Source organism: Salinimicrobium sp. WS361 (assembly GCF_050750585.1).
Taxonomy (GTDB): Bacteria; Bacteroidota; Bacteroidia; order Flavobacteriales; family Flavobacteriaceae; genus Salinimicrobium.
This window is the reverse complement of sequence record NZ_JBOJLM010000003.1, coordinates 115,343-173,013: the sequence shown is the minus strand read 5'-3', so window position 1 is coordinate 173,013 and position 57,671 is coordinate 115,343. Positions and strand designations below refer to the sequence as shown.

The 57,671-nt window shown below is 41.8% G+C and carries 36 protein-coding genes and 2 pseudogenes (2 of these 38 running past the window's edge); 24 read left to right on the top strand and 14 right to left on the bottom strand.

Annotated elements, in window-relative coordinates:
- From ACQ93I_RS04185 to ACQ93I_RS04170, 4 genes are all read left to right on the top strand, one after another.
- Positions 1–245: the final stretch of an ABC transporter ATP-binding protein gene (locus ACQ93I_RS04185; protein ID WP_431697282.1), read on the top strand. It extends 1,579 nt beyond the left edge of the window; the window shows 245 of its 1,824 coding nt (coding positions 1,580–1,824); its start codon lies off the left edge, out of view; it ends in the stop codon at positions 243–245.
- Positions 246–596: 351 nt separating this feature from the next.
- Entirely contained in the window at positions 597–1,142 is a 546-nt protein-coding gene (locus ACQ93I_RS04180) for an RNA polymerase sigma factor (RefSeq protein WP_431697281.1), read from the top strand.
- 32 nt (positions 1,143–1,174) lie between these two features.
- Positions 1,175–1,681 (top strand): hypothetical protein, encoded by a 507-nt coding sequence (locus ACQ93I_RS04175; protein ID WP_431697280.1) that lies wholly within the window; start codon positions 1,175–1,177, stop codon positions 1,679–1,681.
- Between the two features lies 1 nt (position 1,682).
- Positions 1,683–2,120, top strand: a complete 438-nt coding sequence (locus ACQ93I_RS04170; RefSeq protein WP_431697279.1) for a hypothetical protein — start codon at positions 1,683–1,685, stop codon at positions 2,118–2,120.
- A 58-nt stretch (positions 2,121–2,178) separates the two neighbouring features.
- Here ACQ93I_RS04170 and ACQ93I_RS04165 read toward each other — a convergent pair whose 3' ends face one another.
- Entirely contained in the window at positions 2,179–3,243 is a 1,065-nt protein-coding gene (locus tag ACQ93I_RS04165) for a WD40/YVTN/BNR-like repeat-containing protein (protein WP_431697278.1), read from the bottom strand.
- Positions 3,244–3,317: 74 nt separating this feature from the next.
- Between ACQ93I_RS04165 and ACQ93I_RS04160 the strand changes: the two genes are divergently transcribed.
- From ACQ93I_RS04160 to purL, 5 genes and pseudogenes are all read left to right on the top strand, one after another.
- Positions 3,318–4,535 (top strand): RsmB/NOP family class I SAM-dependent RNA methyltransferase, encoded by a 1,218-nt coding sequence (locus tag ACQ93I_RS04160; protein WP_431697277.1) that lies wholly within the window; start codon positions 3,318–3,320, stop codon positions 4,533–4,535.
- A 180-nt stretch (positions 4,536–4,715) separates the two neighbouring features.
- Positions 4,716–5,486 (top strand): annotated as a pseudogene (locus tag ACQ93I_RS04155) (endonuclease I family protein); the annotation flags it as partial.
- A 69-nt stretch (positions 5,487–5,555) separates the two neighbouring features.
- Positions 5,556–6,011: pseudogene (locus tag ACQ93I_RS04150) on the top strand (fibronectin type III domain-containing protein); the annotation flags it as partial.
- A 9-nt stretch (positions 6,012–6,020) separates the two neighbouring features.
- Positions 6,021–6,560 (top strand): lamin tail domain-containing protein, encoded by a 540-nt coding sequence (locus ACQ93I_RS04145; RefSeq protein WP_431697410.1) that lies wholly within the window; start codon positions 6,021–6,023, stop codon positions 6,558–6,560.
- A gap of 131 nt (positions 6,561–6,691) precedes the next feature.
- Positions 6,692–10,372, top strand: a complete 3,681-nt coding sequence (gene purL, locus ACQ93I_RS04140; RefSeq protein ID WP_431697276.1) for a phosphoribosylformylglycinamidine synthase — start codon at positions 6,692–6,694, stop codon at positions 10,370–10,372.
- Positions 10,373–10,432: 60 nt separating this feature from the next.
- Here the strand turns inward: purL and ACQ93I_RS04135 are convergent, their stop codons facing one another.
- Positions 10,433–11,023, bottom strand: coding sequence for a DUF4136 domain-containing protein (locus tag ACQ93I_RS04135; protein ID WP_431697275.1), 591 nt, complete (start codon positions 11,021–11,023; stop codon positions 10,433–10,435).
- Positions 11,024–11,227: 204 nt separating this feature from the next.
- Here ACQ93I_RS04135 and ACQ93I_RS04130 point away from each other — a divergent pair, with 204 nt between their 5' ends.
- From ACQ93I_RS04130 to ACQ93I_RS04105, 6 genes are all read left to right on the top strand, one after another.
- Complete coding sequence (locus tag ACQ93I_RS04130; RefSeq protein WP_431697273.1) at positions 11,228–12,406, top strand: aspartate aminotransferase family protein; 1,179 nt, start codon at positions 11,228–11,230, stop codon at positions 12,404–12,406.
- 78 nt (positions 12,407–12,484) lie between these two features.
- Positions 12,485–14,260, top strand: coding sequence for an AMP-dependent synthetase/ligase (locus ACQ93I_RS04125; RefSeq protein ID WP_431697272.1), 1,776 nt, complete (start codon positions 12,485–12,487; stop codon positions 14,258–14,260).
- Between the two features lie 147 nt (positions 14,261–14,407).
- Positions 14,408–15,502: a GDSL-type esterase/lipase family protein gene (locus ACQ93I_RS04120; RefSeq protein ID WP_431697271.1), complete on the top strand. Its 1,095-nt coding sequence runs from the start codon at positions 14,408–14,410 to the stop codon at positions 15,500–15,502.
- Positions 15,495–16,493 (top strand): L-glyceraldehyde 3-phosphate reductase, encoded by a 999-nt coding sequence (gene mgrA, locus ACQ93I_RS04115; RefSeq protein ID WP_431697270.1) that lies wholly within the window; start codon positions 15,495–15,497, stop codon positions 16,491–16,493. Before ACQ93I_RS04120 ends, mgrA begins: the two co-directional genes overlap by 8 nt.
- A gap of 1 nt (position 16,494) precedes the next feature.
- On the top strand, positions 16,495–17,874 hold the full coding sequence (locus tag ACQ93I_RS04110) for a sialate O-acetylesterase (RefSeq protein WP_431697269.1): 1,380 nt from the start codon (positions 16,495–16,497) through the stop codon (positions 17,872–17,874).
- A gap of 59 nt (positions 17,875–17,933) precedes the next feature.
- Positions 17,934–18,824 (top strand): SMP-30/gluconolactonase/LRE family protein, encoded by an 891-nt coding sequence (locus ACQ93I_RS04105; RefSeq protein ID WP_431697268.1) that lies wholly within the window; start codon positions 17,934–17,936, stop codon positions 18,822–18,824.
- A 74-nt stretch (positions 18,825–18,898) separates the two neighbouring features.
- Here ACQ93I_RS04105 and ACQ93I_RS04100 read toward each other — a convergent pair whose 3' ends face one another.
- From ACQ93I_RS04100 to ACQ93I_RS04080, 5 genes are all read right to left on the bottom strand, one after another.
- Positions 18,899–19,870, bottom strand: a complete 972-nt coding sequence (locus tag ACQ93I_RS04100; RefSeq protein ID WP_431697267.1) for a type I phosphomannose isomerase catalytic subunit — start codon at positions 19,868–19,870, stop codon at positions 18,899–18,901.
- A 47-nt stretch (positions 19,871–19,917) separates the two neighbouring features.
- A complete protein-coding gene (locus ACQ93I_RS04095) occupies positions 19,918–22,071 on the bottom strand; it encodes a thioredoxin domain-containing protein (protein ID WP_431697266.1) in 2,154 nt (717 codons plus the stop codon).
- 152 nt (positions 22,072–22,223) lie between these two features.
- On the bottom strand, positions 22,224–23,732 hold the full coding sequence (locus tag ACQ93I_RS04090) for a RagB/SusD family nutrient uptake outer membrane protein (protein ID WP_431697265.1): 1,509 nt from the start codon (positions 23,730–23,732) through the stop codon (positions 22,224–22,226).
- Between the two features lie 12 nt (positions 23,733–23,744).
- Positions 23,745–26,777 carry a SusC/RagA family TonB-linked outer membrane protein gene (locus tag ACQ93I_RS04085; RefSeq protein WP_431697264.1) on the bottom strand — a complete coding sequence of 1,011 codons (3,033 nt, stop codon included), beginning with the start codon at positions 26,775–26,777 and terminating at the stop codon, positions 23,745–23,747.
- Positions 26,778–26,931: 154 nt separating this feature from the next.
- Positions 26,932–30,243: an FG-GAP-like repeat-containing protein gene (locus ACQ93I_RS04080; protein WP_431697263.1), complete on the bottom strand. Its 3,312-nt coding sequence runs from the start codon at positions 30,241–30,243 to the stop codon at positions 26,932–26,934.
- A gap of 359 nt (positions 30,244–30,602) precedes the next feature.
- Here ACQ93I_RS04080 and ACQ93I_RS04075 point away from each other — a divergent pair, with 359 nt between their 5' ends.
- Positions 30,603–32,804, top strand: coding sequence for a CRTAC1 family protein (locus tag ACQ93I_RS04075; protein WP_431697262.1), 2,202 nt, complete (start codon positions 30,603–30,605; stop codon positions 32,802–32,804).
- A gap of 133 nt (positions 32,805–32,937) precedes the next feature.
- Here the strand turns inward: ACQ93I_RS04075 and bglX are convergent, their stop codons facing one another.
- From bglX to ACQ93I_RS04040, 7 genes are read right to left on the bottom strand one after another with little or no spacing between them, the layout of a single operon-like run.
- Positions 32,938–35,250 carry a beta-glucosidase BglX gene (gene bglX / locus ACQ93I_RS04070; protein ID WP_431697261.1) on the bottom strand — a complete coding sequence of 771 codons (2,313 nt, stop codon included), beginning with the start codon at positions 35,248–35,250 and terminating at the stop codon, positions 32,938–32,940.
- 15 nt (positions 35,251–35,265) lie between these two features.
- Positions 35,266–36,582 carry a glycoside hydrolase 5 family protein gene (locus ACQ93I_RS04065; RefSeq protein WP_431697260.1) on the bottom strand — a complete coding sequence of 439 codons (1,317 nt, stop codon included), beginning with the start codon at positions 36,580–36,582 and terminating at the stop codon, positions 35,266–35,268.
- A gap of 5 nt (positions 36,583–36,587) precedes the next feature.
- Positions 36,588–37,832: a glycosyl hydrolase gene (locus ACQ93I_RS04060; RefSeq protein ID WP_431697259.1), complete on the bottom strand. Its 1,245-nt coding sequence runs from the start codon at positions 37,830–37,832 to the stop codon at positions 36,588–36,590.
- Between the two features lie 4 nt (positions 37,833–37,836).
- Positions 37,837–39,027, bottom strand: coding sequence for an AGE family epimerase/isomerase (locus ACQ93I_RS04055; protein ID WP_431697258.1), 1,191 nt, complete (start codon positions 39,025–39,027; stop codon positions 37,837–37,839).
- On the bottom strand, positions 39,027–40,190 hold the full coding sequence (locus ACQ93I_RS04050; protein WP_431697257.1) for a glycoside hydrolase family 130 protein: 1,164 nt from the start codon (positions 40,188–40,190) through the stop codon (positions 39,027–39,029). Before ACQ93I_RS04050 ends, ACQ93I_RS04055 begins: the two co-directional genes overlap by 1 nt.
- A gap of 36 nt (positions 40,191–40,226) precedes the next feature.
- Positions 40,227–42,062, bottom strand: a complete 1,836-nt coding sequence (locus tag ACQ93I_RS04045; protein ID WP_431697256.1) for a sodium:solute symporter family protein — start codon at positions 42,060–42,062, stop codon at positions 40,227–40,229.
- Positions 42,063–42,076: 14 nt separating this feature from the next.
- On the bottom strand, positions 42,077–43,222 hold the full coding sequence (locus ACQ93I_RS04040) for a glycoside hydrolase family 26 protein (protein ID WP_431697255.1): 1,146 nt from the start codon (positions 43,220–43,222) through the stop codon (positions 42,077–42,079).
- A 188-nt stretch (positions 43,223–43,410) separates the two neighbouring features.
- Between ACQ93I_RS04040 and ACQ93I_RS04035 the strand changes: the two genes are divergently transcribed.
- The 8 genes from ACQ93I_RS04035 to ACQ93I_RS04000 all read left to right on the top strand — a co-directional run.
- Entirely contained in the window at positions 43,411–44,283 is an 873-nt protein-coding gene (locus ACQ93I_RS04035) for an AraC family transcriptional regulator (RefSeq protein WP_431697254.1), read from the top strand.
- Positions 44,284–44,300: 17 nt separating this feature from the next.
- A complete protein-coding gene (locus ACQ93I_RS04030) occupies positions 44,301–45,293 on the top strand; it encodes a glycoside hydrolase family 5 protein (protein ID WP_431697253.1) in 993 nt (330 codons plus the stop codon).
- Between the two features lie 287 nt (positions 45,294–45,580).
- A complete protein-coding gene (locus ACQ93I_RS04025) occupies positions 45,581–48,700 on the top strand; it encodes a SusC/RagA family TonB-linked outer membrane protein (protein WP_431697252.1) in 3,120 nt (1,039 codons plus the stop codon).
- A 7-nt stretch (positions 48,701–48,707) separates the two neighbouring features.
- Positions 48,708–50,249, top strand: a complete 1,542-nt coding sequence (locus ACQ93I_RS04020) for a RagB/SusD family nutrient uptake outer membrane protein (protein ID WP_431697251.1) — start codon at positions 48,708–48,710, stop codon at positions 50,247–50,249.
- A 13-nt stretch (positions 50,250–50,262) separates the two neighbouring features.
- On the top strand, positions 50,263–51,342 hold the full coding sequence (locus ACQ93I_RS04015; RefSeq protein ID WP_431697250.1) for a hypothetical protein: 1,080 nt from the start codon (positions 50,263–50,265) through the stop codon (positions 51,340–51,342).
- 108 nt (positions 51,343–51,450) lie between these two features.
- Positions 51,451–53,934 carry a glycan-binding surface protein gene (locus ACQ93I_RS04010; protein WP_431697249.1) on the top strand — a complete coding sequence of 828 codons (2,484 nt, stop codon included), beginning with the start codon at positions 51,451–51,453 and terminating at the stop codon, positions 53,932–53,934.
- A 72-nt stretch (positions 53,935–54,006) separates the two neighbouring features.
- Positions 54,007–55,212 (top strand): glycoside hydrolase family 27 protein, encoded by a 1,206-nt coding sequence (locus ACQ93I_RS04005; RefSeq protein WP_431697248.1) that lies wholly within the window; start codon positions 54,007–54,009, stop codon positions 55,210–55,212.
- Positions 55,213–55,316: 104 nt separating this feature from the next.
- A protein-coding gene (locus tag ACQ93I_RS04000; RefSeq protein WP_431697247.1) for a sugar-binding domain-containing protein crosses the window boundary here: on the top strand, positions 55,317–57,671 show its 5' portion. The gene runs 432 nt beyond the window's last position; the window shows 2,355 of its 2,787 coding nt (coding positions 1–2,355); it begins with the start codon at positions 55,317–55,319; the stop codon falls past the right edge of the window.

The window sequence follows — 57,671 nt, the reverse complement described above, 5'->3', positions numbered from 1 at the left end:
TGATCCTCGATGAAGCCACCTCGGCCCTTGATACCGAAAGCGAAAGACTGGTTCAAAAAGCCCTGGAAAACATGATGAAGAACAGGACTTCTATTGTTATTGCCCACAGGCTTTCAACCATCCAAAATGCAGATCACATCGTGGTGATGCAAAGAGGCCAGATTGTAGAGCAGGGAAAACATGAAGAACTGTTGACCAAAAAAGCTGTTTATCACAAACTGGTAGAGATGCAATCATTCGAGTAAAAGCTTTTAAGAATATTAAAAGAGAGGTCTCAAAAATGCCATTTTTGAGACCTCTCTTTTTTGTAGGATACATTTTAAAACAAAAAAAATGGATGAGTAGGTCATCCATTTTTTAAAATCTCCGTACCACTTGGGGGAATTGTGGTATAACGGTTCTTAAATTGGGGGCAAAAAAGATCACTTTTTCACGATGTGAAGATACTACAAAAATTGACATAAAAAAATAATTTGTGTATTTTATCCTATATTTTGTGTATTTCATCGATATTCATGCCTTTCCTTATACCTTCAGCCTTTTGTGGTAATTAAGGATTTCCTGCTATCTTTACCGGCTTAAAATTGTGGTGCCTTTTGAGTTCTTCCGAAGAAAAATTAGTTTCCCAGCTTCAGGATCCAGAATCCAGAAATGCGGCGTTTCGGGAGTTACTGCAACTCTACCAGGAACGCCTGTACTGGCAGTGCCGCAATATTGTGAAGAATCATGAAGACGCCGATGATGTTTTGCAAAACACCTTTATAAAGATCTTCAGGAACATTGATAAATTTAAAGGTGATAGCCAGTTATTCTCCTGGATGTACCGCATCGCTACCAATGAGGCCATTACCTTTTTAAACAACAGAGCCAAAAAGCAACAAATAAGTTCAGAAGATCTTCAGCAAAAAATCATTGAAAATCTTGAAAACGATGTATTCTTTGAAGGTGATGAAATTCAGTTAAAGTTACAAAAAGCCATTGCCACCCTTCCGGAGAAACAACAACAGGTTTTTAACATGAAGTACTTCCAGGAATTGAAGTATAAAGAAATTTCTGATATCTTAGGTACTTCCGAAGGTGCTTTAAAGGCTTCATATCACCATGCCACCAAAAAAATTGAAGAATTTTTAAAACAGACTTAAACCTTTGGGAGAATTTTCAGTCAAATAATTAAATGAAAAAGAACGGGTTACCATATCACAACACATCAGGATTTAAAGTTCCGGAAGGTTATTTCCAGGACTTTGAAGCCCGTATGATGTCTCGCGTGACCGAAGATGAAAAGAACTTTGGCGACAATCCCTTCAAGGTGCCCAACGATTATTTTGAGCATCTTGGCGACAGGGTATTTGAAAAGATTGAAACTCCAAAAGAAGGAAAGGTCATTCCTCTTTTTAACAGGAAGATTTGGTCTTACGTTGCCAGTGTTGCAGCAGTGGTGGCCATTTTATTTAGCACCGTGATTTTTAACGACAGCAGCGAAGTAGGCTTTGAAGACCTAAACATTACCGCCGTTGAAAATTACCTTTTGGAATCGATTGATACAGACAACCCAAACGAGACCGATTTTGCACCTTATGAAATAACTGCTTCGGCAAACCCCTATATTGATAAAGAAGCCCTGTATGAATATCTCAATGAGAATATTGAAGAACCGGCGCTTCTACTTAATGAAAACTAGCATGAAAAATATTTTATTTATGATCCTCTTCCTTACTGCCGGCTTTTATGCCGAAGCACAGGACAGGGATGGGCACCGCGAGAAGATAAAAGCTCTCAAAACAGCCTATATTACTGAAGGGCTTAATTTAACGGCCCAGGAAGCCCAAAAATTTTGGCCTCTTTACAACGAATATGTTGATAAGCGCAGGGATTTGTACCGCCAGGAGAGAGCCGAAGTTGAAAACATTGAGTGCATTACCGAAGACAGGGCCAATGCCAAACTCGACGAGTACGTGTCTCTTGAACGTGAAGATTACCTCTTAAAAAAGAAATATTACAACGATCTCAAACAGATCTTTAGCGCCCGCAGAATTATGCAGTTAAAGAAAGTTGAAGATGAATTTAATCACAAGATGATGCTGGAGTATCGCCAGCGTAAAGATTCAAATAATAAATAGTTTTTTGGTTGGTTAGTTGAAATGATCCGGTTGCCGAAAGGCGCCGGATCATTTATTTTTACCTGAATTTTAATTTTGCCAGCCTGTTCTTTCCTGCCGCGTAAGCAATGCTGTCATTTAGAAATCGGATAGTGTAAAACCCTTCGGGAGAAAGTTCTTTCCAGCTCTGGCCGGCATCTTTGGAATACGAGATACCTGTAAATCCTACAGCCACCATTTCCTTGCCATCACCGCCGGGAACGTAACGTACACTGCTTTTATAACCGGGATCCTGGTCATCGGCAATTAGGTTCCAGGTCTTGCCGCCATCATTCGAGATTGCTTTGTTTCCGGAATTTTCTTCGGGGGCCGTATAATCTCCTCCAATGATCACGCCTTGTTGTTCATCATAAAAATCCATAGCGTAGCCGCCCTGGGTGTTTTTTCCCTGCACCAGTGGCGTATCGAAAACTTCCCAGGTTTTTCCTTTATTGGGTGTAAAATAAACTCTTGACCTTGCTCCTCCCGAAAGTATCCAGGCCTTCTCCCCTTCTACCGCAATGTTTGCATTGCTCGCTGCAAAGGCCGCTTCGCCTTCGGCAGCTTTTGGTAGTAGATCGCAGGGAAGTTTATTCCAGCTCTTCCCGCCGTCGCGGGAAATTATTACTGAAAGACAATTTTCCACAGGATCGCCCATCGCTATACCTTCTTGATCATTCCAAAAGGTCATGGCATCATAAAAGACCTTTTCACCTTCTTCTTTATATACCAGTTCCATTTGTCCGCTGTCGCCAGTTTTGTACAAAAGCGCCGGATTTGCAACGCTCAGCATAAAAAAATCTTCGGAAGTCCCTGCCACAGCCCTAAATTCGGGAGCAATCGAATCATACTGCTGCCGGCTTACCCGCACCTCATCTTTAGCCGAATTGTAAATACCATAAGCCCCGTTTGATCCCGCAAAGGCCAAATCTTCTCCCATGATCTCAATAGCCCTGATGCTGATGGAATCCTCGAGCAGCATGTCAATCTCGACTTCAGTAAAAGCTTGCCGCTCTCTGGTCAAAACCTCCTGCTGTTGTTCATTTTTAGGATCTGATTTACACCCGATTATTAATATAAAAAGAAGAAAAACTATACGCTTCATAACCTGAATTTGAAGGTAAAGATAGATTTTTCCGAAGTTTAAAAAGCTTACCTTTGCGCCTTTAAATAAAATTTATGCGCTTATACAGAAATTTGGTCTTTGCTACCGTTGATGCCCTTAGTGAAATATTTAATGAAGGAGCTTATGCCGATAAGGTGATTGAAAAAACACTTAAACGCGATAAACGTTGGGGTGCCCGGGACCGAAGCTTTATTGCTGAAACTACATACGACATTGTTCGCTGGAAAAGGCTTTACTCAGAAATTGCTGAAGTTAAAGCTCCATATTCCCGGGAAAATCTTTTCAGGTTATTCGCTGTTTGGGCGACATTAAGAGGAATCGAAATTCCGGCCGACTGGAAGCAGATAGAACCTGTTCCTACCCGCCGTATCAAAGGTAAATTCGACGAATTAAGCAAGATTAGAAAGTACAGGGAATCTGTGCCCGACTGGCTGGATGAAATGGGCGTAAAAGAGCTTGGTGAAGAAACCTGGGAAAAGGAAATCCATGCCTTGAATGAGCAGGCTCCCGTGATCCTTAGGGTAAATACGCTCCAAACTACAAGGGAAAAATTAAAACAGGAGCTTCAAAAAGAGGAGATTGAAACCGAATTTTTGGAAGGCTATCCCGATGCCCTGCAACTCAAGGAAAGAAAGAACGTGTTTAGGACAGAAGCCTTCAAAAATGGCTTTTTTGAGGTCCAGGATGCTTCTTCTCAACTGGTTGCCCGCTTCCTTGGTGTAGAACCGGGAATGCGTGTGGTTGATACCTGTGCCGGTGCCGGCGGAAAGTCTTTGCACCTCGCAGCCTTGATGGAAAATAAAGGTCAGTTGATCGCTACAGATATTTACGGCAACAAACTGAAGGAGTTGAAGCGCCGTGCCCGTCGGGCAGGAGCTCACAACATTGAACCGCGGGTGATAGACTCTTCAAAAGTGGTAAAAAAGCTCTACGGAAGTGCAGATCGTGTTCTTATAGACGCACCTTGTAGCGGCCTGGGCGTTTTAAGCCGAAATCCCGATGCAAAATGGAAGCTGCAACCGGAATTCATTGAGACCATCAGACAAACCCAGGAAGAGATCCTGAAGCAGTACTCTAAAATGGTAAAAAATGGCGGTAAAATGGTATACGCCACCTGTTCTATTTTACCTTCAGAAAATGAAGCGCAGGTAAAGAAATTTTTGGCTTCCGAAGAAGGAAAGGATTTCAGCCTGGCAAAAGATCAGAAGATCTTATCCAGCGAAACCGGATTTGACGGCTTCTACATGGCACTTCTGGAAAAGAAAAAATAATTCGGACCCATTAATATTCCTATTATCCTGCATTTTATTAAACGAAATGCAGGATTTTTTATTTAAACTGTTTCCAAAATGCTGAAAAGTTGAGGAATTTTACCATTACTTAATATAATGAACGGGAAATAAACTTTAATTTTGCGACAATCGAAAACCAATAACATTTAAAAAACTAAGATGAAAAAATCATTTTATTTACCTTTTTTAAGCATTCTTTTTCTGATTGGCTGTAGTTCTGATGATGATGTGAACACACCTATAGATCCAGATCCAGATCCAATAGAAGTAACTCCTTACTACGAAGTTCCTGATGCTCTTGCAGATTACTATGAAGGAATAGACTTCTCGGAAGAAAACGAGGAACTTTATGATGATCTTGCAACCCTTACTATTGCCAAACACAGCAACATGCTCGATTATACAGACAGGCATGATTACCTGTATAAGGCAGATGAAGATCCAAATAACCCAGACAATGTTGTTCTTATTTATACCGGTGAAAGCAGGTATTGGGAAGAATACCTATCTGGAGGCAATACTTATGAGCCCCAAACTTTTAATACAGAGCACGTATATCCACAATCTTTGGTGGATAATACAGCAAAAGGAGACCTACATCACCTTCGTGCAGCAGATGTCCAGGTAAACCAAACAAGAGGAAATTACCCTTTTACAGATGGGGAAGGATCTTTTGAGCTGGTAGACGGGAATAAATTCTTTCCCGGTGATGAATGGAGAGGTGATGTTGCCCGAATGATCATGTACATGAACCTGCGTTACGATGAGCCTTTTAACGAAATAGGTGGCCTGGAGCTTTTCCTTGAATGGAATACCGAAGATCCTGTTTCTGCCTTAGAACTTCAACGCAATGAGGTTATTTATGATGCACAGGGCAACAGAAATCCGTTTATCGATAACCCGCATCTTGCAACAAGATTATGGGGAGGTGACGAAGCTCAAAACCGCTGGAACGGAGAACCTGTAGAGGAAGACAATGAAGCACCTTCTGCTCCACAGGCATTGACAGCTTCAGAAGTAAGTTATGAAACCCTTGATCTAAGCTGGGAAGCAGCTACAGATAATATTGGTGTGGTTAAATATAATATTATGCTGGATGGAGAAAGTGTAACCAGTACTTCTTCGACTTCTACTACACTTGCAGATCTAACTCCCGGTACTACTTACTCAATCACTGTTGCCGCAGTAGATGCAGCCGGAAATGTTTCCGAAGAAAGCGACGCAGTAGAAGCAACCACCAATGAAGATACAGAAGCACCTACCACTCCTGCAAATCTTACTGTTGGCACTGTCACTTCTAATAGTGTAAGCCTTAGCTGGGATGCTTCAACAGACAATGTAGAAGTAATGGAGTACGATCTTTTCCTAGATGGAGAATATAATGCCACTACCACAAATACCGAATTTACTATTGCAGGATTAGAAGCTGAAACTCAATATTCTTTCACAGTACTTGCAAGAGATATTTACGACAATGAATCTGCACAAAGCGCAGCCGTAGAAGCTACGACTACAGAAGAAACCGAAAATGGCGGTGGAACTTCTGCCGAACTTTTCTTTTCTGAATATGTTGAAGGAGGCGGAGTTAATAAAGCTGTAGAAATTGCCAATATCACAGGCGAAGAGGTTGACCTTTCTGCATATTCTATTCAGAAGCAGGTGAACGGAAATGGAGAATGGAGCAATGAATACACTCTTGAAGGAACTTTAGCCAGCGGAGATGTATTTGTGATCAGCAATGGTGGTGCAGATATTCAGGCAATCATTGATGCCTCTGATGTTTCGTTAAGCGGAGCGCCAGTCGATTTTAACGGTGATGATCCAGTTGGATTATTTAAAAATGGCGTTCTAATAGATATGATTGGTGTTGACGGGGACGTTGATTTTGGAAAAGATGTTACCCTAAGAAGAAAATCGACCGTGACCGCGCCAAACACAACCTACACAGAAGATGAGTGGGAAGTTCTTGAAAAGGATACTGTAGACGGATTGGGAACTTACTAGGTCTTAATCTAAACCTGTTAAAAAGCCACAAATTCTACGTAGAATTTGTGGCTTTTTTCATTTTCCACACAATTGTTATCTTCTAAAAAGATGTAAATTTGCTTCTTTACAAACAACACAAAACCCACAGAATGATCCTATTCTTCGGAAACAAGCCTAACAAGGTGTATGCGGTTCAAACCCACAAGTCACTTTCGGCTGAAAAAATAGTCAAATTAAACTGGCTTTTTGGAAACGCTCAATATTTAGATAAATCTGCCCTGGCAGATTTTTTTGTTGGTCCCCGTGCCGCCATGATCACCCCCTGGAGCACAAATGCCGTTGAGATCACTAAGAACATGGGGATTGAAGGCATTCTTAGAATTGAGGAATTCATTGAGGTTGATGACAATTACCACGATTTTGATCCTATGCTTTCACAGCTGTATAAGGGTCTTGATCAGGATATTTTTACTATTAACATAGATCCCGAACCTGTTCGCGAAGTAGAGAATATTGCTGCTTACAACAACAAAGAAGGTTTAGCGCTAAACGACGAAGAGGTAGATTACCTGGAAAAACTTTCAGAAAAAATAGGCCGCAAACTTACAGATTCCGAAGTTTTCGGATTTTCCCAGGTGAATTCCGAACACTGTCGTCACAAGATCTTCAACGGCGTTTTTGAGATAGACGGTAAAGAAAAACCTGTTTCGCTCTTTAAGCTCATCAGGAAAACTTCCGAAGAAAACCCGAACGATATAGTTTCGGCTTATAAAGATAACGTGGCCTTTGTAAAAGGGCCAAGAGTGGAGCAGTTCGCTCCACAGTCAGCAGACAAGCCCGACTTTTACAGGAAAAAAGATTTTGATTCGGTAATTTCCTTAAAAGCAGAAACTCACAACTTCCCAACTACGGTTGAACCTTTTAACGGGGCTGCAACAGGAAGTGGCGGGGAGATTCGCGACAGGCTGGCCGGTGGAAAAGGTTCTCTTCCGCTCGCAGGAACTGCCGTTTATATGACCTCTTACTCAAGGCTTGAAAAAGACAGAGCCTGGGAAGACGCTTTCCCGGCAAGGCCATGGCTTTATCAAACGCCAATGGACATCCTTATAAAAGCTTCCAACGGGGCTTCAGATTTCGGAAATAAGTTCGGGCAGCCGCTAATTGCAGGTTCGGTGTTCACTTTTGAGCATTCAGAAGATAGAAGGGCGCTGGGTTATGACAAAGTAATTATGATGGCTGGCGGAATTGGCTACGGTAAAGCAGAACAGGCGATTAAAGGAGCTCCAAAAGAAGGAGATCAAATCGTGGTTCTTGGAGGCGAGAATTACCGTATTGGTATGGGTGGTGCCGCAGTATCTTCAGCAGATACCGGGGAATTCAGTAGCGGAATTGAATTGAATGCAATTCAACGTTCCAACCCCGAAATGCAAAAACGAGCTGCCAACACCATTCGTGCAATGGTGGAGGCAGATGAAAATACAATTGTTTCCATTCACGACCACGGTGCGGGCGGACACCTCAACTGTCTTAGCGAACTTGTTGAAGACACAGGCGGCAATATCGATCTTGATAAACTTCCGGTGGGAGATCCTACCCTTTCAGCAAAAGAGATCATTGGCAATGAATCTCAGGAGCGAATGGGGTTAATTATTTCAGATAAAGACCTGCAGCATATGCAGAAGATCGCCGAAAGAGAACGAACGCCACTTTACGCCGTGGGTCATGTAACCAATGACAGACAGTTCACTTTTGAGAGCAAGACAAAGGGCGACAAGCCGATGGATCTTGCCCTTGCAGATATGTTTGGCAGTTCTCCAAAAATGGTGATGAAAGATAAAACCATTGAAAGAAAATATGCCGAAGTTGATTACAACCCGAATAACTTTCAGAAATACCTGGAGCAGGTGCTGCAACTTGAGGCTGTTGGTTCAAAAGACTGGCTTACCAATAAAGTTGACCGTTGCGTAACCGGAAGGGTAGCAAAACAACAAACTGCCGGACCTTTACAGTTGCCGCTTAACAACTGCGGAGTGATGGCGCTTGATTATAAAGGTAAGGAAGGCGTGGCAACTTCAATTGGCCACTCCCCTGTTTCGGCATTGATCGATCCTGTTGCCGGGTCGCGCAACTCTATTGCCGAAGCACTTACCAACATTGTATGGGCACCTCTTGAAAAGGGCTTAAAATCGGTCTCTTTGTCGGCAAACTGGATGTGGCCGTGCAACAACGAAGGTGAAGATGCAAGGCTTTATGAAGCTGTGCAGGGAGTATCAGATTTTGCTATTTCCCTCGGGATAAATGTTCCTACCGGGAAGGATTCCCTTTCTATGAAACAGCGTTATGAAGACGGAAACGTTCTGGCGCCGGGTACGGTAATCATTTCGGCTGCGGGGCATTGCGACGAGATCACAAAAGTAGTTGAACCCGTACTTCAAAAAAACGGTGGCGCCATCTATTACATCAATTTTTCACAGGATGAATTTAAATTGGGAGGTTCTTCTTTTGGGCAAATTCTGAATAAAGTTGGATCCGAGGCACCTACGATTAAAGACAATAAACATTTTGCTGCCGCATTTAATACTGTGCAGGAGTTGATAAGGAAAGATTTGATCCTGGCCGGTCACGATGTGGCTTCGGGCGGATTGATCACAACCCTTCTCGAAATGTGCTTTGCAGATGTCGATCTTGCAGCAGAATTTAACCTCACTAAACTTGGGGAAAAAGACAGCGTGAAAATGCTATTTTCGGAGAACTCCGGAATTGTGTTTCAGGCAAAAGATGCTTCCGTAGAAGCCATTTTAAAGGAAAAAGGAGTAGCATTCTTTAAGATTGGAAAAGCCACTGAAGGTAAAACCCTAAAGATCAAAAACGGAGATCAAACCCTGAAGTTTGATATTCCGAAGCTACGCGATACCTGGGGCCGTACTTCATTCCTGCTTGATGAGAGGCAGAGTGGAATAGACAATGCTACCGAACGATATAAGAATTACGCAAAACAGCCGCTGCACTTCAAATTCCCGGAAGGTTTCAGTGGAAAATTACCGGCCTCCCCTGGCCCCTCCAAAGGAGGGGAGTCGCGAATTAAAGCGGCGATCATTAGAGAGAAAGGCTCAAATTCTGAAAGAGAAATGGCGTATGCCATGGATCTTGCCGGCTTTGATGTGAAGGATGTTCACATGACCGACCTCATCTCAGGCCGTGAAACTCTTGAGGATATACAATTTATTGCTGCAGTAGGCGGGTTCTCAAATTCAGATGTGCTGGGAAGTGCCAAAGGCTGGGCCGGCGCTTTCTTATACAATGAAAAAGCAAAAGCAGCTCTAGACAATTTCTTTGCAAGAGAAAACACGCTTTCCCTGGGAGTTTGTAATGGTTGCCAACTGTTTATGGAGCTTGGTTTGTTACATCCAGACCACAAGGAGAAGCCAAAAATGCTGCACAACGAATCCCATAAATTCGAATGTAATTTCACCTCTATGGAAATTGCTGAAAATGATTCGGTGATGATGCACTCTTTATCGGGTACCAGACTCGGAATATGGGCGGCCCACGGAGAAGGGAAATTCAGTTTCCCGTATGAAGTGGAGCGATATAAGATCATTGGAAAGTACGGCTATGAAACCTATCCTTCAAACCCCAATGGTTCGCACTACAATACCGCTATGATTGTGAGTGACAATGGCCGTCATTTAGCCATGATGCCGCACCTTGAACGCTCTACCTTCCCGTGGAACTGGGCACATTACCCAAAAGACCGGCAGGATGAAGTTAGTCCCTGGATAGAGGCTTTTGTCAATGCCAGGAAATGGCTTGAAAAGCAGGAGAATTAAGCATAAAAAAAGGTCCGGAAGAAACTCCGGACCTTTTTTTTTAATCTTGGATTACAAATCTTAGTTGTTGATTGGATACTCTTCAAAAATGGCATTTACGAGATCCCTTATTCCCTGAATATTGCTTTGGCTGCTAAGGCTCTCTGATGCCACACCTTTCCAGACTGTATTTTTTGTTTCGCGGTCTACAAGATTAATAACCACGGTACCTTCTTCATATGCATAAGTATCGATATCGTAGCCAACAATATTATTGTATCCGGCATATCCGCCGTAGTAGTAGTTATTGTAAAGCGGGTTTATTGTTCTCACGCCAGTGGTGTAAGGATAAGTAGCATAAACAGCGTCTGTTGTGGTTTCTACTTCAGTATCTGTTTCGGTACTTATAAGAACAAGTAAATCTGGATCTTGACGATCAAGGTTGTATCCTGCTTCCCTCATGTTCATATTTACCGCCTCAATTACAGCCCGGTTCACATCTTCAGAATCCATTGGCAGGTTTTCGGCACTAACGTTAGAATTGGGTAAATATGCAAAAGAGTCATAATTACCGAGATCTTTTGAGGTGGTTTTTTGGGTTGCCACTCTAGGGCCACACCCCAGAATAAATGCTCCTATTAATAAGAAAACAATAAGATTGAGTTTTTTCATAGCTGTTGATTTTTGTTTTTTACTTCTTTCTTTTCAATTTAAACATTTAATCTTCTGTATATTAGTCATTTAACTGAATTATTACATTTTTAACCCACTTGGAGGATTATTTCTTCGGAAAATCACAAATCAGGTGCAGGCATTTCACCTTTCTATAACAGAATTTCGGCTGATGATTCTTAACTTAAGAGGAAAAACCGAAGGATGAATAACACAGATAAAGACGAACCGTATTTTGGACGCGGGAATCCTGCTATGCAACTGGAAGTTGTAAAAGCAAAGGGCAGCTACGTCTATGATGCTAACGGAAAGAAATATGTGGATTTTCTGGGAGGCGCCGGAGTCGGAAATCTTGGCTGGGGCGTTGAAGAAATTGAGGAAGCCATTCGGAAGAAAGACCGTCCGGCTTACGTTTATCCTAACTTTCACTACAAGCCGTGGAATGAACTGGCTGAACTTTTGGCTGAACTGGCACCCGGAAAACTTCAGAAAGCCTACAGGATGACAGGAGGATCGGAAGCTGTGGAAGCCGCTCTTGAAATGGCCACCATGTACACCGGCAGAAAAAAGATCCTCTCCGTTGAAGGAAGCTACCACGGGAATACGGTGGGCGCTTTAAGCATAGGCGCTACAAAAAAGCGAAGATCTTTCCCGAATCTTTTAGAAGGGTGTGAAAAACTGGAACTGCCGCTGAACCAGGAAAAACTGGACCGGGTGAAAAAACTGCTTTCAACAAAAGATTTTGCGGCAGTCATTATGGAACCCGTCATCATCAACCTCGGCGTAGTAATTCCCGAAGCTGAATTCATGAAAGACCTTGACAAAATTTGTAAAGTAACAGGCACATTGCTGATCATGGATGAAGCCATTACAGGTTTTGGAAGAACCGGAAAAATGTTTGCTTCTGAACACTTTGATATTGAACCCGACATCTTGTGCATGGCTAAAGCCATTACTGCCGGACATGCCGGAATGGGCGCAGTAATGACCACATTGGCCATTGATGAAAAAGTGGGTAGAAAAATTGGATTATATTCGTCTTATGGATGGCATCCAATTTCGGTAGATGCATCTCTGGCGGCGCTCAACTACCTTCAGAAGAACGAAAAAAGACTTTTCGACAATATAGAACAGCTCGCAAAAACCTTCAAAAAGGGCATTTCCGAAGTAAATTTTAGAGAAAAGCCCGACGTGCGAATTAAGGGCGCTGCTATTGGTGTAGAGGTTCACGATAAAGATTATGCCTCAAACATAAAAGAAAAAGCCCTTGAGAAAGGCCTGTTAATGAACACCGAGGGTGCTGCCCTCCTGTTTCTTCCTAATTTCGAAATGACCAGTGAAACAGCTCTCGAAGGGCTCGATTTATTAAAATCCTGCGTCTAAATATGAGATTTTGTAAATTTTATTTGAAATAGATGCTTCTTTTGCTATTTTGCACAGACTATTGTAACAAATCAATAAATGATTGAAATAAAAAGACTTTTTGACTTTCCCTATTTCCAATTAGAAAACGCACCACGGGAAAAATCCCTGGTCACCAAGTATAATGGGAAATGGGAAGCCCTTTCTTCTCAGGAATATGTAGACCAGGCCAACGCCATGAGCCGCGGATTGCTACGACTGGGCATTCAGCCCAATGATAAGATCGCAGTGATCTCGACCAGTAACCGGACTGAATGGAACATAATGGACATTGGGATCTTACAGCTGGGTGCCCAAAATGTACCTATCTACCCTACCATTTCTGAAGAAGATTATGAATATGTGCTCAATCACAGTGAGTCTATTTATTGTTTTGTATCAGATAAAGAGATACTTGACAAGGTTAATACCATTCGCAGTAACACACAATTAAAAGGTGTTTACACCTTTGATGAAATTCCCGGAGCCGATAACTGGAAAGAAATCCTGAAAATGGGGGAAGACCAATCTAATCAGGATGAAGTTGAGGCGCGAAAAAAGGCAGTTAAAGAAGATGATCTTGCAACGCTGATCTATACTTCGGGAACTACCGGAAGACCAAAAGGGGTAATGTTAAGCCATAAGAACATTGTTAGCGATGTACTGCTGAGTTCAGACCGCGTACCATTCGAGTTTGGAACCTACACTTCTCTCAGCTTTCTTCCCGTATGTCACATTTTTGAGAGGATGATCCTCTACCTCTATCAGTACTACAGCGTTTCTATTCATTTTGCTGAATCTATAGACAAGATAAGTGACAACCTGAAGGAGGTGAAGCCACATGTGATTTCGGCTGTACCAAGGCTGCTGGAAAAGGTGTACGACAAGATCATTGCAAAAGGATCTACCGTGGGCGGTGTTAAGCAAAAGCTTTTCTTCTGGTCAGTTGAACTTGGCCTTGAATACGAGCCTTACGGAGCTAATGGCTGGTGGTATGAAACCCGACTTAAGATTGCCAGAAAGCTGGTGTTCTCTAAATGGAAAGAAGGTCTGGGTGGTAGAATTGAACTTATTGTATCGGGAAGTGCGGCACTGCAGCCAAGACTTGCCCGCGTATTTGCAGCTGCAGGAATCCCGGTGATGGAAGGCTACGGCTTAACCGAAACTTCTCCTGTAATTGCTGTTAATGACCAAAGAAACCACGGTTTCAAGATTGGAACGGTAGGGAAAGTCCTTAAAGATGTAGAGGTAAAGATCGCTGAAGACGGCGAGATACTTTGTAAAGGACCCAATGTAATGATGGGCTACTACAAAGAACCTGAGAAAACAAAACAAGCTATTAACGGGGACGGATATTTTCACACCGGAGATATTGGAGAGCTTGACAGCGAAGGGTTCCTGAAGATCACCGACCGCAAGAAGGAGATGTTCAAGACCTCTGGCGGAAAATATGTTGCACCCCAGGTTATAGAGAACCAAATGAAGCAGTCGCGTTTTATTGCTGAATTAATGGTGATTGGCGAGGGTGAAAAAATGCCAGCTGCACTCATACAACCCGATTTTGAATTTGTTCGGGAATGGGCAAAAAGAAAACACATAGAAGTAGGCCCGAGTAATGCCGATCTTATTCATAACGAAGAGGTTAAAAAACGTATCCAGGAGGAAGTAGACTTTTACAATCAAAAGTTCGGAAGCTGGGAAAAGATCAAAAAATTTGAACTTACACCCGATGTTTGGAGTATTGAGAGCGAACACCTCACTCCTACCATGAAGCTAAAACGCCGCAACATCATAAAGCTTTACCAGGACCTTTACGACGGCATCTACGAGAGGTAGCATTAATTATTTAAAAAATACATTCAAAATGTCCGGGGGTAAATTTACCCCCGGACATTTTTTTTAAAATAATATCAGAATTTGAAAGAATCGGTAAATAAGGATCTGCAGGAAAACCGTAAATTAGGGTCTCCAAAATAGCAAAAAATGCGCCTCCTTATTTTATTTATTACAGCTATTCTTTTCAGCAGCTGCAAAACGGAACAAGAACTTCCCAAAAACAAATTTTTTGAACCTCAAAATGAAAGCTTTACCTACTCCGGCCGCATCTTACCATCGAGTGAAGGCACAAAGCTCATTGCTTCGGCTTCTTCAGTAAAAGCAGATGTTTATGGCGACACGGTTACCATTTTCATGAAAAGTGACGGTGCAGAGCACCATTACGTAGCGGTAGAGTTGAATGACGAGTACAAAGGCCGCTTCAGGATTACCAAAGACAGCCTCAAATTCCCACTTCCGAAGAAAGATTCAGCCAATACCCTGGCCATCTACAAAGAAACTGAAGCCTCTAACGGCCTTTTAATCTTCAATGGCCTAAGAGCACAAAAGATCGAAAAAACTTCCGAAGAAAAACGCGCAAAGATCGAGTTTATAGGCGATTCTATTACCTGTGGAATGGGCGCCGATACCAGTGAAATTGATTGTGAAGAAGGAGAATGGTATGATCAACACAGTGCCTACATGGCTTATGGGCCACGTGTGGCACGAATGCTTGATGTAGATTTTGAAGTAAACTGCGTCTCGGGCATGGGCATGTACCGAAACTGGAATGACGAAGACCAGCCTGTAATGCCGCAGGTTTATCCTTACCTGCACCTTAACGGGGAACAGGGTAAACGGGCAGAGATCAAAAAAGATGATGTACCAGACATTGTAAGTATTGCCCTTGGCACCAATGATTTTTCTGTGGGAGATGGAAAAAAGGAACGTCTTCCGTTTAAAGAAGAGAGCTTTAAAGAGAACTACATAGGTTTTATCAAAGCCTTGTATGAGGTCTATCCCGATACTCAAATTGCGCTTATCTCCAGCCCAATGACCGGGGAAAAAGAAGGACAGGAGCTAATAAGGATTCTGAAAGACATTAAAAATGAATTCCCGGACAGGTCTATTGCTGTCTTTGAGTTTGAAAAAATGAATGCTTCAGGTTGCACCGGGCATCCTGCCCTGGAAGACCATGAACTTATGGCTGAAAAACTTCTGCCTTTTTACCAAAAACTTCTTAATAAAAACACACATGAATAAATATACCGCCGCCGAAGACCGCTATGAAAAAATGATTTATCGCCGCTGCGGCAAAAGTGGTATAAAACTGCCGCTACTTTCCCTTGGCCTGTGGCACAACTTCGGGAATACCACCAGCTTTGAAAATTCACGACAGCTGCTGCGAACAGCTTTTGACAACGGAATAACACACTTTGACCTGGCTAACAATTACGGACCTCCATACGGTTCGGCAGAAACCAATTTTGGCAAGATCTTCAAAGAAGATTTTCAGGCGTATCGCGATGAGCTGCTTATTTCAACCAAGGCCGGCTGGGATATGTGGCCGGGGCCATACGGCAACTTCGGGTCGCGCAAATATCTTATTGCCAGCCTGGATCAATCTCTCAAGAGAATGGGACTGGATTATGTGGATATTTTCTATCATCACCGCCCCGATCCTGCCACTCCACTTGAGGAAACTATGGGAGCGCTGGATCAAATCGTGAGACAGGGAAAAGCCCTATATGTGGGCGTTTCACAATATTCGGCAGGACAAACGGCAAAAGCAGCAGAAATTCTCCGGAACCTGGGTACGCCATTTATTATACATCAGCCCCGCTACAACATGTTTGACCGGTGGGTTGAAGATGGCCTTTTAGACACCCTCGAAAAAGAAGGCCTGGGCAGCATCGTCTTTTCTCCCCTGGAGCAGGGCATTCTTACCTCCAAATACCTGGATGGTATCCCTGCCGATTCCCGGGCAGCAATTGAAGGCGGTTATCTCGACAAAAATAAGATCACTCCCAGACTTTTAGAACAGGTGAAGCAGCTCAATGAAATTGCTCAAAACCGCGACCAGTCCCTTGCACAAATGGCTATAGCCTGGCTGTTAAAAGATGATAGAGTCACTTCAGTTTTAGTGGGTGTGAGTCGCGTTTCACAACTTCAGGATAATATCGACGGTTTAAAAAATTTCGATTTTACTAAAGAAGAACTCGAAAAGATTGAAACAATCTCAAAAAAAGAATAACATGCGAATTTTAATTTTACTCATAGCTATCTTCTTTATGGCCCCTGTTGACGCTTTCTCGAACATCTCACTACCTTCAGTATTTTCAGACAATATGGTGCTACAGCGCAATTCGGATGTAAAAATCTGGGGTTGGGCAAAACCGGGCGAAGTGGTGAAAATTTCGACCACCTGGGCCGGCGAAACGCTTCAAACTACTGTAGGGAAGAATGGAAAGTGGGAGATCATGCTCCCCACTCCCGATATTAGAGGTCCGCAGGAAGTGAGCATTACAGGTTATAATACTGTAGTACTCAAAAATGTGCTTTTAGGAGAGGTTTGGCTGGTGAGCGGCCAGTCTAATATGGAATGGACTGCAGCTGCCGGAATAGACAATGCCGAAGCTGCTATTGCAGATGCAGAGAATGACCAGATTCGTTTCTTCACGGTGTTGAATAGAACCGCCTCCTGCCCTCAACAGGATCTCGACGGAAGCTGGGTAGCAAGTACACCCGAAACTATGAAATACTTTAGTGCAGTGGCTTATTTCTTCGGAAAAAAGATCAATAAAGAACTTGGTGTACCGGTGGGACTTATAAACTCCAGCTGGGGCGGTACTCCGGCTGAAGTATGGATGCCTTCTGAAGTAATAGAAAATAGTGAAGAATTGACTGAAGCAGCCAAAATACTCCCCAATACAGAATGGGGACCACGGGATCCAGGCTTGCTCTACAATGCAATGATTGCCCCATTGGTACCATTTGAACTTGCCGGTGTACTGTGGTACCAGGGAGAATCAAATACAGATAACGCCGATCATTACGAGCAAATATTTTCGGCGCTTATCAATTCCTGGCGTCAAAAATGGCATAAAGAACTTCCGTTTTTCTATGCCCAAATTGCACCTTATGGGTATGGTGACAATTTTTGGGGAGTGAAAGTGAGAGATGCCCAGCGCAGGGTGCTTAAAATGCCAAAAACCGGGATGGTTATGACCAGTGACATTGGAGACATTAAAGACATTCACCCGCGTAACAAAGAAGATGTGGGGCTGCGCTTTGCCGCACTCGCACTAAATGATGTCTACGGAAGAGAAACCGCTGCACATGCCCCGCTTGTTTCAGAAATTAAAAAGAATAAAAATAAGCTTAAGATAACCTTCAGTAATGCCGAAAAATTAAGCCTGGATAAAGAAAATCAGGCCTCTCAATTTGAAGTAGCAGGAAAAGACGGAAATTTTAAGCCGGTAAAATTCAGCATTAAAAACAATACCATTGAATTGAATGTGAGAGAAATAAAAGACCCTGTTGGAGTCCGCTATTCATGGCGCAACACCGGCACTTCAAATATTTTCAATGAAGCAGGCTTACCAGCCTCCAGTTTTGCTGAAGAAATTGAGTAGGATTACAGCAGAATCTTGAAAAACATTTACCTTCACAGCGTTCAAATTAAATATAGTTAATGAAGATTCTCTACACTTTTTGTGCTGTAATTATCATGTTCAGCATTTCAGGAAAAGCCCAGGAAAACAATTTGATTGCCGAAGGTGCCGAACTAAAACTCGTGGCCGATGGTTATGAGTTTACTGAAGGGCCTGCTGCCGATGCCCAGGGCAACGTTTATTTCACCGATCAACCTAACAACAAAATTTACAAATGGTCTGCAAATGACGGCCAGGTCTCGGTTTTCATGGAAGAATCGGGTAGAGCCAATGGTCTCTACTTTGATGCTGAAGGCTATCTTTATGCTGCAGCCGATAAATATTCGGAACTATGGCAAATAAGCCCCAACAAAGAAATAAAAGTGCTGCGGGATAATTTTAGAGGCCAAAGGTTAAACGGCCCCAACGACCTTTGGGTGGCGCCGGATGGAGGAATATTTTTAACCGATCCTTTTTACCAGCGGTCTTACTGGAGTCACAGCAAACAACCTATAAAAGAGCAACGGGTCTATTACATGACTCCCGATAAAAAGGGCTTTTTTATGGCTGCAGACAGTCTTGTAAAACCTAATGGCCTTATTGGAACTCCCGATGGTCAATCTCTTTACGTGGCCGATATTGAAGACAACAAAACCTGGAAATACAGTATAGGGAAAGACGGAAAATTAGAAAACAAGACGCTGTTCACCGAAATGGGATCTGACGGTATGACCATAGACGAGCAGGGTAATGTCTACCTCACGGGAGACGGCGTAACGGTTTTTAACGGTGCCGGAGAAAAGATACTTCACATTCCCGTAAATAAAGAATGGACAGCCAATGTCACTTTTGGCGGAAAAGACAGAAAGACCTTGTTTATTACAGCAATGGATTCTCTTTTTAGCCTGGAGATGAACGTAACCGGGAAATAAATTAATTAGGTGACTAACAAAAAAAAACTCTTCAAAAATGACATTTTTGAAGAGTTTTTTTACTGTAATTCAATTTATTGAACAAAAACCTCGAGCAGCTCTACGCCTTCGGAAGTAATTTGCACCTCCTTAACTTCTGCCGGAATAAGTAAGGTTTGTCCCTGAACTATTTTTTCAGAATTTCCACTGACACTAATTTCAGCATCACCACTAACACACATGTAGATGACGAATGAATCCAGTTGAGCGTAATCTTTTACAATCTCCCCTTTAACCGGAAGAAAATTGGTAGTAAAGTATTCACAGCTGGCTATATTGGTAGAATGATTTTCTTCTCTTTTATAAGTCCTTTTAAAATCATCTTTTTTCTCGAAGTCTATCGCATCAAGAGCAAGATCGGTGTGCAGTTCGCGAGAATTACCTTCAGCATCTACCCTGTCCCAGTCATAGATCCGATAAGTAATATCGGAAGTCTGCTGAATCTCTGCCAGAAGGACCCCGGCACCAATGGCATGAACTTTCCCTGTATTGATAAAAAATGAGTCGCCTTTTTCTACTTTTTCAAAGTTCAGCAATTCGGTGATCTTCCCGGAGTTGAGATGTTCCAAATATTCTTCTTTGGAAATGCTCTTTTTGAAGCCCACATTGATCTCTGCTCCTTCATCGGCTTGCATGATGTACCACATTTCGGTTTTTCCGAAGGAATTGTGGCGTTTTTTGGCGATATCGTCATGCGGATGCAGTTGTACTGAAAGTTCGGTTTTGGCATCAATGAATTTGATCAAAAGCGGAAATTCAGCTCCAAACTTTTTAAAGTTCTTCTTGCCTAAAAGTCCTTCTTTATACTCCTCTAAAAGGGCATTTAGTGTTTGCCCTTTTAGAGCACCATTTTGTACTACAGAAATATCGCCTTTCACACCCGAAATTTCCCAGCTCTCACCAAGGTCTTCCCGATTGGAATCTTTATTTAATATGGTTCTTAACTTATTACCACCCCAGATCTTTTCTTTCAGGATGGGTTCGAATTTTATAGGATAATTCAGCATTTATAGTGGGTTAGAAGTTGTAAAGATAAGAACGAATTCAGGAAAAATTAATTCCAGATACTAATCTTTTCTTCCCTGCCAGTACGGTAACTCTCAATTATATGAATAGCTTCTTTTACCAGTGAAACAGGATATTTACAAGTCTTATTCTGGCAAACGTAGATCAAGGTCTTCCCTTCAACAAGTTTTTTTTCCAGGAGTGGTAAATTTTCATTTTGGCCTCCCATAAAAATAGAGGTTGGTAAATATTCCCTTTGCATACTTATATTCTTTTGCCGGGCATCTTTGCCTACAATTGCAACCTCATAGGCGCCAAAAGCTTTGGTACCAATTAATTTTGTCCAGTTTGCATAAAATGAGGGATCTTCCACAACGAGATTGTACATTTGCCCCAACATCTCCTCACTCATGGTTAAGTATTCCTGATTTTCCAGGAGCGTTCCTAAAACAAAGAGATTATGTGCCATAACGGAATTGGATGAAGGCATCACGTTGTCATCAAGTTCAAGTTTCCTTGCCACCAGATTCTTATCATTATCTGAAGTATAAAAGAACATGCTGCTTTCGTCATTTTTAAAATGTTCGATTGCATAAAGCATTAGTTTTTCTGCCTTTTCAAGCCACTGAATATTAAAGGTCACCTGGTAAAGATTTATATAAGCCCTGCTTAAAAAGGCATAATCATCGAGAAAAGCGTTTATCCCGCTTTCTCCATCTATGTAGCTCCTATATAAACCTGAATCGGACCTAAGCATTTTGTCATCTATGAATTCGGCACATTTAATAGCATTTTCGAGGTATCGTGGTTCCCCAATAGCCAGAAAAGCATCGAGATAAGCATCTACCATAAGGGCATTCCAGGAGGTGAGGGATTTATTGTCAACAGTAGGTTGATTCCTGCCCTGTCTCGACTTGAAAAGCTTTTCTTTCGCAGTAGCCAGTGTAGAAGTAAATTCATTATTTGACATTCCTTCTTTCCGGGTGAATTCTTCAGGAGAAAACTGGCGAAAAAGAATATTGTTACCCTTTTCCCAATTTCCGTAAGGTTCGATGTTATAGAATTTGGTTACCAGCTCAAGTTCAGAAGTATTTAAGACGTTTCTCAGTTCGTCAATGGTCCAGATGTAATACTTACCTTCTTCCCCATCTGTATCTGCATTTAAAGAGGAGTAAAAGCCTCCCTGTCCATTTGACAGCTCTCTTTCTACAAATTCTATACTCTCTTCTATAACTGCTTTATATTCATTTGAAGGAGTTACCTTATAAGCTTTAGAGTAAACACTGATTAATTGTGCGTTATCATAGAGCATTTTTTCAAAGTGCGGGATCAACCATTCCGGATCTGTAGTGTACCTTGAAAATCCACCTCCCAGTTGATCATAAATTCCTCCCCTGGCCATTTTATCCAGGGTGGTCTTAACCATTTGCAATACTTCTTCATCTTGTGTAAGATAATAATGCTGCAAAAGTGCATCCCAGTTTACCGGTAATGGAAATTTTTGTTCTCCCTGGTACCCGCCTTCTTCTGTATCAAATCTTGGCTTCCAGCTTTTCAATAAAGTGAGATAATCGGTCTCAGTAATATTATTTTTTTGAGTTTCAAGATCTGTTATGCTATTGGTACTTTTAATTCCTTCAGTTAAAGCATTAGCAGTTTCTACTAATGATTGTTTATCTTCCTTGTAAACTTTCGTGATTTGAGTTAGCACACTTTTCCATTCTTCAGGTGGGAAGTATGTTCCCGCAAAAAAAGGTTTTCCATTAGGAAGTGCCACTGCGTTTAAAGGCCATCCACCATTACCGTTCAAAAGTTGGGCAGCATTCATGTAGATCTTATCAATATCTGGCCGTTCCTCTCTGTCGATCTTAATTGAAATAAAGTCCCGATTCATAATCGCTGCGACGCTGGAATCCATAAAACTTTCCCTTTCCATTACATGACACCAGTGACAGCTGGCATATCCCACGCTAATTATTATAGGTTTATCTTCGGCTTTTGCTTTTTCAATGGCTTCATCTCCCCATTCGTACCAGTCTACAGGATTGTCTGCATGGCCTCTCAGGTAAGGGCTACTAGCCCCTGCGAGACGGTTCTCTTTAACCTCCTCTTCTTTTGGTTCGTTCTTACAGCCCGTGGAGAAAATAATCGTACAAAGTAAGCCGGTTAACAGCGGAAATCTGATTTTTTTTAGGAATATCATTGCTATGTAAAAGATTGAATAGTATAAATATATGGGGTTTTCAACAACTTTGAATGAATACCTGGCAGATTGACAACGGTAAACATAGATATCATTAAATAAAAAAACCCCTTCAAGTATATTGAAAGGGTTTTTCATTTAAAAAAGGCTAATTAGAATCCCGGATTTTGATCTTCCTGGGTTATGTTATCATTAGACGAAATTTCATCATTGGGTATTGGCCAAAGCTCATTCTTACCTGCCTGGAAACCATATTGCCCAAGATAATCTGCAGCAAGCCCCCATCTTACGAGGTCTGGAAAACGCACCTGTTCCCCGGCTAATTCTACCAGTCTTTCCTGAACTATAGCATCAAAAACTTCTTGCTGGGAAAGGGTCAAAGGCAGAGGATCTAACTCAGCTCTTTCTCTTACCTCATTAATGTACCCTATGGCAGTTGCCTGATCTTCTACGATATTAGCAGCTTCAGCCATCATAAGTAGCACATCGGCATAACGTATCACTTTGAAATTGATTCCGGAAGCCTGATCTTCATTAACATCTTTATAATAATTCTGATATTTTCTCCAGGCTGCCCTGCGTTCAAGAGGTATGTAAATCTCGTCTTCAGGAACCGGTTCCGGAATGGGCCCTGAACGGATAATACTTTCACCTGCCCAGGAATCTCCATCGGTATAAAAGGTTTCCTCAAACCTGATATCCCCATCTTCATATGCATCAAGAAGAGCCGGTGAAGGATAAGCATTGAACCAATCATTAAATCCATACTCCTGGCCACGGAAGGTAACCTCATTGGCATCTTCCCCGGAAGAGTTGGAATTCCACACTGCAGAATTACCTAAATCGTCATCAAATTGAACTTCAAAAATAGATTCTGGTCCAAATTCATTTTCTTCAGTGAAATTATTAAAGTAATCGTCTTCAAGAGAATACTTCCCATAAATTTCATTAAAAGCATTTAAGGCCTCCTGGTACTCTTCCTGATACAGGTGTGCCTTCCCTAAAAGGGCATAAGCAGCACCATTGGTAGCTCTACCCTCCTCTGCGACCTCTTTGCTAAGAAGAGATTTGCTGGCATCAGTAAGATCTGCTTCAATTAATGCATAGACATCTTCTTTTGGAGAACGAGGAAAACCATCACCTCCTTCAGGAACCGTAGTAATAAGTGGAATATCCCCAAAACGGGTTACCAACATGAAATAATATAAAGCTCTCATGTATTTTGCTTCTCCAATGAATTTCGCTTTTTTCTCTTCGCTTAAAAGCGAAGATGGAATTTCATTGATCCTTTCTTCATTCCCAATCACAAAATTGGCTTTGTTTATCCCGCGGTAACAGGAATCCCAGTACCAAGCGATTGGAGGATGACTTGCATCAAAAGACCATTCAAGATAAACTCTTTTATCTGCTTCCAGTTGAGGGTTCCCCAAAGCTTCGCGAGACATGAGATCCATTGCGAAGAAATAAGTTCTGGTGTACAACCCTATGGTTTGCAAATTTGCATATACAGCATTTACAGCCGACTGCACCTGAGCTTCTGTCCTGAAATAGGTTTCAGGGGAAAGTCCACTCGGGTTTGTTAATTCAAGATCTTCTTCATCACATCCATTTATAGCGAATACTGTGATAAAGACTGTTAAAAGTATTTTTATTCTTTTCATAATTGCTCTTTTTTAAAATCCTAATTGAACACCAAAAGTTATTGAAGTTGGCTGGGGATATAATCCTCTGTCAATACCAATAGCTCCGGCTCCCTGGAACAATACATTATCAACACCTATTTCGGGATCCAACCCAGAATAATCAGTAAGGGTGATCAGGTTTTGCCCACTCACATAAATCCTAAGATTAGCGACTGAATCACCAAACACATCTTCATCAAAAGTATACCCAATATTTATGTTTTTAAGCCTGGTGTAAGATCCATCCTCTATAAAACGGTCTGAAGCATAGAGGTTTTGAGGAGCACCCAAAGCACGAGGAATCGTATTTGAGGTTCCTGGCCCAGTCCATCTATCCAGGACAGCTACGCCGCTGTTGAAAAGTCTTGGCATACCTTCAAGGTCATATATATTGGTATTATAGATATCCTGTCCATAAGCTCCCTGAATAAATATGGAGGCATCAAAATTCTTATACTGGGCACTTAAATTAAGCCCCATAGTAAGTGTTGGATAAGGATTACCTATTACGGTTTTGTCGTCAGCTGTGATATTACCATCTCCGTTGATGTCCACAAAACGGATATCTCCTGGTTGTATAGCGGTTTGCTCTGGATTCGCTGTAAATACTGCATCAACTTCGGCCTGGTTCTGATAGATACCATCGGTCTTTAAACCATAAAAATGAAATAAAGCTTCTCCCGGGGCAATCCTGGTAAGATATTCGTTTTCAAAAAATCCTCCTGGAACTTCAGATAGGTTTCCAATTGAAAGCACCTCATTTTTGCTGGTTCCCAGATTTAAATTAGCAGACCAGGTAAATTCACCTTCATAATCATTGTAGCCAAGATCGGCCTCAAAACCCTTTGTTTCCACAGAACCAACATTGGAGGCTATAGTAGGAACATTATAGCCTAAACTAAGCGGCAATGGTAATTCATAAAGAAGATCATCACTACGGTTACTATAATATTCCAGGGATGCGGTAAAAGTATTATTAAAGATACCAATGTCTACCCCTATATTTTTCATAGTTACCTCCTCCCACTTCAAATTTTGGTTTCCAAGACCTTCAGCTGTAGTACCCTCAACGGCTGCAGTTTCAATTGGGTAAAGAAAACTTGTTACCAGGGATGTAGAATAACGATAGTTCCCAATAAGGTCATTACCCGTCGTACCCCAACTTCCGCGGATTTTCAGGTTGTTGATGTTTGAACCTTCCATGAAACTCTCCTTAGCCACATTCCATCCTGCAGCAACAGACCAGAAATCACCCCAACGATTATTGGCACCAAAGCGTGACGAAGCATCTCTACGGAAAGATCCCGCAAGTAAATATCTTTGATCATAATTATAATTCACACGACCTAAATATCCAATCCTCCTGTATTCGAAAGACTCTGAAGACAATCCTGCCTGGTTTAATGATAACTCCTCTACCTCATCGGTAATATTATTCTGGCTGCTTGCATCAAGACTCTCACCATCAATTCTTTGATCTTCTGCTAAAACGAGAATTTCAAAATTGTGCAAATCTGCAACTTCGAACTTATAGTTTAAACTATTGGTAAGGGTTAAGGATTGATTGGTACCACTGTTTTTAGTGATTTGCGCATAATTAATTGCACCAGTTGATCCATCGCTGTCATCATCAAAAGAAGGAATAAAAATGTTATTATTATACTTATAGTAATCTAAACCTGCCTGACTTTTAAAAATAAGCCCGTCAATTATTTCATATTCCGCAAAAAGGCTTCCTAAAAGAGTAATTCCTTTATTTGCAGCGTTTCCTAAAGTTTGCACCCGAACCGGGTTTGCAGCATCCTGACCATCTATTACAGTGTTGGGACCCTGAAAACCACCCCTGTTGTCCTCATTATAAACAGTTAAATAAGGTGCCGATTTTATAGCGTGTTCCAAAACAGATCTTCCGCCATCTGATCTTTCAGGATTTTGAACAGTAATAGCTGTATTTAATGTTTGTCCCAAACGCAATTTCCCAAAAGTAAAATTACTATTAGATCTAAAATTAAAACGCTCGTATTCGGTTTCTATAAGAGCTCCTTCCTGATTCAGGTAGCCACCAGAAAACCTGTAATTACTGTTCTCATTACCTCCGGAAAGACCAAGTGTAATACTTTTAAGAATTCCAGTTCTAAAAATTTCATCCTGCCAGTCCGTTTCATTATCAAGAAAATCTGAATATTGTGGATCTGTAATACGCGGCGGAACAGTTTCTGAAATTTCCCTGGCGTACTGTATGTATTGATCTGTATTTAGAAGATCGTACCTATTTGAAAGAAATTGTACTCCAGAATAAACATCAAGACTTAACTGTGCTTTATCGGAAGCTCTTCCCGATTTTGTGGTTACCAAAACCACACCATTTGCCCCTCTGGAACCATAAACAGCAGTAGTTGAGGCATCTTTTAAAACCTGTATGTTCTGAATGTCATTGGGATTAAGACTACCCAATCCGCCTGCTATAACACCATCTATAACATATAGTGGGTCGTTGTTGTTAGGTGTAGCAAGCCCTCTAATCCTTACTGCAGGAGAATTCCCTGGCGCACCAGAGTTAATAACGGTTACACCTGAAGCCCTACCCTGCAAGGCCTGCTCTGCAGTGGCTACCGGCAGGCTGTTTATCTCTTCTGTATCTATACTGGAAATAGCTCCAGTGACCTCAGCTCGTGATTGCGTTCCGTAACCTACTATTATTACATCATCCAATGCCTGTGCATCAGAAACCATATTAACATTGATAACAGATCTGTCGTTTATGGCTATTCTTTGAGTTTCAAAGCCCACATAGCTAAAAATCAGCCTGGCATCTGGACCCGGGTCATCATCCAATTCAAGAGTATAATTTCCATCAAAATCTGTAACTGTTCCAGTGGTCGTTCCCTCAAGAACCACGTTTACACCGGGAAGAGGACCGGTTGCATCAGTAACCGTTCCTGTAATGATCTCCTGGGCCGGCATAAATCCAAAGCACAGGAAGCATAGAAAGAACAGGCTACTTTTTAAACGATTTCCTATCATATTAATTGGTTATAAGTTAGTTATGGATAAATGTATAAAAAACATTTCCAATTCGCAATCGATTTCGGAAAAACTTTAACAAAATAATAAGAATTATTTTGTTAATCTACTCTTAAAAAGGCCCTCAGTCTTGTAATGGCTTCTAAAAGGTATATTAATTATTTAATGAAACGAATTGTAAAACATCATCATTTTTTATAGCCAGGATAACATTTTTATTACCAACTTTCATCCTCAACATATCTTTCACGTCACCTGGCATAAACAAACCACTTTCTGAAGCAGTGGCTTCTTCAAAATTACCCGTTCCATCCCCCTTCAATAATAATCCATAGCCGGCATCATTCCTTGTTGTCTCTACTTCAGACCAAAAAAGGTTACCCGCGATCAAAGCATCAAGGTTCCCATCTTCATCATAATCATCTATAAGAATTTGATTTATGGAGGAAATTTGAGCCCCAGAAGGAAGCTCATGCCGCAAAAACTTTCCGTCCCGGTTTTCGAGATAAACACTTGAAAAAGATTTCACCTGGTAATGAAGGGAATTATCCAATTCCTCTTTAGTATAGACATCCTCCAAAGTTGCGGTTGAGAAAGACTGATAGTCGGGAAATTTACTCTTAATCCCGGGAATCTGCTGCGAAGAACATTGCCGCCCCCGTAAAGGAAATTTTTTCCCGTCATTGTAATAACTCAGTACAATATCCTGTTTGTTGTTCTGGTCAAAATCATTAAAGTAAATGTCGAAAGTTTCTTCTTCATTAGCTTTATATTTATAGTTCTGGCCAAGATTACCCACCATAAAGTCAAGGTCTCCGTCATTATCAAAGTCTCCCGATTTGACACTCCACCACCAGCCTGCAGTATCTGCCAGCCCCAGTTTTTCTGATATTTCTGTAAAGCCCTTTTCTGAATTTTTGAAAACCCGAATGGGCATCCATTCTCCCACTATAACTATGTCTTGCCATCCATCCTTATCAATATCTACTACTTCTGCACTCGTTGCCATCCCCAGGGACTGAAATTCCGGAGCAATATTTTTTGTGATGTCCCGAAATTTCGCTTTCCCATTTTCACCTATATTTTTCAAGATGTAAGACTTGGCCGGCAAAGGATAATTTCCTGGAACCAGGCGTCCCAATACCAGCAAATCCTGTTTTCCGTCCTTATCAAAATCGGCTTGATATACTCTGGAGCCACTGGTTCGCATTTCTGGTAATGCTGCTTCATCTCTGTGAAAGTTACCCTTACCGTCATTTATATACAGCCTGTCCTGCAGAAATTCTGAATCGGGTTTAAATTCATTTCCACCACTTACCACATAAATATCGTTGTGACCATCTTCATTAGCATCAAAAATCAATGCCCCCAGATCTTCATATTTTTTATCTATCTGAAAAGCTGAACTGCTCTGTTTCTCAAAACCTGTGGCAGTTTGAAAATACAAACCGGCTTCAAAAGTAGAAGCTGCCCCAATAAAGAAATCCTCTTTCCCATCTCCATTTAAATCCCCAACGGCAGCACCCGGTCCAAATGTCGAAGTGCGATGAGGTAAAAGGACCTCTTTATCAAAATCGTTATACTCATTTTCAACATGTTGATATTTTGGAAAAGAGACAGTATCCCTCGTGGTCGTAAAAAGAAGGTCTCTCTCTGAAAAAACTTCTTCTCCTTTTTCTGTTGCATTTGAATAATTAAAAGTCAGCCTTTGATTGGCTTCAACATCCTTCATAGTTTCAGCTTTACCATCAGGCCAGACGATTCTAATTTCATCAACAACATCAGCTTTTGCGAGTCCGAAGTGTAGCAGAGGAGCTACAGAAGACTGAAAGCCTCTTGTGAGAGTGAGTTCCTGCATTTGTTCAACTCCATTAGCCTTAACGTAAGCCCTGGTTCCTAATCCAAAAGCGTTATTTTCACCACCTTTAAATACTACCTGCACATAATTGTTATGATTTGAACTTGAATTTTGAAACAGGGAGGCCTTGTCATCGAGGTTATTGGTAACAATTTCCAAATCCCCATCATTATCCAAATCTGCATAGACAACTCCATTGGACCAGCCTTCATATTCTATTCCCCACTTTTTATTGGCTATTTCAAAATTTAGATCCCCATGATTCTGAAACATGAAATTATCTATTTTCTCAGAAGGAATCGCAAGGCTTTTTTCCAGCTGGTCTTCTACCACCCGGGTGTCCTTCAGGTTATTGAAGTAATCATTATTATTGATCTCCCTTCTTGTTCCATTACTAACAAAAAGATCTTTATGTCCATCATTATTAAAATCGGCAAATAGAGGCCCCCAGCTCCAGTCTGTAGAAGAAGATCCTGTTATACGGGCCAGGTCAGCAAAAAATGGATTATCATCTTCAAAAACTCCGGTGTTGGTCTGCAACGTATTCTGCATGTACTGGTAATGAAAACCAGATTCAACTGTGCTCCAAAACAAATCGGGATTCATACTTGCCATATTGGCCTTCTTCCGCCGGTTATCTTTTGCCGACATATCTACCTGATAGATATCAAGATTCCCATCGTTGTTATAATCGGCAATATCTACACCCATTCCGAAGAAAGAGGTGTGCGAAGTGGCCTTTTTGACTACCTCCCTAAAAGTACCGTCTCCATTGTTCATATATAAGAAATCTGGAGAGCTAAAGTCATTGGAAATGTAAATGTCTGGCCAGCTGTCATTATTAAGATCGGCTACAGTCGCAGACAGGGATAATCCGAAGCTTCTTACCCCGGCCTCATCTGTAACATCTGTAAACCTGCCACCGTCATTGCGCAATAAATGATCTGATTCCAAATCACTTACATTCTTCATTTTATACTCGTAGATGAAATTTGGAGAATCAAATCTGGTTGGGGGATAATTGGCAATGTAAGCATCGAGATCCCCGTCCTTATCATAATCAAAAAAGGTTGTCTGCACACTATTCCCCGGATCGTCAAGTCCATATTCGCTGGCTTTTTCCGCAAAAGTCCCGTCACCATTATTGATAAAAAGCTGATTATTCTTAGGCTCAAACTTCCCACCTACAGATAGATATATGTCTAAATAACCATCTCCATTAACATCGGCCATGGTGACCCCTGTATACCAGCGTTCGTCTCCGGCAACCCCGGCAGCTTCAGTTATATCTTCAAATTCAAGATTCCCTTTATTCAAATACAGCTTATTTGGCACCTGATTTCCGGTAAAATAGAGATCCTGCAGCCCGTCATTATTTATATCTCCGGCAGCAACCCCTCCCCCCATATAGATATAGGAATAGCTAAAGTAATTGAGGGAATCACTTTCGGTTAAATTATTACTGAAATCGATTGCGGACTCTTCCGAAGAAACAGTGCGGAAAATTTTAGTTTCAGGAGATTCAGAAGTTGCAACCTCATCCTCTTTTTTACAACTGCTAAGAACAAGTAAAGCAGTAACTACAGATAGTCTAAAAAAAATCTTCATTGAAAATACTATTTTTGGGAGGTATTATTAACATTAAATTAAGATGCAATTTAGGAAATTCCTAATTTTCTAAATAAATATTTCATTTTAAAGAAAAACCAGGTGAACTATCTCAAGAATGATAAAAAGGATGAAGTTTTACCAGCCTTTCGTCTTTCAGTCTTCAGGAATGACTGGTTGCAACATCTAAAACCTGCTTTTGCCAATTCATATTCACGGTAACACCAGACTCTTTTTCTACCAAAAATGCTACAGTTCGATTTGTATTATATATTTGCCAGGGCAAACATCTGTAAAGTTTTGTTTAATAATGTTTTAAACTTAATATTTTTGGAGGTGTAAAATACACATTTTATAATATGAAGTACCTAAAAGGCTTTTTTTTCTTCTCTTTTTTGTGTCTTTTCTCTTGTGAGGATAAGCAGACGATGCCCGAGATCATTAACCAATCGGCTAAAGAACAATTTTACATCCCCGAAAATATTTATGCCTCTTCTATAAGGATTTCTTATTTTGATAGTCTCTCCAAAGCAGCCCCACCAAATCAAAAAGAACGGTACAATCTTAAAAAAGCAGATGCTTTGCTTTATGCGGGCAGAACAAAAGAGGCCATTGAGATTCTGGAAAGATTATGGGCCGCAAGTAATAAAAGTGAATTACGATATCAGTTAGATGCAAATGAAGAAGATAAAATAGGTCCTTTACTTGCTATCGCTTATATGCGGTTGGGAGAGCAGCAAAATTGTATACATCATCACAATGCTTCAGCCTCCTGTATCATCCCAATTGATCCTGAAGGTTATCATCAGTCTCCCGAAGGATCCAGAAAAGCAATTGGCCTTTATGAGCATTTTTTAGAGCATACTTCCCGGGACTATAATAGCCGCTGGCTTCTGAATATTGCCTACATGACTTTGGGGGAATATCCTGAAGGTGTACCCGAAAAATGGCTCATCCCCGAAAGTGTTTTTGAATCTGAATACCCTTTAAAGAAATTTGAGGATATCGCTCCAAAACTGGGCTTGAACGTCAATGATCTCTCGGGAGGCAGCATAGTAGATGATTTCAACAATGACAATCTTTTGGACGTGCTTGTTTCCAGCTGGTTCCCTTCCGGAAAACTCAATTTTTTCATCAATGATGGAAAAGGTGGATTTGTAGAAGAAACTGCATCTGCAGGTCTAAAAGAAGTCAAAGGAGGTTTGAATATGGTCCCTGCCGACTATAATAATGATGGGTTCCTTGATGTGTTTATTCTACGTGGCGCCTGGATGGAAAAACTGGGAAAACACCCTAATTCCCTGCTTAGAAACAACGGCGACAACACCTTTACCGATGTAACCATAGAAGCCGGCCTGCTTTCCTTTCACCCTACCCAGACTGCCACCTGGGCAGATTTTGACAATGATGGATGGATCGACTTGTTCATTGGCAATGAGTCCGGCCAGGAGAATTTTCACCCTTCAGAATTCTACAGGAATAATGGAGATGGCACTTTCTCTAATCTTACCACCAGTGCAGGGCTTGCAGTAAGTAAAGAAGGAGAGTCTTATTTCGTCAAGGGCGCAACCAGTGGGGATTATAACAATGATGGATGGATGGACATTTATGTCTCCACATTACATTCTTCAAGAAATTTATTGTTTATCAACCAGGGAAAAGACAAAAAAGGTAATATCAGTTTTAAGGAAGAAGGAGCTCAACGCGGACTGGGAGAAAAGATTTCCACTTTCCCTACCTGGTCATTTGACTACAATAACGATGGTTGGGTGGATATTTTTGTGGCTGGATATAAGAGAAGTAACTTTTATAATATAGTTCCCGATATAGTAAGCGATTACCAAAAGGAACCTCACAAGGCAGAAACCATGCGCCTTTACCAGAACAAAAATGGAGTTTTTACCGATGTTTCTTCTGAAGTAGGTTTGAACAAAGTTGGCTATGCAATGGGCGCCAATTACGGCGATCTAGATAATGATGGCTTTCCGGACATCTACCTCAGCACTGGCGAAGTGAGCTTTGAATCCATTATTCCCAACCGGGTTTTCCGAAATGATTCAGGAGAAAAATTTCAGGATGTCACCACTGCAGGAGGCTTGGGTCACGTTCAGAAAGGGCACGCCGTCTCATTTTCAGATCTTGATAATGATGGTGACCAGGATATCCAGGTGGTCATGGGAGGAGCCTATCAAGGGGACAATTTCTTTAATTCAGTCTATTTAAATCCATATCAGGATGAGCATAACTGGATCACCTTGAAACTGGAAGGAACAAAGGCGAACAGGGCATCCATTGGCAGCAGGATCAAAGTAACAGTTATGGAAGACGGTATTCCTCGCACCATTTTTCATACGGTGAGTTCCGGAGGTAGTTTTGGCGCTTCTACCTTAAGGGCGCAGATTGGACTTGGAAATGCTTCGGAAGTAAAAGAGGTGAAAATAAAATGGGCCGGCAGTGGTACACAACAGGTTTTCAATGATCTGAAGTTAAATACCTTTTATAAGATAACAGAAGAAAAGCCTGAAGCAGAAGTATTAGATCTACAGCCTATCAAGCTCTAGAGTTTTTTTATCCAATTCCGAAGACCAAAAATACCTGTCAAAAATGCCATTTTTGACAGGTGTTTTTGGATTTTAGAGTTTGGAATCCAGACTATTGAATTAATTACCAAAAATTATGGCACTAAATGACCCGTTACTCCTCTCCCAACATAAAGGAAGCTTTTAATGTCTCCACAGAATTTCCACCCACAAAGACTTCAAATTCTCCCGGTTCTACAATGTATTCACCCTGATTGTTATAGAATCCGAGCTCAGCTTCAGTCAGTGTGAAGTTCACAGTTCTTTTTTCGCCCTTTTTCAGATCCAGTAATTCGAAACCTTTCAGTTCTCTAACAGGTCTCACTGTGCTTCCGTAGAGGTCCCGGATGTAAAGCTGCACCACTTCTTTGCCGTCATAGTTTCCGGTATTGGTAATGTCTACAGAAACCTCCACATTCTCACCCATTGCAAACTGATTCTTGTTCAGCTTTAGATTGTCGTAGTTAAAACTGGTATAGCTTAAGCCGTAGCCAAACGGGAACAGGGGAGTTTTTTCCACGTCCATATAATGCGACCACCAAACAGTTTCCGCTCCCGGCGCGGGATCTTCAGGACGTCCTGTATTCTGATGGTTATAGTAAATTGGTGTCTGCCCCACATTCCTTGGAAAGGTCATAGGCAGCTTTCCACTTGGATTATAGTCTCCGTAAAGCACCTGAGCAACTGCGTTCCCTGTTTGGGTACCTAACTGCCATGCCTCAACGATAGCCGGAATGTTTACTGCGGCCCAATCAATGGCAAGAGGTCTTCCATTGTTTAAGACAAGTACCACATTTTTATTGGCTTCATAAACTTTCTCAAGAAGTTCCTGTTGTACACCGGGCAGATCAAGGTTTGTACGGCTTCTTCCTTCCCCACTCTGGAAGCCATGCTCCCCAAGCACCATCACCACTACATCTGCATTTTTCGCTGCTTTAACTGCTGCAGGGAATCCACTTTTATCGCTGGTATTGAAGTTGACTTCAGTTAAGAAGGACTCTTCGCCTTCTACCAGCTGAGCACCCTGCTCAAAAGTAAGTTGGTTCCCATTATACTTCTGCATTCCTTCAAGTACAGATACGGCTGTATTGTCATCTGAAGCTATTCTCCAGCTTCCAAGCGGACTGTTCTTATCATCTGCAAGATCCCCGATAAGGGCTATTTTTTGTCCGTTTTTCTTCAGCGGAAGAAGGTTTCTTTCATTTTTAAGGAGTACGATGGATTTTTTAGCCATATCCAGAACTGCTTCATGGTGGGCAGGATTTCCAACCACTTCTTTTTCACGTTGCACATCGAGATATTTGTAAGGATCATCCATAAGACCCAGCTCATATTTCACGCGGAGTATTCTTCGCACTGCGTCATCGACAAGGGAATCGTCCAGCTTTCCTTCTTTAACGAGACCCATTATCTCATTCACATAAGAATAGGCTTCCATATCCATGTCCACGCCTGCTTCCACTGCTTTTTTAGCAGCCATCTTCTCATCTTTTACAAAACCGTGAACCACCATTTCCTCTATCGAAGCATAATCTGAAATTACAAATCCGTCGAAGCCCCATTTTCCCTTTAAGATATCTCTCAGGATAAATTCATTCCCGGTCACAGGTATTTCATCCAAAGTATTGAAACCGGTCATAAAAGTCCTTACTCCGGCCTCTTCGGCTGCCTTAAACGGTGGCAGTATCATATTGTATAAAGTCGACATTCCTATGTCTGCTTTGTTATATTCGCGCCCAGCTTCAGCAAAACCATAACCTGCAAAATGCTTCGCGGTGGCAGCAACAGTCAATGGATCTGAAAGATCATCTCCCTGAAAACCTTTTACTCTTGCTGCGGCGATCTTACTTCCCAGGTAAGGATCTTCCCCTCCACCTTCCATCACACGGCCCCAACGTGCATCTCTGGAAATATCGACCATTGGTGCAAATGTCCAGTTGATCCCTGAGGCAGCAGCCTCTGCAGCACCAACCTCAGCCGATCTTCTTATCGCCTCCATATCCCAGCTGGCAGCTTCAGCCAGAGGGATCGGGCTCAACGTTTTGTATCCGTGGATGACGTCAAAACCTATAATAAGCGGAATTCCCAATCTTGATTCATTCACCACGATTTCCTGAACCGCTCTCACCTGGTCAACTCCGCGAACCGTAAGCATGGAACCTACGCGCCCACTTCTTAAATGCTCATATTTTAATGCGGCATCCCCGTCTTTTGGTGCAGGACCGGTCACTTCCCAAAAACCGTTGTACTGATTCATCTGTCCGGCTTTTTCCTCAAGGGTCATTATGCTCAATAGCGAATCAATTTTGGCTTCTATACTATCATTTAAAGATGATTTGACATTCATATTACGATCTTGTTTGCCGGAAAATCCGCTCAGGAACACGACGGCACCTAACAGCAGAAAATATACACTGGTTCTTTTCATTATTTATGGATATTTCTATTTTTGAACAGCTTCAGGATTTAATATTTCATTGTACTTTTTGATCAGTTGAAGCGTAGATTCATCCTTTGCAAATACGGTATTTAAGCCTGGTGGTTCTTGTGGCGGATCTCCTGTAAAATCGTCTCCCACTTCCCATTTTCCTCTTACCTGATCGGTTTTAGCAAATCCACCAAAGCCCCAGAAATTCGCTCCTGCCAAATGCCCTCTCTCCTCATGACTCTCCCTAATTTTCAGAAAAAGAGCCTCATAAAATTCATTCCTGTTTTCAACTGATGCTTCCAAAGATAAACTTTCCTTTTCCCTTGGAAAACCGAATTCCGAAAGAACAATAGGTTTATTGAGGTTTTGTGCTACTTCAACATGCTCATTTACATAATCGTAAGCGTTGTCAATAGAAACCTGGAGACTTCCTTTTTCATCTTCAATGTCATACCAGCCCCAGTTCTTTGGCCACATATGAGCTGTAAGATAATCTATTTTAGGATTTGCATGAAGCGATTCATATTCCTCAAGGTCCTGTAGATAACTGGCTTTTCCTTCGGCTCCTGTAGAAACAAGGGTATTTGGATCTAAATCATTGAGAAGATCAACTACTTCTTTAAGCCAGATTCTGAATGGCTCCCTGTCCTCTTCAGTGAAAATACGTGGCTCATTGGCCACCTGCCAGGACATAATAGCCGTGTCATCGGTGTATTTAAGTCCGGTATACGGATTTGTTCTGCCGATGATGAACCTTATGTGGTTCATAAAAGCTTCCCGGCATGGGGTACAGGTGTGGAACTGCTGAGTATATTGAAAATACTCTTCCCAGGTGTACTTCTCCAAAAACGGGTTTGCCACCTCGCCATAACCATTCCATTCCAGGTAAGCCGACATCCCGCCAGACCAAATCCAGTTGTTGTTAAGGTAGAGCACAGCGTACATATCTCTTTTAGCCATTTCGGCCAAAAGAAAATCCAGACCATCTAAAAGGTCATCATTATACTCTCCCTGTTTAGGCTGTAATGCAGGCTTAACCTGAAAATCCTGCGTACCGCCTTCTGCACCAACAAGAATTCTCAAATTGTCAATTCCCTGGCTTTTCATGAGATCCAACTCCTTAATAAGCCGTTCCCTGTCGCCGATATTACTTGCAGCGATAAGAGGGCCGTACCAGTAATTTGCACCCACAAAATAATAGGGTTCGCTGCCTTTGTAAAAGACACCGTCTTTTACCGTGATGGGAGCAGGCCTGTTTTCAACGTTTTTGACACTGCTACACGACGCGAGAAACATTGCTGCTGCGAAGGTCAATAGGAATAACTTTTTCATATCTATCAATTGGGAAGGTTATACATAGTTGGCATTTCATGAAGCAAAAGAGGTTCCTCCTTTTGAACGAATTGAAGGAAGTCTTCTTCCCCTTCAAGTCCGGGTACCGGTACAGTATAAACATTTTCTGAATTCTGCCAGAACATCATGAAACCTATCTGGATATCATTACCTGTAAGGACCTCATATAAATTTTTAGAATAGAAGTTTTCGGGTAAGGTACTATTCGGAATGAACAGACCGGTTTCGGTCATTGCAGCGATCTTTACTCTTTCTTTGGCTAAATCTGAAACCATTTTCAGCTTTGCATTTGCAGCCGAAAGTTTTAAAGCATCACCGGGCAAGAAATCTCCGTAGTTATCCATCCCAAGAATATCCACATACTCATCTCCCGGATATCTTTGCAAATAAGTAGTGGCAGTTGAATAGGAATTGTCTGGCGCGTAAGCATAAAGTATATTATGCACCTCCAGTTCGTCACGAAGATATTCCACGGTAAACCTCCAGAGCGATTTAAATTCCTGGGCACTAGCATAAGGTGCTCCCCACCAGAACCAGCCGCCATCGAATTCGTGGAAAGGCCTGAAGATTATCGGGATCAATTTGCCATCACTGCCTTTTAAATTTTTAGTCACTTCGGCAACCTTTAGAAGTTTTTCTTTATAATATTCATGGTTAGCACCCCCTGGCAGAATACTTTTAAAAGCATTTGCTCTTTGGAATTCTGTCATGTCATCGGCATAAAAATGATCGCCTTCATAGGGTTCTCTCAAATGCCAGGTAAAATGGTTAACCATTCCCTTATCGTAAGCCTCAACAACATCAGCTATGATCTTCTGTTCCTGTTGATAAAACCAGTTTTCCGGCTGACCGTTATTGTTGTCGTCTGTGATGAACATGAAATCTGAGCCTAACAATCCGGGGTCGCTGCCGGATACTTTCTTAATGTCCGATTCTCCAGAGTTGTTTCCGTAGAAAGCGTTGAAAGCATCCTGCTGGCCAATGATAAAATGATTCCTGGAAAGGGTTTTTAGCTGGTAGAAAAGCGCCACAGTCTCTTCTGTAGCCGATGCGTCCACCATGTATGTCCTCGTATCTTCGGGCTGAAGAATGAACTCTTCCTCTCCCGGGGGATCAACCGGATCTACAGGATCTACAGGATCTGGGTCAGGATTGACAACAGGATCCTCATCTTTGCTACAGCCCGCGAGGACCAGAGACATGAACAAAAAGAGAAAGATTTTTTTCATTGGACTATTTCATTAGAACAATACACGCACGGGAATTGTGGTAAGGACATTTCCACATGCCCAGCTTATCCTCCTGCGTATAAGTTCGGTTATTTTCATCTATTCTGAAGAACCATTCGCCGTTCTCATGGTCGATAATATGCTCCTGCGTAAATTTCCAGATATCAAAAATGGCATTTTTGAATTTTTCCTCTCCGGAGATCTGATATGCATATTCCAGCCCTACCATGGCTTCGGCTTGCGGCCACCAATGCCGGTCTGTATCTGTTTCTCCGGAATCGAGGTCCTTTTCGTTGATCACTCCTTTTTCTGAAACATATGCTTCTTCCAAAAAAGTCTCTGCTACAGGCACAGCTATAGACTGGGTTCTATTGACTAAATTTTTGTTTCCTGAAGCTTTTGCAGCTTCGATCATGAGCCAGATCGCTTCAATATCATGTCCGTAGGAAACGACATTTCCTTCCCGATTCCACTGATTGTCAAAAAAGAGCTGAAAATGCTGATTTTTAGGATCATAAAATTTGTTAAGGAAAAGTTCGATCAGGTTTTCAAGAGCTTCTTTGACTGCTTCAGATTTTGTGATCTTATAGAGCGTTGTATAAGCCTCCAACACATGCAAATGCGTGTTCATGGTCTTTGCTGAATTCTTATCCTTTTCGCTTAAACGCATGTCTTCTATTGGAGACCAGTCCTGCTGAAAAGCTTCCAGGTAACCATTGAATTCTCTCTCTCTGGCATGTAATTCCACCAGGTCAAATAATTCCAATGCCCATTCTTTGGCTTCCTCGTCTCCTGAAAGTATGTGATATTCGGAAAGGGCGTAAATAGCAAAGGCCTGGGCATAGATCTGCTTCCTCCTGTTTAGGGGATTTCCTTCAGCATCCACTTCCCAGAATACCCCTCCAAAAATGTCATCCCGAAATGCCATTTTTAGATAACCGTAAGCACGATCTGCCAAAGATCTTAGCTCGCCTGACTGTTCCTTTTTATGATTCGCAACTGCCGAAAAAGTCCAGAGAACTCGGGTGTTGAGAATAATTCCTTTGGAAGCATCGGGTACTTCTTTATTAAAATGATCCCTTCGCCCCACAAATCCGCCATTTCTTTCATCCACGCTGAATTCATTCCAGTATTTCAGGATATTTTCCAGCTCTGCGGAAAGTTCGGCTTTGAATTGTGCTGTGGGATCTGCCATTATATCACTTCTTTATTCCTGTTTACAAGATCTACAATTGCATTTACAGAAGCTCTCGAGGTGAGGCCATCTTCGGGAGTATTTTTTACATAATCCAGTAATTTATCTACAGAAGAAACTGCAACATGGCAACGGGTATCTGAAGATGCGTAGTAGATAAAGACTTTACCATCTTCATCTGTAATCCAACCATTTCCGAAGAGAACATTAGGAACATCTCCTACTGTCTCCTCATAATTTGGCGCCATGAAATAACCGGCTGGCTGATGAATCACTTTTGAGATATCATCAAGAGCGGTCATAAAAAGATATAGCGTATATCGAAGACCACCGGCAGTGTTTCTTACGCCATGGGCCAGGTGCAGCCAACCTTCTTCAGTCTTTATAGGTGCAGGCCCCAGTCCGTTTTTAAGTTCATAAACTGTATGATAAACCTTGTGATTGATGATCTTTTCATCCTCTAAAACAGGGTTTGTGATATCTGTGATGTACCCAAGGCCGATTCCTCCGCCTTTGCCTACTTCAATGAATCCGTCTTGAGGGCGGGTGTAAAGAGCGTATTTTCCATTGACGAATTCCGGATGCATCACTACATTCCGCTGCTGACCAGAATTTGAAATCAAATCTGGTAGTCTTTCCCAGTTGAGAAGATCTTTCGTTCTCACAATTCCGGCATTTGCAACTGCTGCGCTGGTATCGGGGTTGGTTTTATCTTTACGCTCTGTACAGAAAATTCCGTAGACCCAGCCGTCTTCATGCTGCGTGAGCCTCATGTCATAAACATTGGTATCGGGTTCTTCTGTTTGCGGCAGTTCTACAGGTTTTTCCCAGAACTTGAAATTATCGACACCATTTGGACTTTCGGCCATTGCAAAGAATGACTTCCGGTCATTGCCTTCCACTCTTACTGCCAGCACATATTTCCCGTTCCACTTGATGGCTCCGGGGTTAAAAGTGGCATTTATACCTATTCTTTCCAGTCCCAGCGGATTGGTTTCAGCATTAAAATCGTACCTCCAATGCAGGGGAGCATGAGCTGCTGTAACTACCGGATTCTGGTACCGCTGTACAATTCCAATAGATTTTTCAGAAGGTTTATTCGGGGTTTGAATAAATTCTTTATGCTCTTTTATGAGTTGCTCGTATTGAGGAATTTTACTCATTAGTTCTCTTGTTTTATTAAAGACTTGTTCGTAGGGTTATTTTATATTGACGCCTGCTTCTTTTTTAATGTGGTCCCACCAGTTTTTCTTCAAAATGAACACACAAATGAGCAGCACAACAATGGAAATTACCATTGAAATATTTTCATGTAAAATGAGGTATAGGGGAATTAGAACCAATACGGTTTGGGCAATAACACCTATTACAACATTGAACATGTCTCTTGAAAAGTTTTTGTTCCGGGTTATTTCAGGATTCTCTTCCTTCACTTTGTCAAGAATGGGTTTCCAGAAGCCCCATGGGCGGGTTTTGATGTAAAAATCTTTAAGAATTCTTTCATCTGTTGGAGGAGCGGTAAAGGTTCCAATAATACTTCCGGCGATGGAAATCAACAGAATGATTGGGAAGTAATAAAGATCCAAGGTATCTGTTATCAGCGGAAATATCATTGCCGGGATAATTCCTGAAACCATTCCCCAGAAGTAGCCTTCTCCATTGAAACGCCACCAGTACCATTTAAGTGTATTGGAAATTACATAGCTTCCGTAAAGCGCTGAAACGATCCACTGTAGAATAGAATTCACGTCCAGTACAAAGAAACCAAGAATGATGCTGATAAGCACTACGACCATTCCGCTTGCGTAGTTCATTTTCTTCACTTCTTTATGAGAAGCATCGGGCTTATATTTTAAGTAAATGTCATTCACCAGGTAGGCTTGCGCAGCATTTAAAGTTCCCGCAAAGGTGGACATAAAAGCCGCCAGTAGTCCGGCGAGGAGTAGCCCTAATAATCCCACCGGGACGAATTGTCCAATCGCTGCAGGCAGGATCTTCTCGAAGTCCAGAATTCCGGCGGTTTCCAGCCTCAGATCGTCGTAGAAAAGAATGGCCAGAACAGAAAAGCCACCCACCATTAAATACCTTGTAGGAATAAGTGCCGCAATAGAGAATGCACTCATTTTAGCAGCTTCAAGCGGACTTTTGGTAGAAAGGATTTTCTGCATATCATAATTAGGCGCAGGTCCTGCTATACTGGACAGGATCCCTTTAAAGACCATGAGCATAAAGAACAGCCCAAAAAGAGAATATTGATCTGATGCTATTTTGGCATTGACCTCATCAATAATTCCGGTCCAGTCGATGTCGAGTTCCCATCCAAAGAGCGGATTCATCCAGCCTTCGGGGACATTCATTGTGCTTTCTCCCATAGCCTGCCACGCGATCACCGCAATAGCAACAGAAGAAACCGTCATGATAGAATACTGAAGCAGATCTGTCCACACGATTCCCGACATCCCTCCAAGCACAGAATAAAAAACAGCAAACATGGTGAAGATCACACCGTAAAAGTGTGGGATATATTCAGCAGGAACATCAAAAGGCACATAGGCTGAAACTATTTCCCAGGGAATAAAGATCTCAACAAATTTTCCAAGCCCTATAAATCCATAAGCCAGGAAGCCAAGGCAGCTCAAAATGGCAAAAATGACAATGATGCTGTGAGAGCGGTTTCCACCCTGGCCTTTACCGAAGCGAAAATGTATCCACTCTGCACCTGTAGTGACTTGTGAACGCCGAAGCCAGGTTGCCAGGAACACCATCAAAAACACCTGATTAAATACTGGCCAGAGCCATGGAATCCAGATACTTTTTAATCCGTAAACAAAGGTAAGGGTGACCAGCCACATGGTTCCGGAGATATCAAACATCCCGGATGCATTGGAGAGGCCCAGCATATACCATGGGAGGTCTTTTCCTCCTAAAAGGTAATCATCCTTACTTCTTTGAGCTTTCTTCCTTAAGGCTAGTCCAATTAGAATGGTTCCAACCAAATAAGCTAAAATTATTGCAATATCTAATCCTTGTAGCATAGGGGGCTATCTCTTTAGTCAGTTATCTCTTCCACCTCGTCCAGGAACAGGATCTCTTCCAGTTCCGCAAACGCTTTAAAATCTTCTTCAGAAATTTCACCAGGGTAAGTGGCGAAATAATGCGATGGCTGTGCATTTCTCCAAACCAGCACCCACGCAGCACCAGAATCTTTCATTCCCGGGTATAAGGTTTTCGTCCACCAGTAAGGATCTTCGCCAAAGTTGTTGTTTCCGGTTTCGGTAAGTGCAAAAGGTTTATCGGCCAATGCCGCCTTTTTGCGCACTATTTCTAAATTTCTTTTTACGTCTATGGTAAAAGCTTCATTTCCGCTGTGGTTGTATATGTCTACCCCGAGAATATCCACAAATTCATCTCCGGGATAATATCTATCAAAGTCCTCTTCACTACTAATGGTGTTGGGGGAATAGGCATATAACAGACTGTGCACGTTGTTCTCCTTTAACAGCTGCTGGGTTTCACGCCAAAGTTGTTTGTAATCTTCGGGAGTAACATTGTCTCCACCCCACCAGAACCATGAGCCATTCATTTCATGATACGGGCGGAATACTACCGGGATCACATTACCTTTTTCATCTTTTAGTGAGTTGAAAAAATCTGAAAGCCTTTTCACCCAAAGAACATATTTTTCACGCTGTTCTCCTCCTTTAAGAATAGCGGGAACTGCAGGAGTTTTATCCCAGGAACTGCCATTGGTAACAGGATTATCCAGATGCCAACTCATGGTAATAATTGCCCCTTTTTCGTACAGCTTTTGAATATGATCTCTCATTAAAGCAAAAGAAACGGTATCAAGATTATGAGGCCTGTCAAGTTCTATGTGGCCTATATCATAGCCATGAACTGCAGGAAATGCTCCTGCCACTTCTTTAATATCGCTTCGCAAAAGTTCTGGATCTTCCTCGTGCTTCCAGCCAATCCCATAGGCTGTAGCATCCTGATGACCGAATGCAATACCTTTTTGTGCAATTTCCTGAATATTATGGTACAACAGTTTGGTAGCATTGGTTGCTTCGGCATCTGCTACTTTAATAGTTTCAAAGTTAATCCCAGATGTAGACTTACAGCCCGCAAACTGAATTAAAATAAAAAAAAGTATTAGACACTTAACAATATTCTTTATGCCAGATGTATTTTTCATGCTTCTATTTGACAAAATGTTTTATATAAAAAAATCTTAGCTTATCTTTAACTTCTAAAATTTGCAAATTCGAAATTCTGAGCCCCGTAAATTATGACATTCAAATTTACTCTGCCAAAGGCGATTTAATTAATATGATTTTGTCATTTAATAATGAAATTTTTTCCAGAACGTAAACATTAAAGAAAATGACTGCTGAAGTCCATCGTGAAATCACCCCCCTGTCCCCTGAAGATAGTTTTCTTGTATTTGACCGAATTAAAGATGATTTTGACTTTCCCATACATTTTCATCCAGAATATGAGCTGAACTTTATTTTAAACGGCAAGGGAGTTCGAAGAATACTGGGCGACAGTATGGAAGACATTGAAAATACAGAACTGGTACTTGTGGGACCTAACCTGCAGCATGGCTGGGAACTTCACAACTGCAAAAACAAGAACATCCACGAGATTACAATACAGTTCCACAACGACCTTTTTGACGAGAAACTTCTGGGCCGAAGGATCATGAAACCTATAAAGGACATGTTTGAACGTTCGGCTCATGGAATCCTTTTTTCAGAAAAAATCGCAAAAGAGGTGACCCCAAAGATCCTTAGGCTCTCAAAAATTGATAGTATAGATTATTTTCTGGAGCTAATATCCATCCTTCAGGATCTTGCAACTTCCAGAAATCAGCGCTTGCTTTCCTCCTACACTTCCAACAATAAAAACTTCGAGAACAGTGACAAAATCAAAATTATTTATGAATACGTTCAGGAAAATTATCAGAACAAAATTTCTTTAAATGAAATCTCAGAACTGGTTAATATGAGCCCCGTATCCTTTAACCGGTTTATAAAGAAAAGGACAGGAAAGACCCTAATCGAATACGTAAATGACACCCGCATTGGTTTTGCTTCCCGATGGTTGATCGAAAAAGACCTGAGTATTGCCGAAATTGCTTTTAAATGCGGCTTCAACAACATCGCCAACTTTAACAGGGTATTCAAAAAGAGTAAAAACTGCACGCCTTCACAATACCGTGAAGAATTTAGCGGAATAAAAAGAGTACTCTAATCAAATCCAGATCACTAATGAAACTCCCAAACTCACTTCTTCTACTTTTAATCTCAATAACTCTCACCACATGCTCTTCAAAAAAAGAAGCTCCCAATGCACCTGAAGAAAACTTATCCCCGGTAGCCACTCATGGACAGTTAAGTATTGAAGATGGAAAAATAAAGAATGCTTCAGGCGAACCTGTTCAACTAAAAGGCATGTCTTTATTCTGGAGTCAATGGCTACCACAATATTATAACCAGGAATCGGTAAAAAATCTGGTAACAGGATGGGACATTCAACTTATTCGTGCCGCCATGGCTGTAGAACATGACGGCTACCTTGAAAATCCTGAAAGAGAAAAAATGAAGGTCGAAAAAGTAATTGAAGCCGCCATAGATCTGGGGATTTATGTAATTGTAGACTGGCACGACCATCACGCAGAAGATCATCTGCCGCAGGCAAAAAAATTCTTTTCTGAAATTGCACGGGAGTATGGCGACTACCCCAACCTTATTTATGAGGTGTATAATGAACCTCTCGATGTTTCATGGTCACAGGTCTTAAAACCTTATCATGAAGAAGTCGTAGCCGCAATCCGCGAACATGATCCTGACAATATTATAGTCCTAGGCACCCCAACCTGGTCTCAAAGAGTTGATCTTGCTGCAAAGGATCCCTTAGAAGGAGAAAATCTTGCTTACACCTTGCATTTTTACGCCGGCACCCACCGGCAGGAGCTGCGAGAAATAGCCGAAACAGCAATGAATAAGGGGCTGGCAATTTTTGTTACCGAATTTGGTACCACAGATGCCAATGGAGACGGCCCTGTTTACGGCCAGGAAACCGGAGAGTGGATGGAATTTATGAAACGACACAACCTTTCCTGGGCCAACTGGTCTGTGGCCGACAAGGATGAATCTTCCGCAGCTTTACTTCCCGGCACCACCCCTTCAGAAATAAACCGGGAAGAAAATATTTCAACTTCAGGAAAACTGGTGCGATCATATTTAAGCACCTCCAACTAAACCTTTCAAAAATAGCATTTTCTTAATCTTTTTTTCTCCTACTCCTGCAGCCCTGTGCAGGAGAACGCCTCCTCCTGCAACATATTCTCGTTATAAAGTAAATCTTTTCAGAAATAAGGAAAAAATATCATCATTAATTGATAAAATAATATTAACAACAGCTTAACATGTGCTTTAAATTTGATCTAAGGAAATCTCTCTGACTCTAATGATTTCGCTCATATTATGTTAGAGGCTTTCCGCAACCTTTAGCCAGTTAACTAAATATATTAACAACACAAATTCTTATGTACAAAAATCCAAACAAGAGCGAAAACGTTTTCTATCTTTATGGCAAGATTTTGCTCATGCTGATGTTTTGTTCCGCCACAACTGTGGCACAGGCCCAAGACAGTGTGAACGGTACTGTAACCGACAGTAATGGCATACCTCTTTTGGGGGTGAATGTTATTGAGAAAGGAACAACAAACGGTACCACAACAGACTTTGACGGAAATTTTGAACTTACTGTTGAAGGACCAACAAACCTTGTCTTCAGTTATGTAGGTTTCGTCACTCAGGAAGTACGGGTAACCCCGGGACAGATTTTAAGTATAACTCTAAATGACGATGCCGAAGCACTTGAAGAAGTAGTGGTGATTGGATATGGAGCGCAACTGGAGGAGAACATAACAGGGTCTGTTGCCAGGATAAGTTCTGAAGAACTGGAGAACATACCACAGGTAAGTGTCGACCAGCTTATGCAGGGTCGTGCTGCCGGAGTTGCTATTTCCAAAAACTCAGGTCAACCGGGAGCTGCTGTTTCCGTGAGAATACGCGGAGTAAACTCAATTACAGGGTCCAGTGAACCTCTTTATATCATTGATGGAGTGCCAACATCGGGAGAAGCAGGCGCTGAAGGACTTAGCCCCCTCGCCGCATTAAATCCAAATGATATCGAATCTATTAACATTCTTAAAGATGCCTCAGCTACTGCTATCTACGGTTCCAGAGGTTCTAACGGGGTAGTTTTAATTACTACTAAAAAGGGAAAATTAGGCCAAAGCAAACTTGTTTATAACAGTTATGTTGCTTTACAGCGTCCTACTAATAAAATGGAGGTGATGAATCTGCAAGAATATGCTACTCACCAAAATAACATTGGGGAAATATATAATCTTGATCCGCAAATCGAATTCCTGAACCCAAGCCTTCTGGGACCTGGAACAGACTGGCAAGCTGAGGTATTTGATGATGCTATTCTGCAAAACCATCAATTGGCCTTTTCAGGAGCAAAAGAAGGAGTGAATTATTTCCTTTCCACCTCCTATACAGACCAGGAAGGTACCGTTATCGGATCTGGTTTTGATCGTATGACTGTGAGGGCAAACGTAAACGCAGATATAAAGGATTGGATTTCTACGGGAATAAATATTTCTGCGAGTAGAACAAATGATAAGATCACGCTGAACAACCAAAGCAACGGAATTATTTCGCTTTCTCTGCTTAACAATCCAGCAACTGCAGTTTATAATCCTGATGGATCTTTTGCCGGACCTGTAACTCCCGATGAGATTGCTTACGGTACCCGTAACCCAATTGCTGAAGCATTAAGCATTGAGAACACAGTTGAAAGGAACAGGGTCTTCGGGAATTTGTTTGTAGAACTTGATTTGCCTGCCAATTTTACTTTTAGAACAGAAGTAGGTGGTGATGTTGGAAACAACTTAAGAGACTTATTTCAGCCTACCTACACCTATGGGAATATTGAAAGCGGACAAAACCGCCTTCAGGTTACCCGGGAGAACAGCACCTTTTGGATCTTAAAGAACCTGCTAACTTATAATAATAGTTTTGCAGATAAGCATGACGTTACCTTTCTTGTAGGACAGGAAGTACAGGAGTCCAGTTGGGAAGGAGTTACTTCTGTTGATGGGCAATTTGTTAGTAATAAACTACCGGTTCTCGGGCAGGGAAATGCTAACGATCTTGTAGACCAGTACATTGGAAGCTCAGCTTTAGAGTCTTATTTTGGTCGTGCCATCTACACCTTTGATAATAAATACAACCTTACTCTTTCTCTTAGAGCAGATGGATCCTCCAAGTTTGCAAAAGGAAATAAGTGGGGTTATTTTCCATCTGCATCTGCTTCCTGGTTAGTTTCAAGAGAAACATTTATGGAAGATTTCGATGGTTTGGCAGATATAAAGATTTATGGCGGTTACGGGGAGGTAGGAAACCAAAACATACCAAACTTTGCCTATGGTGTAGTTCTAAATCCTATGAATACCGGGCTTGGTACCGGGTTCGAATATGCCAATTTCAAGAACGAGGACCTTACATGGGAATCTTCGGCGATGGCGAACTTCGGACTTGATTTTGCAGCTTTTGATAACCGGCTTAGCACCACTGTGGAACTTTGGCATAAAACATCAAAGGACTTCTTGTTCCAATATGCAGTTACCGACTTTGTAACAGGAGGACAATCCCCTGGTGCTATTGCTGCTCCCTGGATCAATCTTGGAGAGATGGTAAACAAAGGGGTGGACCTTGCCTTATCGTACAAGACACTGGGAGATAATGATTTTAACTATAGCGGTACCCTTACCTTTTCACATTACACTAATGAGGTTACCGAACTACTGGGGGACCTTACCATTAATCAGGCACTTTATATAAGTGATTCTAATATGAACGTTACCCTTACGCAGGTTGGAGAACCTGTAGGGATGTTCTATGGATATAAGGTAGAAGGAATGTTTAGAACTCTTGAAGATCTTGAAGATGCGCCAATACAATTTGGAAGACCGGTTGGAAATGAACTTTTTGGTACTACCTGGTTGGGTGATATAAAATATGAAGACATTAACGGCGATGGGGTAATTAATAGTGATGACAGAACTGTAATAGGTAATCCGCATCCCGATTTCACATTTGGTTTCCAAAACAACTTCACCTACAAGAACTTTGATTTAGGAGTGTTTCTTCAGGGGGCATACGGGAATGACATTTTTAGTGGAGTGAAGCGTACGCTTACTGCAGGGAGCAGCTATTACGTGAATCAGGATCCTATAGTTCTTGATTTTTGGTCCGTTTCAAATCCCGATGGACAACAACCGCGCCTGGTAAGAGGTAGTGAAGCAAACCCGAATATCATTATGTCAGATAGATACATTGAAGACGGCTCCTACCTAAGGATTCAAAATATTACATTAGGTTATACCCTTGGACGCGAGACAGCCGAAGCATTGGGCATAGGCAATCTTAAAGTCTACGGAAGTATACAGAACCTTTACACCTTTACCGATTATTATGGGTATGATCCTGAAGTTGGGACATATAACCAGAACACGCTCTTAATGGGAGTGGATAACGGTCGTTATCCATCCCCAAGGACATTTACTCTTGGATTAAATGTTGAATTATAATATTGATATGATGAAGAAATTATTCAAAACTAAAAAAGTTTTTGTGCTGGCAGGACTCACTGCCGTACTTGTCCTCACCTCCTGTTCTGACGATTTTCTTGACAGGACGCCGGAAGATGCATATAATGTTGATGATTTTTACCAAACCGATGCTGAAGTAATAGCTGCGTCAAACCATTTGTACTCCCGTCCCTGGTTTGCTTTTGTAAGTAATGTGTCCTGGGGTATAGGAGAGTTGGCTTCAGGAAACGCCCGAACCTGGGATGCACGTAATTCAGAATTTCAGACTTATGCCATTACAGGCGAGCATGGAACTTTAACTCAGGCGTGGGAAAGTCTTTATGCAGTGATTGCTCAGTCTAACTCTGTAATAAATACATTACCAGAAAAAGTTGGCCCCAATGTTTCACAAGAAGTAATTGATAATTCTATTGGGGAAGCCAGGATGATTCGGGCAACTGCATATTTTTACCTGGTAAGAATATTTGGATCTGTACCAATTTTGGAAGATAACACAGAGTACGTTCTTGAACCTGTAGTACCACGAAATCCTGTGGAAGATATTTATGAATTTATAGAACGGGATCTGAGGTTTTCTATTGATGATCTCCACGACAGAACACAAAGTTCCTTTTATCAAATAGGCAGAGTTGATAGCAACTCTGCTAAAGCCATGTTGGCTAAGGTTCATCTGTATCAGGAAAACTGGTCAATGGCTTATCAATTATCAAATGAGATAATTAATTCTGGCGCTTTTAGCCTTGTGGAAGAGTATAACGATCTATTCCTGGTACAAAATGAGAACAACTCCGAATCTGTTTTTGCCCTGCAATGGACAGATTCCGGGGTTTATTCTGAAGGAAATGCGCTTCAGTCTTTTTTTGGTTCGTCTGGTATTTCAGGATTTGCTGACGGGTGGTCTGCTCTAGGGCCCTCGATAAGCCTCCAAGATGCATATGAAGACAATGATGAAAGATTTTATGGTACGATCATGGCTCCGGGCGCTGTTTATCCTAACCTGAACGGCGGCTATACTGTCCCCGAAAATATTAATTTCCAGGGGACCAATGTGGGAATTAAAAAATATGTAGTAGGCAACGTAGGAGGTGCGATGCAAAGCTATCCAAACAACACTTATATCATGCGTTATGCCGAGGTGCTTTTGATCAAAGCTGAGGCAGCTATAATGGGTGGAGGTCCTATTGAAGAAGGATTGCAGGCATTGAACAAGGTGCGCGATCGTGCAGAACTTGAGGATCTTGACAGCTACACTCTTGAAGATGTGTTTCAGGAAAGAAGAATAGAACTTGCTCTTGAAGGAGAGTTCTGGTATGATGTTATCCGTAGGGGACCAGATTTCTCAATACCTTTTCTTGCGGCTCAGGAAAAAGGAACTTTCGACAACTCCACAACTCCTGCAACTGTAGCGTCAGAAAAATTCACCCCAACAATGGATGATCTGTTATTTCCTTACCCAAGTAACGAAATTCAGAATAACCCGGCACTACTAGACCCGCCGGTTCCTTTTGACTTTGGTGATGAAAATTAATTAAAAGCATAAAATGAAAACCATGAAATACAGTAGTAACACAAAGTTTTTCTTCTTATTTGTTCTCCTGGCACTATTTTCCTTCACATCATGTGAGAGTGATTTTGACGTTGAGGAGATAGAGGGTGGAAGTGAACCTCCGGTAATCACCAGCGTCAGTGAAGCAAGAGAAGATATCCCTGTAACTCAGGGAGTGCTTGAAAATACCTATATCATAAGAGGGGAAAACTTTGCCTCCCTAACAGAGATCTGGTTTAATGGCACAAGAGCAAGTTTTAATCCTGCCTTAACTACAGATGAGCTTACTTTCACATCTGTACCCAGAGAAGCGCCCTATGTAGGCCAGGAGAACACCTTAAGACTGGTGAATCTTCACGGGGAGACCACGTATGATTTCTCTCTTTTAACAATTGAGGATTTCACTGAAGCTACCACCGAGGAAGGCGTAAAAACTGTAACGCTCATTGGAGGTGATTTCTCCGAAACCAGCAAGGTGACCTTTGTTTCCGGCACTGCAGAAGAAGGAAACCTTGTAGAAAGTGAGGCAGAAATTCTTTCGGTTTCTGAAACTCAGGTAACAGTTAAAGTACCCGATGGAATAGAACAGGCCTATATCTACCTGGAAACAGCACGTGGTGCCGTGGCCCAATCTGATTCTTATGGCTTTAGTTACTCCATTTTCATTGATGCGCTTAATGCAGATTGGGAAATGAGCCAGTGGGGTGGAACTTTTGACGTAGAAAATACAGATCCGGCACTGGGACAATTCTCTATTGCCAGTTACCGTGAAGGATGGTCTGGGTTAACTTTCACTGCAGGCACCAATATTTCATATACCGGTTACCAGGCTATTACCGTCTCATTATATGGAACAGTAGAAGGACAATTGGTAAATATTGCTCTAAATGATTTTGCGGCTTCTGTACAGGTAGCGTTGACTCCGGGACAATGGACAAAATATGTGATTCCTCTTAGAGATTTTTACCCTACAGGTGGTGCTCCTGCGCTTATTACCAGGATTGACTTTCAGGAATCAACTAACACAGGATTACCACAATACATCTTCTATGTAGATGACTTTGGTTTCCTCTAAGATTAAGTAAAAAGAATAGAAAATGGATCCGGAAGGAGGTTGACCAAGCTACTCTCCAAAGTCTTCAAAAACCAGATTTCCGGTTCCATTAATTCAAAATATAACCAGATGAAAAAATTAAAAATACGCTCTCTTTTAATGTTGCTGGCAGTAGTGAGTTTTGTTTCCTGTGACAAGGATGATGACCTCTATCCACAATTGGGGGATGATCCCCGCAACCTTAGCGAAATTATTTCCTCTACGCCAAACCTCTCCTCCTTCTATGGGGCTATGGAAGGAGTGGAACTCAATATTGATTCCATTTTAAGGCAGACTACCACCTACACTGTTTTTGTACCACAGGATGCTGCTTTCGCTAGTGTAGAGGCTGAGATCACAGAAAATCTTGTGCTGAATCATATGATTAGTACAACAACTGCCGACTTTAGCCATAACCTTGCTACGGGATACGTACCCACCATGGCAACAGGTCCCGATGGTGAGTTTCTTGATCTTTTTTTAAATACTGAAGGCGGAATCACGCTCAACGGAATGGCTGCAGTACAATCCGGCACCTCAGATGTTGGTGCGACCAATGGAGTGCTGCATGTAATCGATGGTGTTTTAGTACCTCCCACAGTAGCCGATCACACAGAAGCCAATCCTAATTTTTCCATGTTGGCAGCTGCCATAGAACAGGCAGGATTGACCGAAACCCTTTCAATAAGAGATTCGGAAAATGAATCTTTTCCTATGACTTTTTTCGCTCCCACTAATGCAGCCTTTGAGAATTTGATGAGTCGGCTCAACGGAGCTTTCGGCTGGGCCACTTTAGAAGATGTGCCGGTTGAAACGCTTCAGGAAATCCTGATGTTTCACGTGGTACCAGGGGACAATACACTTTCTGCACTGGTTCCGGGATCTGAATTTACTGCAATGGATGGAAACACCTTTGCTGTAGACGAAAATTCAGTAATTTCTGATGCCAGTTATGACACTGCAAACATAGTCCTCACAGACGTACAGGCAGTAAACGGAATAATCCACGGAATTGACAAGGTATTGCTACCTGAAAATGTTTTTCAAAGTATCCTGGGTGCAACCCTGGATATAAAAGCCCGGGCTGAAGACAAAGGCTACTCTTCCTTCCTTGCTGCTGCAGAAAAAGCAGGATTGACTCCAATGCTGGTAGAGGATGAGCTAACAGCTTTCATTCCCAACAACGATGCCTTTACAGCACTTTTCGCTGTTATTGAAAATTTTGACAGTCTTGATGATTTTGACACTCCCGAAGAAATAACTCTTCTAAAAGGCCTTTTAGAGTACCACTTACATTCCGGTGTTATTATGTCCAGCCAACTTACCAATGGGCAGAGTATTTCTACCTTACATGAAGATAATTTTACAGTAGATCTTTCAGGAGATAATCCAAGGTTACGCCCCACTTATGAAGATGCTATTCCATCAGGAATAGTGATGGCGAATATTGGAGCCACCAATGGTGTTATCCATGAGATCAACAGGTTACTCGTACCAAATGAACTGGTGAATGCTCTCGGCTTCCCTTCAGATGAAGGTGGGGTATGTCCTGTTGGTGATCCTGAGCTGGTATTCTTTAACTGGGATGATAAAGGCAAATACTGGGGCAATGTAGAACCGGAAAATGATGCTTCCATAAGCCTCGATGGCAGCAGTTATGGTAGAGCAAACTTCCAGACAGGAGGAGAAGCATGGAAAGATCTTTTCTGGAGAAATGGCGGCACTCTGAATGGAGGTGAGATTGTTGGAGATGATCTTCAGGGCTACTCCCTTAAGTTTGAAATTAATGTTATGGAACCTATCAGCGAAGGAATGTTTAGAATCAGGTTCAAGGATTCAGACGGGGTGGATGCTATCTATAACTGGCAACCCTGGAAAGAAACAGGTGAACCTTTTAGTACAGACGGATGGGAGACTGTTGAAATCCCACTTTCTGTGCTTGGTGTGCCCGATTTCAGTCTCATAGATGCCGAATTCGGAATGGCTTTCGAAGGCGCAGATATTCTGCTGAACTTTGCGATAGATAATATTCGCTTTGACACTCCAGGAGGATGCGGAAGCAGACCCGACCCTGTTACAGATACCGATGCTGTCTTCTTCGACTGGGATAATAAAGGTAAATACTGGGGAGCTGTTGAGCCACAGAATGATGCTGCTATTTCTTTGGACGGTAGCAAGTACGGAAGGATTAATCAGCAAACAGGATCAGACGCATGGTTTGAGCTGTTCTGGAGAAACGACGATACTTTCCACGGAGCAGATGAGGTAGGTACCAACTTAGACGACTATGTCTTAAAATTCGACATAGCCACTTTTGAACCTATCAGTGACGGAATGTTCAAAATAAGATTTAATGCCAGTACTGGTGTAGACGCATTTTACGACTGGCAGCCGTGGGAGGAAACAGGAGAAGCTTTTGATACTCAAGGAAACTGGGTAACGGTAACGATTCCTGTTTCAGCGTTAGGACAGCCCGATTTTAGTCTTGTAGATGCCGAATTTGGAATGGCTTTCCAGGGTGCCGATATCCTTCTTAATTTCGCCATTGATAATGTAAGATTTGAAAAAAAATAAATAAAATGAATTAGCCTTAAAATATTCCCTGTTCGATCTTCGGCAGGGAATATTTTTTAAAATTAGAACCCAATGAAAAATAAAACCCTCCTCCTACTCTTTACATTAATCAGCCTCAACGCCTTTTCACAAAAATTCGAAGGCCTTGCAGAAACGCCTCCCATGGGCTGGAACAGCTGGAACACATTTGCAACAGATATTAATGAACAACTGGTTAAAGACATTGCCGACAAATTTGTAGAATTAGGTCTGAAAGATGCCGGATACGACTATATCGTCCTTGATGATGGCTGGATGGCCATGGAGCGGGATGAGAACGGGGATCTGGTACCTCATCCTGAAAAATTCCCTAACGGCATGAAAGCCGTGGCAGACTATGTACATTCCAAAGGGCTTAAATTCGGTCTTTATGGTGATGCCGGCACAAAAACCTGTGCAGGCTATCCGGGAAATCGTGGATATGAGTTTCAGGATGCCAGGAAATATGCAGAATGGGGTATAGACTTTTTGAAGTATGACTGGTGTAGCACCGGGAAACAGAATGCCGAAGCCTCCTACACCACTATGCGGGATGCTCTTTATAAAGCCGGCAGGCCCGTAGTGCTAAGTATTTGCGAATGGGGAGATAATCAACCCTGGACCTGGGCACAGGATGTTGGCCACACGTGGCGGGTTACCGGAGACATCATTAACTGCTGGGATTGTGAAGTAGGTCATGGCACCTGGTCTTCATGGGGAATCTGGCCTATTATCAACATGCGCGGAAATATTCGTAAAGCTGCAGGTCCCGGCCATTGGAATGATTACGACATGATGGAGGTAGGCAATGATCTTACTGACGCCGAAAACAGAAGCCATTTTGCAATGTGGAGTATGCTCACCTCTCCGCTCATCATGGGAAATGACCTTAGAACAGCCTCAAAAGAAACCATAAAAACACTTTCGAATAAAGAAGTCATCGCGGTAAATCAGGATAAACTGGGTATTCCAGGGCTGCGTTTCAGCAATGAAGGAGATTTTGAGATCTGGGTCAAGCCTTTAGCAGACGGAGAATGGGCCATGACCTTTGTAAATATGGCAGACACCCCAAGAAATCTTGATTTCGACTGGCAGAAGCATGAAATTGGTGATGATTTGAACAACAGAAGACTGAATTTAAAAAACGGCAAGTTTAATATCCGGGATCTCTACAATCACAAAGACCTGGGAGATACGGGTAAAAATCTTAAAGCTACCATAGGCTCTCATGATGTACTTATGGTTCGTCTTAAAAAGTAAGTCCTCTAAGAACAGGTGTCAAAAATGCCATTTTTGACACCTGTTCTTTTACTTACTCTCCTGTTCATCTAAATAGCTTCAGCTATAATTAATAATAAAAATTCATGAAATTTTATTATCTCATTTTTTTATTAGCAATGGCATCCTGTGGTGCACAACAGGAAGATTTCAGAAATGTTCTTGAATTAGAAGGAGAATGGCAGTTCGCTCTCGACAACAATGACGTTGGAATCGAAAAACAATGGTATCTAAAAAATTTAGATGACGTTGTTCAACTTCCCGGAACCACCGATTCAAATAAAAAAGGAATACTTAACATAGACACCACATTAGCTCACTTAAACCGGGTTTATAAATACGAGGGAGCTGCATGGTACAAAAGAAAAATTACCATCCCTGGGAATTTTGAAGGTAAACACATAAAATTGTTCCTGGAAAGAACAAAACCATCGCAGATTTGGATCGACAGCACAATGGTGGGAAGTTCAAACTTGCTGCAGTCTCCACAAACCTTCGATGTTTCTCAATATCTATCACCAGGGGAACATCATATTAGCGTGAGGGTAAACAACGACCTGGATCTTACACCCTATGGTAATGTACACATTTATTCAGATGATAGTCAGACCAACTGGAACGGGATTTTAGGTGAAATTCATCTTGAAGCCTCCCCTAAAACCCATATTTCCAATCTTCAGGTATATCCAGACATTGATAATGAAAAAATAAATGTAATGCTCGAGGTGGAAAATCCCCTTAAGCATGAACAGCTGGAAATCACTTTGAAAGTCCACAAGAACTTCAGAGGAGAAACCACAGAATTGCCAGAGAAAAAGTTCAATATTAAATATGAGCCAAAAATGAATTTGGATTATTTTTTTGCAGAACCGGTAAGCTTGTGGGATGAATATGAACAACCCATTTACTTTTTGACGGCTGTTGTTTCAGGCGGAAATGAAAAAGATGCTCTAAAAGTTCCTTTTGGAATGCGGAAATTCAAAGCTGAAGGCACCCAATTCAAAATTAACGGACGCACAACCTTTCTTAGAGGAAAGCATGATGCCGCCGTTTTCCCGTTAACAGGTTACGCCCCCATCAATGTTGAGGATTGGAAAAGGGTTTACAGGATCGCTAAGACCTATGGTATCAACCATTATAGATTTCACTCCTATACCCCTCCCGAAGCTGCTTTTACAGCAGCCGATGAGGAAGGAATATATCTGCAGGCCGAACTGCCATTTTGGGGAGGTATGGAATCGGACACCATTGCTGAAATGCAAAAACAGGAAGGGCTGGCAATGCTGAAAGCTTATGCCAATCATCCTTCCTTCGTTATGTTCTCCCCCGGAAATGAAATCTGGAGCGGCCACGAAAATGTCAAAAAGAATATGCTGGCACTGAAGGAGTATGATGACCGTCCGCTCTACACCATGGGTTCCAATAACAATATAGGCTATCTTCCACCGGCGGGTTATTCAGAATTTTTTGTGGGTTCCAGAACACCTTTTGATGGTGACTCCATTCTCTCCCATACAAGACTCACTCATGCCTTTGCCGATTCCAAAAATGGCGGTATTCTAAATACTCAAATACCTTCTACAGATTTCGATTATTCATATGCTGTGAATCAGGTGGACATACCTCTCATTAGTCATGAAATTGGTCAATATCAAATCTATCCCAATTATGACGAAATAGACAAATACACCGGAGTTTTACGCGCCTGGAACCTTGAAAAGTTTAGGGAGAGTCTAATTGCATCAGGAATGAAAAATATGGACAGTATTTTTCAGAAGGCTTCGGGTGCCTGGTCGGCAATATGTTATAAAGCTGAAATGGAAGCCGCTCTAAGGACCGAAGGTATGGCAGGTTTTCAATTACTCGACCTGCAGGATTTCCCGGGTCAGGGTACAGCACTGGTAGGAATCCTGGATTCTTTTATGGACAGTAAGGAAGTTATAACTCCGGAAAAATGGCGGCAATCCTGCAATGATGTGGTCGTGCTCCTGGAATTCTCAAAATACACCTGGACAAACGAGGAAAATTTTGAAGCCGAAATAGTCGTCGCCAATTATTCCAATACCGGCATTGCAGGTGACCTCAACTGGAGAATTCTTAAAGAAGATGGTACCACAGTTAAGAAAGGAATTTTTCCGGATCTGAAAATCCCAAATGGCAAACTCTTTCATGTAGGTGACATCAGCACCACTCTTTCTTCGATAGCTAAGGCTGAAAAGCTCACTGTTGAAGTCAGAATTTCTAATACCGAATATCAAAATTCTTATCCTATGTGGGTCTACCCTTCCAGCACAGCTGTTGAAATTCCAACCGGGATTACCATTCCTGAAGTTCTGAATGACCGGATTTTTGAACAACTAAAAAATGGTGCTAAGATGCTATATTTTCCGCAAACAGTGGATGTGAAAGAAAATAGCTTCCGCGGCCATTTTCCTCCGGAA

What these genes read in the sequence shown, in the direction of transcription:
- ACQ93I_RS04175 (WP_431697280.1), top strand. Translation starts at nt 1,175, where the DNA reads ATGAAAAAGAACGGGTTACCATATCACAACACATCAGGATTTAAAGTT.
- ACQ93I_RS04170 (WP_431697279.1), top strand. Translation starts at nt 1,683, where the DNA reads ATGAAAAATATTTTATTTATGATCCTCTTCCTTACTGCCGGCTTTTAT.
- ACQ93I_RS04165 (WP_431697278.1), bottom strand. Translation starts at nt 3,243, where the DNA reads ATGAAGCGTATAGTTTTTCTTCTTTTTATATTAATAATCGGGTGTAAA.
- ACQ93I_RS04160 (WP_431697277.1), top strand. Translation starts at nt 3,318, where the DNA reads ATGCGCTTATACAGAAATTTGGTCTTTGCTACCGTTGATGCCCTTAGT.
- purL (WP_431697276.1), top strand. Translation starts at nt 6,692, where the DNA reads ATGATCCTATTCTTCGGAAACAAGCCTAACAAGGTGTATGCGGTTCAA.
- ACQ93I_RS04135 (WP_431697275.1), bottom strand. Translation starts at nt 11,023, where the DNA reads ATGAAAAAACTCAATCTTATTGTTTTCTTATTAATAGGAGCATTTATT.
- ACQ93I_RS04130 (WP_431697273.1), top strand. Translation starts at nt 11,228, where the DNA reads ATGAATAACACAGATAAAGACGAACCGTATTTTGGACGCGGGAATCCT.
- ACQ93I_RS04125 (WP_431697272.1), top strand. Translation starts at nt 12,485, where the DNA reads ATGATTGAAATAAAAAGACTTTTTGACTTTCCCTATTTCCAATTAGAA.
- ACQ93I_RS04120 (WP_431697271.1), top strand. Translation starts at nt 14,408, where the DNA reads ATGCGCCTCCTTATTTTATTTATTACAGCTATTCTTTTCAGCAGCTGC.
- mgrA (WP_431697270.1), top strand. Translation starts at nt 15,495, where the DNA reads ATGAATAAATATACCGCCGCCGAAGACCGCTATGAAAAAATGATTTAT.
- ACQ93I_RS04110 (WP_431697269.1), top strand. Translation starts at nt 16,495, where the DNA reads ATGCGAATTTTAATTTTACTCATAGCTATCTTCTTTATGGCCCCTGTT.
- ACQ93I_RS04105 (WP_431697268.1), top strand. Translation starts at nt 17,934, where the DNA reads ATGAAGATTCTCTACACTTTTTGTGCTGTAATTATCATGTTCAGCATT.
- ACQ93I_RS04100 (WP_431697267.1), bottom strand. Translation starts at nt 19,870, where the DNA reads ATGCTGAATTATCCTATAAAATTCGAACCCATCCTGAAAGAAAAGATC.
- ACQ93I_RS04095 (WP_431697266.1), bottom strand. Translation starts at nt 22,071, where the DNA reads ATGATATTCCTAAAAAAAATCAGATTTCCGCTGTTAACCGGCTTACTT.
- ACQ93I_RS04090 (WP_431697265.1), bottom strand. Translation starts at nt 23,732, where the DNA reads ATGAAAAGAATAAAAATACTTTTAACAGTCTTTATCACAGTATTCGCT.
- ACQ93I_RS04085 (WP_431697264.1), bottom strand. Translation starts at nt 26,777, where the DNA reads ATGATAGGAAATCGTTTAAAAAGTAGCCTGTTCTTTCTATGCTTCCTG.
- ACQ93I_RS04080 (WP_431697263.1), bottom strand. Translation starts at nt 30,243, where the DNA reads ATGAAGATTTTTTTTAGACTATCTGTAGTTACTGCTTTACTTGTTCTT.
- ACQ93I_RS04075 (WP_431697262.1), top strand. Translation starts at nt 30,603, where the DNA reads ATGAAGTACCTAAAAGGCTTTTTTTTCTTCTCTTTTTTGTGTCTTTTC.
- bglX (WP_431697261.1), bottom strand. Translation starts at nt 35,250, where the DNA reads ATGAAAAGAACCAGTGTATATTTTCTGCTGTTAGGTGCCGTCGTGTTC.
- ACQ93I_RS04065 (WP_431697260.1), bottom strand. Translation starts at nt 36,582, where the DNA reads ATGAAAAAGTTATTCCTATTGACCTTCGCAGCAGCAATGTTTCTCGCG.
- ACQ93I_RS04060 (WP_431697259.1), bottom strand. Translation starts at nt 37,832, where the DNA reads ATGAAAAAAATCTTTCTCTTTTTGTTCATGTCTCTGGTCCTCGCGGGC.
- ACQ93I_RS04055 (WP_431697258.1), bottom strand. Translation starts at nt 39,027, where the DNA reads ATGGCAGATCCCACAGCACAATTCAAAGCCGAACTTTCCGCAGAGCTG.
- ACQ93I_RS04050 (WP_431697257.1), bottom strand. Translation starts at nt 40,190, where the DNA reads ATGAGTAAAATTCCTCAATACGAGCAACTCATAAAAGAGCATAAAGAA.
- ACQ93I_RS04045 (WP_431697256.1), bottom strand. Translation starts at nt 42,062, where the DNA reads ATGCTACAAGGATTAGATATTGCAATAATTTTAGCTTATTTGGTTGGA.
- ACQ93I_RS04040 (WP_431697255.1), bottom strand. Translation starts at nt 43,222, where the DNA reads ATGAAAAATACATCTGGCATAAAGAATATTGTTAAGTGTCTAATACTT.
- ACQ93I_RS04035 (WP_431697254.1), top strand. Translation starts at nt 43,411, where the DNA reads ATGACTGCTGAAGTCCATCGTGAAATCACCCCCCTGTCCCCTGAAGAT.
- ACQ93I_RS04030 (WP_431697253.1), top strand. Translation starts at nt 44,301, where the DNA reads ATGAAACTCCCAAACTCACTTCTTCTACTTTTAATCTCAATAACTCTC.
- ACQ93I_RS04025 (WP_431697252.1), top strand. Translation starts at nt 45,581, where the DNA reads ATGTACAAAAATCCAAACAAGAGCGAAAACGTTTTCTATCTTTATGGC.
- ACQ93I_RS04020 (WP_431697251.1), top strand. Translation starts at nt 48,708, where the DNA reads ATGATGAAGAAATTATTCAAAACTAAAAAAGTTTTTGTGCTGGCAGGA.
- ACQ93I_RS04015 (WP_431697250.1), top strand. Translation starts at nt 50,263, where the DNA reads ATGAAAACCATGAAATACAGTAGTAACACAAAGTTTTTCTTCTTATTT.
- ACQ93I_RS04010 (WP_431697249.1), top strand. Translation starts at nt 51,451, where the DNA reads ATGAAAAAATTAAAAATACGCTCTCTTTTAATGTTGCTGGCAGTAGTG.
- ACQ93I_RS04005 (WP_431697248.1), top strand. Translation starts at nt 54,007, where the DNA reads ATGAAAAATAAAACCCTCCTCCTACTCTTTACATTAATCAGCCTCAAC.